This window comes from Citrobacter sp. Awk 4, assembly GCF_028069725.1.
In the GTDB taxonomy this organism is placed as follows: domain Bacteria; phylum Pseudomonadota; class Gammaproteobacteria; order Enterobacterales; family Enterobacteriaceae; genus Citrobacter_D.
The window spans coordinates 1-55,760 of record NZ_JANEWG010000025.1 but is presented as its reverse complement, the minus strand read 5'-3'; the positions used below and the strand labels follow the sequence as shown (position 1 = coordinate 55,760).

Genomic DNA, 55,760 nt, shown 5'->3' with positions numbered 1-55,760 from the left:
GAATAATCATCACATCTCCAGGAAGTTTTTCAGCAACTGCGCACCAGCGGCACCCGAACGTTCGGGGTGGAACTGCACGCCAAAGAAATTATCTTTTTGCACGGCGGCAGTGAACGGTTCGCCGTAGTGGCACTGGGCGATGGTCCACGGGTTCACCGGCATCGCGTAGCTGTGCACAAAGTAAAAATAAGCGCCGTCTTCAATGCCCTGAAATAGACGATTCCCGGCCAGTGGATAGACGCGGTTCCAGCCCATATGCGGTAACGGCAGACCAACGTCGGTCATTTTAGGCACGTCCTGGTCGATAATGCCCAGCAGGTCGACACCGTGGGTTTCTTCGCTATGACGACCCAGAATTTGCATGCCCAGGCAGATACCCAACACTGGCTGGGTACAGGCTTTGATAAGCTCAATCAACTCTCGCTGGCGCAACTGGTCCATCGCCGCTTGCGCGGTACCCACGCCCGGCAGAAATAATTTGTCTGCCCGCAGAACAATATCAGGGTCGCGACTGACCACGGGATTATATCCGTGGCGCGCCACGGCGGATTTCACCGAGTTCAGGTTGGCGCAGCCTGTGTCGAGGATCACCACGTTCATTACAGCACTCCTTTCGAGGAAGGAAGCGTGTCACCCTCCACGCGAATCGCCTGTCGCAGCGTACGACCAAACGCTTTAAACAGGCTTTCCACGCGGTGGTGGTCATTTTTGCCCTTGGTTTTCAGGTGCAGCGTCACACCCATGGTGTAGGAGAGCGAGCGGAAGAAGTGCTCAATCATCTCGGTACTCAGATCGCCGACACGCTGGTAAGTAAATTCGGCGCGGTATTCGAGGTGCGGACGCCCGGAGATATCCAGCGCGCAGCGCGCCAGGCATTCGTCCATCGGCAGAACAAAGCCAAAACGGTTGATGCCGCGCTTGTCGCCCAGTGCCAGTTTTAACGCTTCGCCCAGTGCCAGACCGGTGTCTTCGACTGTGTGGTGATCGTCGATGTAGAGGTCGCCCTTAACGGCTATCTCCATGCGAAAACCGCCGTGGGTGGCGATTTGATCCAGCATGTGGTCGAAGAAGCCGACGCCCGTGTTGATCTTGCTGCTGCCTTCACGGTCGAGCCACACTTTGACGTCAATCTGCGTCTCTTTGGTGTTGCGCTCAACGTGGGCGTAACGATCGCGTTTTGTCAGCTGTTCGCCAATCATCGCCCAGTTCAGATTTTCGCGGTGATAGCGTAAACCGGTGATCCCCATATTTTCAGCAAGCTGGATATCGGTGGCACGATCGCCAATCACATAGCTGTTCGCGCTGTCGATTGCCTGTTCGGCCAGATAGTGTTCAACCAGTTTGACTTTCGGTTTACGGCAGTCGCAGGCATCAGCTGGCAGATGCGGGCAGATCAGAACGTCATCAAACAGCACGCCCTGAGAGGTAAAAATCTGCATCATCAGGTTGTGCGGACCCTCGAAATCCGTCTGTGGGAAGCTCTGCGTTCCCAGCCCATCCTGGTTGGTTACCATCACCAGTTTAAAGCCCGCTTTTTGCAGCTTGAGCAAAACGGGGACAACGTCAGGCTCAAATGCCAGCTTGTCGAAGCGATCGACCTGAAAATCACTCGGCGGTTCGGAAATCAGGGTTCCATCACGGTCAATAAAAAGATACTTCTGGCTCATACTTGCTCCGCACGTAAAGCGTCAATGACGCGCTGGCTTTCTTCGCGGGTTCCCACTGTTACCCGCAGACAGCCGCTTAAAGAAGGTTGTTTATTCTGATCCCGTAAGATAATGCCCTGATCCCACAACGATTTAAACACGCTGCTGGAGGCGGTGAACCGAGCCAGAACGTAGTTGGTTTCGGAATCGAAAACCTGTTCTACGCAGGGGATCTCTTTCAGGGCATTGACCAGATACAGACGCTCGACCAGGATCTGCGCCACGCGCTCGCGCATGGCGGTAATACCCTGCGGGCTTAAGGCCTGGGCGGCGATGTCAGCGACCGGCGTAGAGAGCGGGTACGGGGCGATGACTTTCAGTAGCAGATTGATGACCTCTTCGCTGGCCAGCGTAAATCCGCAGCGTAATCCGGCGAGAGCAAACGCTTTAGACAGTGTCCGTAAGATGACCAGGTTGGGGTATTCATTGAGCCAGCCCGCGAGCGTTGCCTGCGGGCAAAACTCAATATAGGCCTCATCGGCAACCACAATGGCTTTTCCACGGGTCAGTTCCAGCAATGTCCGCAGATCCTGCGGGTTGATCAGTTGCCCGGTCGGGTTGTTCGGACTACAGACGTACACCACTTTCACACCATCAAGTTTGTCCGAAATGCCCTGCATATCCAGTTGCCAGTTTTCAAGAGTCGGCACCGTGCGGCATTCCACGCCGATCGTTTCAGCGCTGACGCTGTACATACCGTAGGTGGGAGGGCAGTAAAGAATCGCATCTTTACCCGGCTCACAAAACGCGCGCACCAGCAATTCGATACCTTCATCTGCGCCACGGCTGACCAGCACCTGTTCTGGCTTTACCCCCGCGTACTGGGCATAGTTGGCAATGACCGCTTTTGGCTGGCATTCCGGGTAACGATTGAGCGTCTGCTGGGTAAGCTGATAATCAACCGCTGTGGGAAATTCATTGGCGTTCAGCCAGACATCACCGTTGCCGCCCAGACGGCGAGCCGACTGGTACGGTATCAGTTTACGGACGTTTTCACGGGCTAAGTCGGTGACGCTGAGGGTGTTTTCGGTATTCATGCTTGCTCCTTCAGGGCGTTAACGCGCAGGGTGACGGCATTTTTATGAGCGCTCAGGCGTTCGGCTGCCGCCAGCGTTTCGATGGTAGACGCCAGGGCGGAGAAACCTTCACGTGACAGTTCCTGCACGGTCATCCGTTTCTGGAAATCTGCCAGTCCAAGGCTGGAACAGGTTGCCGTAAAGCCATAGGTAGGTAACACGTGGTTGGTGCCGGAAGCATAATCGCCAGCGGATTCGGGTGACCAGTCGCCCAGGAAGACGGAGCCTGCGCTGGTGATTTCATCGACCAGTTCGCGCGCATTGCGGGTCTGAATGATCAGGTGCTCCGGTCCATACAGGTTAGAAATGGCCACACATTGCGGCAAATCGTTTGTCACAATCAGTCGACTGGCGCTTAGCGCCTGACGCGCCGTTTCCGCGCGCGGCAGTTCGGCTAACTGACGTTCAACGGCGTCGGCGACCCGACGGGCAATCTCGGCATCTGGCGTTAACAGAATCACCTGTGAGTCAGGACCATGCTCCGCCTGGGAAAGCAGGTCGGAGGCAACGAAATCGGGTGTTGCGCCGCTGTCGGCAATGACCAGCACCTCTGACGGTCCCGCTGGCATATCAATGGCCGCGCCATCGAGACGCTGGCTGACCTGACGTTTGGCTTCGGTGACAAAGGCATTGCCGGGGCCAAAGATTTTATCCACTTTAGGGATCGATTCGCTGCCAAAGGCCAGCGCGGCAATCGCCTGCGCGCCGCCAACGTTGAAGACCTCCTGCACGCCGCACAGTTTTGCCGCGTAGAGAATTTCGTCGGCAATTGGCGGGGGAGAGCAGAGCACCACTTTTTTGCAGCCGGCAATACGTGCCGGCGTGGCCAGCATCAATACCGTCGAAAAGAGCGGGGCTGAACCGCCGGGGATATACAGGCCGACAGAGCCCACCGGGCGGGTTATCTGCTGGCAGCGTACGCCAGGCAGGGTTTCCACATCCACCGTTGGCAGGGTTTGCGCGGTGTGGAACGTTTCAATATTTTTTACCGCAACCGCCATGGCCTGTTTGAGTTCGTCGCTGAGTCTGTCGCTGGCTGCGGCTACCTCTTCGGCGGTGACTTTCATGGCGACGACGTTCGTTTTATCAAATTTAGCGCTGTATTCACGAAGGGCGTCGTCACCGCGTGATTTCACGTTGTCCAGAATATCCGCAACGATACGGGTAATGCTGTCAGAGGCGGAAATGGCCGGGCGCATCAGCAAATCACGCTGCTGATCAGGACTACAGGTATTCCAGTCAATGATCGTATTAAAGCTCATGGCTATTTACTCCATCATCTTCTCAATGGGCAGCACCAGAATCGAACTGGCGCCCAGCGCTTTCAGTTTTTCCATGGTTTCCCAGAACAGGGTTTCGCTACTGACCATATGCATCGCGACGCGTTGCTGATCGCCTGCCAGCGGCAGAATGGTTGGGCGTTCGGCGCCTGGCAGCAGGGCGATGACTTCATCCAGGCGCTCGCTTGGCGCGTGCATCATGATGTATTTGGATTCGCGAGCCTGAATAACGCCCTGAATACGGGTCAGTAATTTGTCAACCAGCAACTGTTTGGCATCGGCCAGTTCGCCGTCTCGCTGAATCAGACACGCTTTAGAGCGGTAGATAACCTCGACTTCTCGCAGGCCATTGGCTTCAAGCGTCGCCCCTGTTGACACCAGATCGCAGATCGCATCAGCCAGACCGGCGCGCGGGGCGACTTCAACAGAACCATTAAGCAGACAGGATTTAAACGAAACGCCTTTCTGATCCAGATAACGTTTCAACAGGTGTGGATAAGAGGTGGCAATGCGTTTGCCATCCAGTCCGGCTGGGCCATCCCAGGCTTCGTCGACAGGGGTCGCCAGCGAGAGTCGGCAACCGCCGAAGTCGAGACGACGCAAGGTAAAATAGCGAGGGTCTTCACCCTGCGCGCGGCGGTTCAGCAGTTCCTCTTCAAGGACGTTTTCACCGATAATCCCCAGGTCAACGACGCCGTCCATGACCAGACCCGGGATGTCGTCGTCACGCACGCGCAGAATATCGATAGGCATATTCTCCGCCATCGCAATCAAACGCTGAGTGTGTAAATTAATTTTAATCCCGCAGCGGGCCAGTAATTCGCGTGAGTCATCGCTTAAACGGCCTGACTTTTGAATAGCTATGCGTAAACGAGTGTTATCTAACATCTTTTAATCCTCTTATCCTGTCTGAACCGAGCTGAGTCACGCACAAAAAAAAGCCCCCGGAAGAAATCTTCCGGGGGCTTTCTCATACGTTCATGCACCACTGGAAGATCTGAATGTCTTCCAGCACACATCGCCTGAAAGACTAGTCAGGATGATGGTGATGATGGTGGTGTTTAAATTGAACGCGTGTCATAAAATTCTCGATGAATGCTTATTCATTTGATGTCTTTTAACCTAAACCACTTTAGAGCCGGAAAGCAAGGGCTTTTTTTGTACATTAATTCATTTCATATTAGTGGTATGAATTGTCAGTCACACCATGCTGGCGTAGCCTTATATAAATGGTGCCAGATTCAGGAGAAAAGGGATGAAAAAGGTCGCGATTGTCGGTTTAGGTTGGTTAGGCATGCCGCTGGCGATGTCTCTGGCCGCGAAAGGCTGGCAGGTTATCGGCAGTAAGACCACTCAGGATGGGGTGGACGCGGCCCGCATGAGCGGTATTGAAAGCTATCCGCTGCGCCTGGAACCGGAACTGATATGCGAAACGGATGACCTTGATGCCTTAATGGATGTGGATGCATTGGTGGTAACGCTGCCTGCGCGTCGTAGCGGTCCTGGTGAGGATTTTTACCTGCAGGCGATGCAGGAGCTGGTTGATAGTGCGCTGGCGCATCGTATCCCGCGTATTCTCTTTACCAGTTCTACATCGGTCTACGGCGATGTGCAGGGGACGGTCAAAGAGAACATGGCGCGTAATCCGGTGACGGCAAGCGGGCGTGTACTGAAGGAACTTGAAGACTGGCTGCATAACTTGCCCGGCACCTCCGTAGATATTCTGCGCCTGGCGGGTCTGGTGGGGCCAGGAAGACATCCCGGGCGTTTTTTTGCCGGTAAAATGGCACCAGATGGCGAGCAGGGGGTGAATCTGGTGCATCTGGAGGATGTGATCGCTGTCATCACCCTTCTGTTACAGGCACCTAAAGGAGGACACATCTATAATATATGTGCGCCCTCGCACCCGGCGCGTAATGTGTTCTACCCGCAGATGGCCCGTTTATTGGGAATGGAACCGCCGAAATTCCGGGAAGGCCCGGAAAAGGGGAGAGGTAAAATTATAGATGGCAGCCGGATTTGTAATGAGCTTGGATTTGAGTATCAGTATCCTGATCCGCTGGTGATGCCAATGGAATGACGCGAACGGCCAGCAGGTGATCGCCATATACCCTGAGGGGGCGAGCATGAAACCACTGCTGGACGTTCTGATCATTCTTGATGCTTTAGAGAAAGAGGGCAGTTTCGCGGCGGCGTCGGCAAAGTTATTTAAGACGCCTTCTGCTCTCAGCTATACCGTCCACAAACTCGAAAGCGATCTCAATATTCAATTACTGGATCGCAGCGGTCACCGGGCCAAATTCACCCGTACCGGTCAAATGCTGCTGGAAAAAGGCCGGGAAGTCCTGCACACCGTGCGCGAGCTGGAAAAACAGGCGATCAAACTTCACGAAGGGTGGGAAAACGAACTGGTCATCGGTGTGGATGACACATTTCCTTTTTCACTTCTGGCGCCACTCATTGAATCTTTCTATCAACATCACAGCGTTACCCGCCTTAAATTTATCAATGGCGTGCTGGGTGGCTCCTGGGAAGCGCTCACACAGGGACGGGCGGATATCATTGTGGGGGCGATGCATGAACCGCCGCCATTAAGCGGTTTCGGTTTTGTGCGGCTGGGATATCTTGAGCAAGTTTTTGCCGTCGCGCCGCACCACCCTTTGGTGCAGGAGTCAGAACCGTTAAGCCGCCGCATCATTAAACGATTTCGCGCCATTGTGGTTGGCGACGTAACTCATCCAGCGTCTTCGTCCCAGTTGCTTGAAGACCAGGAGGCGATAACGGTGTTTGATTTTAAAACCAAGCTGGAGCTGCAAATCAGTGGGCTGGGATGCGGCTATTTACCGCGTTATCTGGCTCAGCGATTTCTGGAAAGTGGCGCATTGGTAGAGAAGAAAGTGGTGGCACAAATCCTCTTTGAACCGGTATGGATTGGCTGGAACGAGCAGACGGCGGGGCTGGCCAGCGCCTGGTGGCGAGATGAGATTTTAGCAAATAGTGCTATTGCCGGTGTCTACGCAAAAGAGGCTGTTGATAAATCAATCGATTAGAAAAATTAAATTGGGACGACCGTCTCATTCTCTTGTCATTTCTCCTCAATTTAGTGCAAAATACGCCGCTTGCAAAAAATGACATTAACCGACGTTTTCATACGCGTCGGTTATTTTTTTGCATCAAACCAATCATTCATAAAAGAGGCCGGGCTTCGTACCGGATAGATACTTACTAAAAACCGACAGTTGTTGTCGCTGAGGAATCCATAGAAATGGGGCAATTTTTTGCTTACGCGACGGCATTCGCCGTAAAGGGGAATGACCATGTCGCATAACGTTACTCCAAACACCTCTCGCGTGGAATTACGTAAGACACTTACGTTGGTTCCGGTTGTTATGATGGGCCTTGCCTATATGCAGCCGATGACGCTGTTCGATACTTTTGGTATCGTTTCAGGCCTCACAGACGGTCACGTACCGACGGCATATGCCTTCGCGTTGATCGCTATTCTGTTTACGGCGCTGAGCTACGGGAAGCTGGTACGCCGTTTCCCTTCTGCAGGCTCTGCGTATACCTATGCCCAGAAATCCATTAGCCCTACCGTCGGTTTTATGGTGGGTTGGTCTTCTCTGCTCGACTACCTGTTCGCGCCGATGATCAACATTCTGCTGGCGAAAATTTACTTTGAAGCCCTTGTGCCTTCGATCCCATCGTGGATGTTCGTTATCGCCCTGGTGGCGTTTATGACGGCCTTTAACCTGCGCAGTCTCAAATCCGTGGCGAACTTCAATACCGTTATTGTGGTGTTGCAGGTGGTGCTGATCGCGGTCATTTTGGGCATGGTGGTGTACGGGGTGTTTGAAGGCGAAGGTGCCGGTACGCTGGCCAGCTCGCGCCCGTTCTGGTCTGGTGATGCACACGTTATTCCGATGATCACCGGTGCGACGATTCTGTGCTTCTCCTTTACCGGGTTTGACGGCATCAGCAACCTGTCGGAAGAAACCAAAGATGCAGAGCGCGTTATTCCGCGTGCGATCTTCCTGACCGCGCTTATCGGTGGTCTGATCTTCATCTTTGCAACCTACTTCCTGCAACTGTACTTCCCGGATATCTCTCGCTTTAAAGAGCCGGATGCCTCTCAGCCAGAAATTATGCTGTATGTTGCCGGTAAAACCTTCCAGGTTGGTGCGTTGATCTTCTCCACCATCACCGTACTGGCTTCTGGTATGGCGGCGCATGCAGGCGTAGCGCGTTTAATGTACGTGATGGGTCGTGACGGCGTGTTCCCGAAAAGTTTCTTCGGTTACGTTCACCCGAAATGGCGTACTCCAGCGATGAACATCATCCTGGTGGGAGCGATTGCTCTGCTGGCAATCAACTTTGACCTGGTGATGGCGACTGCGCTTATCAACTTCGGTGCGCTGGTGGCCTTTACATTTGTGAACCTGTCGGTAATTTCGCAGTTCTGGATCCGTGAGAAGCGCAACAAAACGCTGAAAGACCATTTCCAGTATCTGTTCCTGCCGATGTGTGGTGCGCTGACCGTTGGCGCGCTGTGGGTTAACCTGGAAGAGAGCTCCATGGTGCTGGGCTTGATCTGGGCCGCGATTGGCCTGATTTATCTGGCATGCGTGACCAAAAGCTTCCGCAACCCGGTGCCGCAGTACGAAGACGTCGCATAACCACTAATTTTTCTGCGCCTGTTCGTCAGGCGCATTATAAAAAACCGGAGCGCTGTGAGCTGTCTCCGGTTTTTTTATGCTGCAAATTCAGTCAGTAGGGACTTATTCGGTTCTCAAACAATCTCTTCAGCGTATTGCCACAGTGATTTCAGTAACGCCTGCTTCTCGCTGTCGTCGGCATACTGCTGATACAACATCTGCAATTCATCCGCATAGCGTTGCAAAAACTCTGGCGTGAAAACCTGACGGCGGTGATCCAGCCAGCGCTGTTGTTCCGCTTCATCCAGCGTGCCGGGGAAATTACGGGCGCGATAATTAAACAGCAGTTTTTCTATACGCTTATCGGCAAAAGTGATATCAAGCGCGGGTAAATTTCGTGGGTCCGTTTCCAGAATGATTTTCATGGCTTCACGGTCCGCATCGCTGAAAAAACCGTTATAGAGCTGTGCATCAACGTTATCTGAAGGGGTAAATGGCTCTGCTTCTGCAAAGATCGCCACGACTTTATCGCGCACCTGCGGGTTTTCGCGTAACACTTTCAGATTATCGAGACATTGCTGGCGATTAATGCCCAACCGGTCTGCATCTTCCGGTCGCAGCGTATTGGCCTGCGCCAGTACCGGGCACTTATTGATATGCACCAGTTTAACGGGAACCGCGGCGTTATCGCCCAGATCGGCTTTGGCAGTGTACAACCGCTCGCGCAGGGTATTGCTGTCAAGTTCCAGTAACGGGGAAATATCACCCGCCAGATCCACCATGATCACCGCATTGCGATTTTCCGGGTGCCAGGCCAGCGGGGCCACCCAACTGGTATTGCCGCGCCATGCGCCAAACATACCAGAGACATGGACCAGCGGCTTCATCTGAGGGACATCAATCAGCGCGGCCAGCTTATGCTTGTTACGGTGGGTGTAAAGATACTCAAACAAACGCGGCTGGCGTGACTTCACCAGTTGCGCCATCGCGATAGTCGCATAAACATCGGCCATTGCATCGTGTGCGTTAGCGTGTTCAATCCCGTTGGCTTTGGTTAAATGTTCAAGGCGAAAACTGGGCAGTCCGTCATCGTTTTCCGGCCAGTTGATCCCTTCCGGACGCAGGGCGTAACAGGCGCGCATCACATCCAGCAGATCCCAACGAGAGTTATCGTGTTGCCAGCTCCAGGCGTAGGGATCGTAAAAGTTACGGTACAGAATATTGCGCGTGACTTCATCATCAAAGCGGACATTGTTGTAGCCAAGAATACAGGTCTTCGGCACGGTAAACAGTGCGTGAATTCGTTGAGCGAACGTGACTTCGTTTTCCCCTTTTTCCCGCGCTTCCTGAGGTGTGATACCGGTGATCAGCACGGCCTGCGGCTGCGGGAGGTAATCATCGGCAGGCTTACAGTAAAACACCTCCGGCTCGCCAATAACGTTAAAATCGCTATCGGTGCGAATCGCGGCGAACTGTGCGGGTCTGTCCAGTGCGGGGTGTGTACCAAATGTTTCGTAATCGTGGAACAAAAAGGTAGGGAGCTGCTTGCCATCATTCATTGTGGAGTTGTACCCGGTTTCAATTTTCGCTCTCGTAAGAGTAACAAAAAACGCCAGGGTAATCAGCAAGACCGGAGTGTTACCTGAATCACGAATGCGAATTAATCGGGTTATTATTAAATTCCAGCGAATACAGAAATGACTTCACCGGCTTTTATCTCTGTTTTAATAGCGTGAACTTAGGGGACATATAAATTATCAACAATTAACGGGGTTATTTTTACGATAACTGTCATTATTAGGCTGTATTTGGAATCTTTTGATAAGTAACAATTTTTAGCTATTTATATATTTTATTACCCTCTGTTATGAATTGTGAGTAGGAACATAAATTCAAGGGATATATTCAATATAATTATTGGATATATCTAATAACAGGAGGTTATATGAGCATCAGTCGGCGTAGTTTTTTGCAAGGCGTCGGGTTGAGTTGTTCCGCGTGCGCGATAGGTGGCTTTGCACCCGGAGCACTGGCGCGCAATCCGACAGAGGGGGTGAATGGCAAAACATCCCTGACGCCAAGTCTGTGCGAAATGTGTTCTTACCGGTGTCCGATTCAGGCACAGGTCATTAAAAATAAGACGGTTTTTATTCAGGGTAATCCTCACGCGCCTCAGCAGGGAACGCGTGTTTGTGCCCGGGGCGGCAGCGGTGTCAGCCTGGTCAATGATCCTCATCGTATTGTAAAACCCATGAAGCGTACCGGCCCACGCGGCGGCGGCGAATGGCAGGTCATAAGCTGGCAGCAGGCCTATAAAGAAATTGCTGAAAAAATGACGGAGATTAAAAAGCAATGCGGGCCGGAAGGGGTCGTATTTTCTTCCAAGTCCGGTTCGCTTTCTGGTCATCTTTTTCACCTGGCGACCGCCTTCGGCTCGCCTAATACCTTCACACATGCTTCAACGTGTCCTGCCGGAAAATCCATCGCAGCAAAAGTGATGATGGGTGGGGATCTGGCGATGGACATCGCAAATACCCGTTACATGGTCTCATTTGGACACAATTTGTATGAGGGAATTGAAGTTGCGGAAACCCATGAATTGATGACGGCGCAGGAGAAGGGGGCCAAAATGGTCAGCTTCGATCCGCGTCTGTCCGTTTTCTCCAGCAAAGCGGATGAGTGGCATGCGATCCGTCCAGGCGGTGATTTACCGGTGTTGATGGCAATGTGCCACGTCATGATCAACGAAAATCTCTACGACGCCGCCTTTGTTGAGCGTTACACCAGCGGATTCTCACAATTAGCGGATGCGGTGAAAGAGACTACGCCTGCCTGGGCGCAACAGCATGCCGATGTGCCTGCCGACGTTATTGTACGGGTCACGCGAGAGCTCGCTGCCAGTGCGCCGCATGCCATGATAAGTCCTGGTCATCGCGCAACATTCTCTCAAGAAGAGATCGACATGCGGCGCATGATTTTTACCCTGAACGTGCTGCTCGGAAATATTGAGCGCGAGGGCGGGCTGTACCAGAAAAAAGGGGCCGCAACGTATAACAAACTGGCTGGCGAAACGGTCGCTCCGGTACTGGCCAAACCTGACGTCAAAAACATGCCCAAGCCGACGGCGCAACGCATTGATTTAGTGGCGCCGCAATTCAAATTTATCGCCGCAGGCGGTGGTGTCGTCCAAAGCGTGATTGACGCGACGCTAAAACAAACGCCTTACCCGGTGAAGGGCTGGATTATGTCCCGCCACAATCCATTGCAAACCGTCACTTGCCGACCGGACCTGGTGAAAACCATGGAGCAGTTGGATTTGGTCGTGAGCTGCGATGTTTATCTGAGTGAAAGCGCGGCTTACGCAGACTATCTGTTACCAGAATGCACTTATCTGGAACGTGATGAAGAAGTCTCCGACATGTCCGGGCTGAATCCTGCTTACGCATTGCGCCAGCAGGTCGTGGATCCTATCGGCGAGGCGCGTCCGAGCTGGCAAATCTGGAAAGAGCTGGCAGTGCAGCTAGGTCTGGGTCAGTACTATCCCTGGCAGGATATGCAGACTCGCCAGCTATATCAGCTTAATGGCGATCATGGTTTGTCAGCGGAATTGCGCCAGAAAGGGTATCGGGAATGGGGCGTGCCGCTTTTGCTGCGTGAGCCAGAATCCGTTCGTCAGTTTGTCACGCGTTTTCCCGGTGCTATGCCGACAGACAGTGAAGGAACCTATAGCGACCAGCTACGTTTCAAATCGCCGTCCGGCAAAATCGAGCTGTACTCTGAAGCGCTGGAGGCCTTATTACCTGGCTATGGTGTCCCTCAGGCCCGCCACATCGCATTGAAAAATGACGACCAACTCTATTTTATTCAGGGCAAGGTTGCCGTACACACCAACGGCGCGACGCAGTATGTCCCGTTACTCAGTGAGTTGATGTGGGATAACGCCGTTTGGATCCACCCGCAAACAGCCCGCGAAAAGGGCATTCGCAATGGGGACGAGGTGTGGCTGGAAAATGCAACCGGCAAAGAAAAAGGGAAAGCGCTGGTCACGGCAGGAATTCGACCCGATACGCTGTTTGTTTACATGGGATTTGGGGCGAAGGCCGGGGCGAAAACCGCCGCGACAACGCACGGTATTCACTCCGGAAATTTGCTGCCGCATGTGACCAGTCCGGTTTCTGGCACAGTGGTGCATACCGCTGGCGTCACGCTTAGCCGGGCATGAGGAGGGAGGAAAGCATGAATCAACCGACGAATTCATATGTCATGTTGCATGACGAGAAACGCTGCATTGGATGCCAGGCGTGCACGGTGGCCTGCAAGGTGCTTAATGATGTCCCTGAGGGATTTAGCCGCGTTCAGGTGCAGATCCGAACGCCTGAACCTGAATCTGCCACGCTGAATCATTTTAGTTTTATCCGGGTCTCATGTCAGCATTGCGAAGAGGCTCCCTGCGTTACGGTTTGCCCAACTGGTGCTTCATTCCGTGATGAAAACGGCATCGTGCAGGTCGATAAATCGCGCTGTATCGGCTGCGATTATTGTGTTGCAGCGTGTCCGTTCCACGTTCGTTACCTGCATCCACAAACGGGGGTTGCCGACAAATGTAACTTCTGTGCCGATACGCGTCTGGCATCGGGACAACAACCTGCCTGCGTCTCTGTTTGTCCGACGGATGCGCTGAAATTTGGCCGACTCGATGAACCGGAGATCCAACACTGGATCGGCCAAAAAGAGGTGTATCGGCAGCAGGAAGAGCGTAGTGGCGCGGTCAGCCTGTACCGACGTAAGGAGATACATCAGGAGGGTAAAATATGAATACCATCTGGGGAGCGGAACTGAACTACGCGCCGGATTACTGGCCTTTATGGCTCGTCTGCGCGGGGGGAGTCGTATTGATGCTGCTTGCCGCACTCGCGGCGCATGCGCTGTTGCGCGCCATGTTTGCACCGAAAACGGCGACAGGGGAGGAACAGCGTGACTACCTCTATTCACTGGCGATCCGCCGCTGGCACTGGGGAAATGCGCTGCTCTTTGTCCTGCTGTTGCTCAGTGGTCTGTTTGGCCATTTCTCCATCGGACCCGTGGCATTAATGGTGAAAATCCATACCGTGTGCGGATTTGCACTGGCGGCATGTTGGATTGGCTTCATTCTCATAAATGCTTTCGGCGGCAACGGACATCACTACAAGGTGAACGTCAGTGGACTGGTTACACGGTGTCTGCGGCAGACGCGTTTTTACCTGTGCGGCATTATGCGTGGTGAAGCGCACCCTTATGCCGCCACGACGGAGAACAAATTTAATCCGCTACAACAACTGGCGTATCTGGCAATCATGTATGCGCTCGTGCCTCTGTTAATTATCAGCGGATTTCTGTGTCTGTATCCGCAATTCGTGGGGGCGGGTCCGGTCATGCTGGTGTTGCATATGGCGTTAGCCATCATTGGGCTGATGTTTATTTGTGCACACATCTACCTTTGCACGCTGGGTGATACACCTGGGCAAATTTTCCGCAGCATGATAGATGGTTATCACCGCCATCGCAGTCATCATGCGGAAACGTCACCGCGTAAGGGATAATTTTCCACGCGCTGTAACCCGAAAAACAGGCGCGTTGAGGTAAATTCATGCAAGAAAATGTGCATTAAGTCACATTTTCTTGCAATTTTTTCATGTTTGTTCAGCAGAACTTCCGTAAAAAGAACAGCAAATTATTCTCTTCCGAGGACATGCTGTTGAAATCCCGTTTGTTTATTGCCGCTTCGCTGTTTGCGTTGAATCTCTCATCTGCCTTTGCAGCGGATACCCCCGACTTTGCCCCTCAGCCGCCCGCCATTGATGCAGGGGCGTGGGTGTTAATGGATTACACGACAGGGCAAATTCTTACCGCCAATAATGAACATCAGCAGCGTAATCCTGCCAGCCTGACCAAACTGATGACCGGGTATGTGGTTGACCGCGCCATCGACAGCCATCGCATTAACCGCGACGATATTGTGACTGTCGGGCGTGATGCCTGGGCAAAAGACAACCCCGTGTTTGTGGGGTCCTCATTGATGTTTTTAAAAGAGGGCGACCGCGTTACGGTGCATGATTTAAGTCGTGGGCTGATCGTCGATTCAGGCAACGATGCTTGCGTGGCGCTGGCAGATTACATTGCCGGGGGACAGCCGCAGTTTGTGGCCATGATGAACCGCTATGTGCAAAAGCTAAATTTGCAGGATACGCATTTTGAAACGGTACATGGTCTGGATGCGCCGGGTCAGCACAGTTCTGCATATGACCTTGCGGTACTTTCGCGTGCGATTATTCATGGCGAACCTGAGTTTTATCATATGTATAGCGAAAAGAGCCTGACCTGGAATGGCATCACCCAGCAAAACCGCAACGGTCTGCTGTGGGATAAAACGCTAAACGTCGATGGTCTTAAAACCGGACACACATCGGGTGCCGGATATAACCTGATCGCCTCTGCTGTGGATGGGCAGCGCCGTCTTATCGCTGTGGTTATGGGGGCTGAAAGCCCGAAAGGCCGTGAAGAACAAGCCCGCAAACTGCTGCACTGGGGGCAGCAGAATTTCGACACGGTGCAAATTCTTAAAAGTGGGAAAAAAGTCGGTAGCGAGCGTATTTGGTACGGTGACAAAGAGAAAATAGCCTTAGGCACTGAGCAGGATTTTTGGTTGGCGCTTCCAAAAGCAGAAATTCCTAATATCAAAGCAAAATATGTGCTTGATAGAAAAGAGATTGTCGCACCCATTACCGCGCATCAGCGGGTTGGCGAAATTGAACTCTACGATCGTGACAAACTGGTCGCGCACTGGCCGCTGGTGACGCTGGAGTCCGTTGGCAAAGGCGGCGTTTTTTCGCGTCTGAGCGACTATTTTCACCATAAGGCATAACGGATTTAATTCCGGGCAGACTGGCGAGAGTGCGAGTCTGCTCACATAATAATCACTCTTTCCTTGTGGCTGTTATGTGTAAATTATACTGTATATAATAACAGTATAATGACGGAGGCATTATGAATTACGAGATCAGACAAGCAGAGAAACGCCGGATCGCGGGTTTTCACATGGTTGGACCGTGGGAAAAAACGGTAAAACAAGGTTTCGAACAACTGATGATGTGGGTCGATGGAAACCAGATCGCGCCGCTGGATTGGATTGCTGTTTATTACGATAACCCTGATGAAGTTCCGGCAGAGAAACTGCGTTGCGATACCGTTGTTTCAGTACCGGATACTTTCACGCTACCTGAAAACAGCGAAGGCGTGATCCTCACGGAAATCGAGGGCGGTCAATATGCTGTTGCCGCCACTCGCGTTGAAAATAACGATTTTGCGACACCGTGGTATCAATTTTTCAATAGCGTGCTGCAAGATAGCCGCTACCAGATCTCCGGAAAACCGTGTTTTGAGCTCTATCTGAATAACGGGGCAGAAGACGGTTACTGGGAGATTGAAATGCATATCCCGGTACAACCGAAGGTGTAAAACGGTTGTTTTAGGCGTTACTGCGCGGACGATCGTGACAATCGTTCATCCGGGATAAGATCCGTCCGTCGCAGTGATGTTTTCAGTGAAAAAGCGGGTACAATGCGTTTTTTGTGATTTCCAGATGGAGCCGAAAGTGCGTACTGACAAGTCGCTGAGCCCCTTTGAAATTCGTTTGTATCGTCATTATCGCGTCGTGCATGGTATTCGCATTGCGCTGGCATTTATCCTCACGTTTCTGTTCGTTCGTCTGTTCCATATACCGGAAGGCACCTGGCCGCTTATCACGCTGGTGGTGATTATGGGGCCGATCTCTTTCTGGGGGAACGTGGTGCCCCGGGCCTTTGAACGTATCGGCGGCACGATTTTGGGGGCGGCGCTAGGGCTGGTCGCGCTGCGCCTTGAGCTTGTCTCTCTCCCGCTGATGCTTACCTGGTGCGCGGTAGCGATGTTCCTCTGCGGATGGCTGGCGTTAGGCAAAAAGCCGTATCAGGCGTTGTTGATAGGCATCACCCTGGCCGTGGTGGTAGGGGCGCCGGCAGGCGATATGGAGACGGCATTATGGCGAGGCGGCGATGTGATTCTGGGGTCGCTTTTGGCGATGTTGTTTACCGGTATCTGGCCGCAACGGGCATTTTTACACTGGCGGATCCAACTGGCGCAGTGTGTCACGTCCTATAACCGGCTTTATCAGGCGGCGCTTTCTCCTAATTTGCTTGAACGTCCCCGGCTGGATAAACATTTTCAGCAGTTACTTGGGGATGTCGTGAAAATGCGCAGCTTAATTACGCCTGCCAGTAAAGAAAGCCATATTCATAAATCGATATTTGAAGCAATTCAAACGATTAATCGCAATCTTGTCTGCATGCTTGAGCTGCAAATTAATGCGCACTGGGCAACACGCTCCAGCCATTTTGTGATGCTGAATGCCCATACGCTGCGCGAAACGCAAAAAATGATTCAGCAAACGCTGCTGACGATTACGCATGCGTTGTATGAAGGAAACCCGCAGCCCGTGCTGGCAAACACGGAGAAGCTGAACGACATTGTGGCTGAGCTTCGGCAGCTGATTAATGAGCAACGTAGCGACAATGTGGCTGAAATCCCTATTCATGGCTATGTTTGGCTAAGCATGGAAACCGCGCGTCAACTGGAGCTACTCTCGCATTTGATTTGTCGCGCACTGCGCAAATAAAGAGCAGAGAAGGTGAATGATTCTGCTGCTGCTTCGATTCAGCAAGGAATAAGGGTATGATACGGAAAAGGGATAAAACCATTGTCATCTGCAACGGCTAAAAGTAATGTTTACCCTAACTTGTAGCGGTTGCTTAAACGAATCCGAATCTCACATTATCAGGGGTGTAAAAATGGAAACTACCAAGCCTTCTTTCCAGGACGTGCTGGAATTTGTTCGTCTGTTTCGCCGTAAGAACAAGCTGCAACGTGAAATCCAGGACGTTGAGAAAAAAATCCGTGACAACCAGAAGCGTGTGCTGCTGCTGGATAACCTGAGCGACTACATCAAACCTGGCATGAGCGTTGAAGCTATTCAGGGCATTATCGCCAGCATGAAAAGCGACTACGAAGATCGCGTAGATGATTACATCATCAAAAACGCGGAAATTTCCCAGGAACGTCGCGACATTTCTAAAAAGCTCAAAGCCATGGGCGAAATGAAAGACACTGACGCAAAAGCAGAATAATGTTTTATTGCAGTGAGGATCGTTGTTCGATGCTCACTGCAGTTCAACCCCACCCTGTACCATTCTGAGTAAATGCTGTTCTGGCCAATGGCTTGTCAGTTTTCTTTCTGCAAGCGTCCATTTAATGTAATCGACATCATGACGCTCCCGATCCAGCATCAAACCGACAACGCTGCCACTGTGCGCCACATTCACGCCGTATAAATCACACTCTTCAACAAGCGATATCAAGATATTGAAGTCGGGTTTTGGCAGCAGCATCTGGCTGGCGATGGCGCTCAGGGTTGCGGCTTCTCCCATTCGTCGCGGGTTTTGCGTTATGCACGCTTCTTGCACTTTTTCCCAGGCCTGTTGCAAGGCCGCCGCGCCCGCGTGTAAACGATCAAGGCGGGGAATACGGTGATAATCCGAAGTGCGCAAAGTCTTGGGGCTTTCGAGCACTAACAGATCGAGCTGCGGTTGTGCTTCGCAGGCGATCTGCGTTGAAGCGTCATTATGATCAAAAAGCGTAAGCTGGCGAAAAACGGTGCTGTCGGTCGGTTCGAGTGAAACGCAAAGCTGCGCAAGGGTAGGTTCATTAAGCGTGTGGCCAAGATGGTGCGCAGTGGCAAGCGCCGTTGCGGCGATGTCTGCCGTGCTGCTGGCCATTCCTTTGGCGACAGGAATGGTGGAATGGACATCCACCCGTATCTCCTGGCTCCAGTGAGCAGGGTAGTTAAAATGCGCGAGTACCCGCTCTACCATCGCGCGTGAAAGTGAACGTTCATCCGCAAGTGGTGAGCCTGAACTCACCTCAACGGTGCTGTACCAGTCGACAGGGCAGGAGACCAGCTTCTCACTGCCAAGAATCCAGCCCTGAATAAGTTCACCGCATGACGCCGGACAGTGTGCTACAGCCATGTATTCACCTTTCTGATCAGCAATTCTCGGCGCATAGTGTCATGCTGATCGTGCTATTACCTTGATTTACCGCAACTTGTGGTGATGCTTTATTACGCGGACTCGCAAAAAACGGATGTTTCAGTTAAGGCAATCCTCATGACATCTTGTGCGATCATGAGTTCTTCATTGGTATTAATCACCGCCACTTTGACCATTGCGTTGTCAGACTGAATGAACGTCCTGTTGCATTGATTTTTATCATTATCAATAGCCAGTCCGAGAAAATGCAGGTTGTGACAGATTGCCGCCCTGGCGCGTGACGAGTTTTCGCCAATCCCTCCGGTAAAGATGAGTACATCCAGTCCGCCCATCTGCATAATATAACTGCCAATCGTGGCGCGGATACGTTCGGCAAACAGGGTGAGCGCCAGTGCTGCCTGCTTATTTCCCGCATCTGCAGCCTGCTCAACATCACGGTAATCATTGGAAATACCGGAGATCCCCAGTAAGCCTGACTCGTTATTTAATAAATGATTAAGCTGTTGCGGTGTTTTACCTTCTCGCAGCGCAATCCACGGCAAAATGGATGGATCGATATCGCCGCTGCGGGTACCCATCATGACACCTGACTGCGGGGTAAATCCCATTGATGTATTTACGGACTTGCCTCCCTTGATGGCACAAATACTGCTGCCGTTACCGAGATGACAACACACAATGCGTAGAGCGCTGAGCGGAACACCCAGTTTTTCCGCCAGTGCCGCACTGACATATTTATGGCTGGTACCGTGGAATCCGTAGCGCCGAATGCCTAGCTCTGCGTAATAGCGCCAGGGCAGGGGATAGATATAGGCGGGTTCATCCAGCGTCTGATGAAAAGCCGTATCAAAGACTGCAACTGACGGCGTATTGGGCAACAATTGGCGAAATACTTTAATGCCAATGACATTGACCGGATTGTGCAGCGGGGCCAGCTCAGCGAGGTGCTCTATCTGTGCCAGCGTTTCATCAGTGATTAACGCTGAATCTTTAAACGATTCTCCACCGTGCGCAACGCGATGACCGACGCCGGTAATATCGTTTAATGTATTGATAATACAATAATCAATTAGCTTCTCTAACAATAACGTCACGGCTTCGCGATGGTCCGCCAGAGGCAATGTTTCTTGCCATTTTTGTGCTGGCGTTTTGATCGTAACCTGCGCATTCGCCATCCCAATACGTTCAATCAAACCCTGACAAATAGCGGTACCCTGCGGCATCGCCAATAACTGGAATTTTAGCGATGAACTGCCTGCGTTAATGGCCATTATGTTGTGAGACATGACGATTCCTTTGGAGTAAGAAAATCAAACAGTTCATCGAATCCTGAATTCGTCAGTGCGCTGGTGGTAAAGATTTTTTCAGCCCCAGCCTGCGTCAACCAGTTTTGCACGGCGGAAATACGCGACGAGTTTGCCAGATCGGATTTTGTGACGATGCCAATGACGGGTCTGTTCATCGGTGTTGTAAATCCTGGCGAAAAGGGGGACCAGGGGGCATCAGCGTTCAACACCAGGGCAATCATTTCCGCTTCACAGGCACTTACCAGCAGCGCGCTGTAGAGGCAACGGTTCTCAAGGTATTCGCCCGGAGTGTCAATTGTGTCAGGGGACCATACGATGGCCTGTGTCTTTTGGTAATGAAGTTGCTCTCCACGTAAACATTGAGTGAGCGACGTTTTACCGCACTGGCTGGGACCAATAAGCATCATACGCTTCATGGTGTCAGGTCCGCGTGACGGGGCATGAGGTAAAAAGCATCATTTCACTTAGTGTTCTCGTGACCTGTTTCAGCGCGTATTCAACGGCAGAAACATCTCCCGTTAATACAACGGCCCCCGTGAACCTGTCGAGAAAACCGATCTCCACGGCACCTGACTTGGTGGCGATATCACAGGCGATAATGGAAGCTTCGCTGGGGGTAATGGTCAAAATACCTATGGCTGATACAGCATCCGCAAGCCCCAGTTTTTTGAATAAATCTTTGCCTGGATTGGCAATCAGATGCGCCAGCGTGACCTGCTTACCCGGGACATATTCCTGGATCATACGATCCGTCGTGGGCTGCCTTTCCATTATCCCTCCACAATCTGTCGCCACATGGCTTCATGTGGGCGTGGAATAACAGAGCGGTAGACCAGCAGTCCTTTTTCGCCTGCGCTTTCACTGGCAACGGTAACGGCGTTGTTAACATCAGAAACATCACCAGCGACCACCATGTAGCATTTACCGCCAATGCCAAACGCCATATGCACCCGAACCAGCGTGATGTTTGAGGTTTTAACTGCCCGGTCGGCGGCACTGATACAGGCTGCCACGCTCCATGTTTCCAAAATCCCGACGGCCTGACGCTTTTCAACACTGTTCAGTCCGCTGATGGCAGGAAGTACGCTGTCATGAATATTGGGTAACACCAGGCTATCGACGAGCATATCTCCGGCAAGTGTTGTACCGGTGGCGATGGCTTGCTGTACCGCTCCCACATCACCGCCGATCATCAGTAAAAATTTGCCCGGACAGATGGTCTTACTGACCAGAAGATTCACGTTGGCGCTTTTCAACATGGCATCGCCTGATTCCATCCCTTTGGCGATACTGGTGAGTTCTAAAATACCTATTGCCTGAGACATGCTTAACCTCTTACCACCGTAATTGCCTGTTCAGTGACGTCACTAACGATGCCGTCAATACTGGCGTGAATGGGAGCGCCTAATGCGCCAGCGGGGACATCGGCTACGCATTCGCCACGAACGACGCGGTCGCCTTTTTGCACTTGTGGGATGGCACTGGCGCCAATATGTTGGCGCAAAAGCAGAGTGACGTTATCCGTCAGATGTTCGGATTCTGACAGCGGTGCTTCGTGATACCAGTCACTCAGACCTAACTTCGTAATCAGCCGTTTTACCGGCACTAACCGATATTTCGCCATTTCGTCGGCAGGATTCAGAGGCCCTTCATAACGGAAGTTTTGCGCTCGCAATTCACGCTTAAGCATACGGTTAATACGCATCGGGGAGATGCCAACCGGACACGCGACACTTTCACAAACATTACATTCCGAGCAGGTCAACGCGCTGAGCAACAACTGGGGTGTCGCGGCTTGTTGATAGTTCACCGCGCGCACCAGCAGGTGTGGCGATAATTCATGGCCTATCAAATGTCGTGGGCATAAATCCGTACATAACCGACACTGTTCGCAAACGGTTTTCGCAACAGAGAGCAGCGTGCGTTCATCCTGCATGCGCCGCTGAATCAGTGGATGCTTTTCGGGCAATACCAGCAATCCCCCTGTTGTTTTGGTTACCGGTGTGTCCAGTGTTGGGAGCAAATGCCCCATCATGGGGCCGCCATTGATAAACCCTGGCGAATCAACGGTTGCGCCACCCGCCAGGGAGAGAACTTCTCGTAATGACATGCCGATGGGGACGGTCAGCGTTTGTGGACGAGCCACTGCGCCATTAACGGTTAGCGTACGGCGCGTGACGGGAAACTGCTGTTCCACCGCTCTGGCAATATTTAGCACGGTCTGCACGTTATTGACGACGACGCCAACACTGACAGGCAACGCGGCTGGAGGGACGCGTCGTCCAGTCGCCATCCAGATCGTCAACACCTCATCTCCGGCCGGATAGACATCTGGCAAAATGTGGAGCCTGATATCACCAGGGAGAAGCGGAGTTAAGGCGGCGATGGCGGGACGGTATTTTTCTTTGAGGGCAATGATGCCTTCGCTGGCGCCGGTTGCTTTCATCGCGTATTGCACACCGCGAATCAAACGGGCAGCCTGTTGGGCCATGAGTTGCTGATCGACCTTCAGCATCGGCTCACATTCTGCGGCGTTGACCAGGAATATTTCTACCTGCGCCTGCAGTTTGACATGCGCGGGAAAACCAGCGCCTCCGGCACCTACCACCCCCGCAGCACGAACTCTTTCTCGGATTTCCTGAGCATCGCAATCGACAAGTTCAGTGAATTCGAAGGCATTAGGGGCCGTATTCATAGCAACTCCTCCAACAACTCTTGAATGGCGCTGGCATCAGCGGGACGGGGATTGGTCTTTAATGTGACATCTGCCAACGCAGCCTGAACCATGGCAGGTATTCGTTGTGAATACCCGGTTTTACCAGCATTCAACGCCTCGTAAAACGAGGGGATGGAACATTGCTTTGTGAGTTGTTCAATTCTGTGAATCAGCGCATTCAGGCTAGTGATTTCGTTCGCATTTTCGGAACATAAATGACAGGCTTTCGCGAATCTTGCGTACCGTTTTGCCGCTCGAGGATCCTGCGCGTTAAAACGAATCACTGAGGTAAGTAACAGCGCATTGGCAAGCCCATGTGCGAGGTGAAATTGTCCTCCCAACTGGTGCGCAATGGCATGATTGATCCCCAGACCCGCCTGGCTAAACGCCATGCCAGCCAGGGTTGACGCGTTGTGCATTTTCCCTCGAGTCGCCAGACAATCTCCTTTTTTAACGGCAACGGGCAGATACTGAAAAACGATTTGCGCGGCTTTCTCTGCCAGTGCATCAGTGAAATCACTGGCGCGTAGGGACACATAGGCTTCAAGGGCATGAGTCAATACGTCCATACCGGTGTTGGCGGTGATATTGGCAGGTACGCTGACGACCAATCGGGGATCGAGAATTGCCATATCCGGATAGAGAGAGTTGTTGAACAGCGGATATTTAATCCCTTTATCCGGATCGCTGATCACACACGCGCTGGTCACTTCAGACCCTGTGCCGCTGGTGGTTGGAATGGCGACACAGGTTTCGATTTCAATACCAAACTGGCGGCTGAACCAGACGATGGCTTTGGCGGCATCAAGCGCCGAACCGCCACCAAATCCAATCACAATATCGGGACGCAGGGACTGCATTTGCGCAATCCCTTGCACGACGGTGCTGATCGTGGGGTCTGGCGTTATCTCGCTAAACACGCTGATGCGATTATTTGCAGGCAATGCCGCACGCAGCATTTCGATCAGCGGTGAACGCGCCAGAAAACCATCGCAAATAATCCAGATATGCTTGTTCGTAAAGCGTTTCAGCACGTCCAGACTGCCCTGACCGCTGTACAAACGGGTTTGCAGTGAAAAGGTATTCATCACAGCCTCATTAACGGATTGAAAAACCATTTGTCAGTACACAGCGGCGAGAGCGCGCAAATGTTCTGGCTGAGGTTGTCCCTTCACCGGTTGGCGTGGCGATTGTGAAGGTGGTGAACCCTTCGCCGCCAACGCCGATTCCTGCATAGGAGGGACCGTTTTTCACAAAGATAGAGGTCTGCAATGTGCGGGCTGCCAGATTCAGTCGTGAAACGTTCTGTGAGTGCATAATGGCGGTATGGTGCAGGCCTTCTTCGACTTTGATGGCCAGGGTCAGGGCGCTGTCGAAGTCTTTCACTTTCACGATGGGCAACATCGGCATCAGCTGTTCGCAGGTAACCCAGGTATCGTCAGCGTCAACGACGGCAATCAGCAAGCGTGGTGTTTTGGCGGGAACCGCGATACCGGAGGCTTCCAGCATGGTAGCGGGGCTTTTGCCAACCAGTTTTTTATTGGCCTGACCTTCCGGAAAGCAGGCTGCGCGGAGCTTTTCCGTTTCTGCCGGGGTGAGGAGCATCGCGCCAAAGCTCTGCATTTGTTGGATTAGGTTGTCAGCAACGGATTCCACGACGATCAGACTCTTTTCTGCAATACAGGGCAGGTTGTAATCGAACGAGGCACCATTGATGATGTCTTCCGCTGCTTTCACCAAATCAGCCGTTTCATCGACGATGCAGGGGGGGTTGCCAGCACCGGCGCCAATGACTTTTTTGCCGCTTTTCATCCCCATGGCTACGATACCGGGGCCGCCGGTGATCGCCAGTACGGCAATGTTAGGGTGTGCCATCATTTGCTGCGTTGCTTCGAATGTGGGGTCAGCGACTGTGACGACCAGGTTGCGGATCCCACAACTGCGAAATGCGATCTCCTCAATCATGCTGATCAACTTAAGGGAGACGTTTTTGGCCCCAGGATGCGGACTGAAGTAAACGCTGTTGCCCGCCGCCAGCATACTGATGCTGTTATTGATGATGGTTTCAGTTGGGTTGGTGCTGGGTGCGACGGAACCGATAACGCCAAACGGCGAATATTCGAAGAGCACCATGCCGCCATCGCCTGTCAACGCTGTTGTAGTGAGATCTTCAATACCCGGTGTATTTTGCAGAGCGGCTCTATTTTTGAGGAATTTGTCCTCTTTATTGCCCATTCCCGTTTCTACCGCGCTCTCTTCGGCAAGCGCCGTAAGGTGCGAATTTAGCTCTTCCCGAATAGCGCCGATAATTGCGCTTCGGGTTTTCAACGGGCACTGCTGATAACGTAAGAATGCCTGCTGTGCGGCGTCGATTGCCTGTCCAACGGACATAAAAATGCCATTGCCTTTTACGTCTGCGTTGGTGGATGCTAACTGCTCGCACAAAATCGTTCGGATGAGGGTTTCCAGTTCAGAAGTATTCATTGATGTATTCTCACGTTAATGGCCGCAATGGCGGCTTGTGCAATCTCCATGTCCTGCTCAACGCTACCGCCGCTGATCCCAAGACCCCCAATCAGTACACCGTCACGCCACAGCGCAAATCCACCGCCAAAAGTCACCACTTTTCCCTGCAGATGACTTTCCAGACCATAAAGCGCAGCGCCGGGTTGAACCGCCGCGGACAGTTCATGAGTCGCTGTTTTCATCGCGACGGCAGTCCATGCTTTTTTCGGCGCTAACTCACTGCTCACTAACAGAGCATCCGGCATACGCCAGGTCACGGTTTCCGTGCCGTGAGCGTCAGCAATGCTGATGACTACAGGCACCTGTAATTCTTGTGCCCGTTCCACGGCGGAACGGGTCAACTGATGAAGCTCCTGAAATGAGAGTGACATCGCGGATTCCTTCATGGAGGGGGAGCGAGCAGAAGCCAGATAACGCTTCGTCACTTCCCGAATAATGGTGTTCTGATGAGCATCGTGATCTTCGGCGCGCGCCAGGGCATACAAACAATCTGAAAGTCGGTTGATGTAGCGCATCAGTACATGCCTGACCGCGGCGCCCTCAGACAGCTCAACCAAACGTCGCTCGGCGCGACGTGCTAACGTCCGCGCAAAGTGCAATCGACTTGCCGCCTCGCATCGGCCCGGCAGGATAAAGCTGTGCAAGGGGGCGACACGACCCATCGCGGTATCAATAGCGATTTCAAGCTCGGTAATTTCTTCAGAACTGATGTAACGCTGCCCTGGTGCCGGATTTTCGCTTTCACTGGCCAGTTCGGCGCTAAACCAGAAGATCTGCAACTGAATTGATTCCAGCAATGTGCGATGTTGCGCACAGGCGCAAGCACACACACACAGGCTCAGCGTGGCATTGAGTTCATCCAGCGTTCCGTAAGCTTCAACACGCGGATGGGTTTTACTGACACGTTGGCCGGTAAACAGGGCAGTTGTTCCGGAGTCACCTGTTCGGGTATAAATCGCCATCATTCCCCCTTAACGCGAAACCGTGTCGACGATGCCGACAATGGCCAGATCTATGGCTTCATTGGGACCGCTAAAAACATGTCTGGCGCTGGAGCCGCTGCTGAGCAAAACTAATTCGCCAATGCCAGCCCCTACGGAATCAACCGCCACTTCATCACCTGTGCTGGGATGTGAGGGAAGTTCCCCATCGGCACAAATCCGACGTACCAGCAGGAGTTTTTTCCCCACCAGAGAAGGTGATTTTTGTGTGGATACCACCGCGCCTGTAACGCGTGCCAGATGCATGGTTCACTCCTGTTTAATGAGGTGAATATTGCGTGTGTTCGCGGCTTCACGAGCCAGTGCGGTAATAACACATTGACGATGCAGCACCAGCGATACACTGGAGAGGCGAGCCACGTCGGCATAACTTAAAAGAGTAACCGGGTGCAGGATGACGGTCTGCCCCCGCTCATCACTGAATACCAGAGGCAGGCGTGCCAGTTTTTTCACCGGTAATGCCGGTAACAACCGACGTTGCACTGAAAGTTGTACGCGAAGCCCAAATGCCAGCGCCTCGTGGATCATGACCGCCGTTGTATTTGATGAATCGCTCTGAACCAGTTGTTCCAGTAATGACAAGTCAACCTGCTGAACATGCAGAGACGAATGCTGGCAAAACAGTGTCCGGACATCGATTTCCCGTAGTTGCGCGGCGCTGAGTGTGACAGTACTGTCGGCGCGACGTAGTAGACGAGTAACGACCTCCTCGACGATCCGCTGCAACAGTTCGCCGTTCATCGTGGCATCACCAGTTTTGCAAAAACCTCCGGGTTATCTGCGCCAGCGGCATTGGCTTCGTCTGTGTCGATGTGCATCTCAAGACGCATATCTGGCGAAACACGAACGGCAACGTTGTCAAAAATCAACCGCCGTTCATCCCCCTCAATGGCCACAGAGACATTGTCGCCGTGCGAAACACGCAGGATCAGCGCATCCAGCGGTGACATGTGAATATGGCGACAGGCGATAATCACGCCCGACGTGAGATCCAGTTCAGCAAATGGGCTGACAAGGCGGATCCCCGGCGTTCCTTGCAGGTTGCCAGACATACGCAGAGGGGCTGCGACACCCAATGTTCTGGCGTCGGTGCGGGAGATTTCAACCTGACTCGTATGACGCAATGGTCCAAGCAGACGAACATTTTTTAACTGACCTTTTGGGCCGACCAATGTAACGGTTTGCTCGGCGGCGTATTGTCCGGGCTGTAATAGCGCTTTTTTCTCGTTGATCGGTTGACCAGGAAAAAGACGGGCATAGTCTTCTGCACAAAGATGGATATGGCGATTTGAAACACCCAGTGGAATAGGGCGCTCCCGCATCTCATCCAGGATCTGACTCACGGTCGTCTCCAGCAGTTGCTTATCCATTACGCTTCACCTCGCTTACCGGAATGCAGACAGAGAGAGCGGGGTTCACCCTTCTGGCGTTTGCATTGTGGATCGAGGCAAAGATTGCAACTGATAAGCTCAGTGTCCTGTGTACCCTCGGGCAAAAATGGCTCCACAAGGATCTCTTCCTGAGATTCTACGGGGGCCGGGGCGGAAACTGCCTCAGACGACGTCTCTACGCTGTAAGAAAGAATGCCCTCTGAAGGTCTGGCGATGACTTTATGGGCGACCAGACCTGCTTGCTGATCGGCAAAACTGGCACCGGTGATGATGGCCGCCTGAACAGAGGCCACATCACCGATAATTTTGATCATCGTCCAGCCTGAACCGTTGGTCTTTTCGAGGCCAACCAGCGTGATGGAAGCGGCTTTCGCCATGACATCCGCGCAATTGATGGCTAATGCCAGACCACTAACTTCAAGTAATCCCAGTGATTGCTTCACGCTGTGCTCCTTATTCGAAGTGACTTAGGCAGATTTAGGTAAAATGGCCTCAACGTCGCTGTGCGGGCGCGGGATGACATGGCAGGATTTGACTTCGCCTACCGCGCTCGCCGCAGCACTTCCTGCGTCTACGGCCGCTTTTACGGCACCGACATCACCGCGAACCATCACCGTCACTAAACCCGAGCCGATTTTTTCATAGCCGACCAACTGCACGTTGGCGGATTTCACCATGGCATCGGCGGCTTCAATAGCGCCCACCAGCCCTTTTGTTTCAACCAGTCCCAGTGCGTTATTCATACTGCAGTTCTCCTGTGGATTATGAGTGACCGTCCCGGAAGGGAAGGCCTTTAACCAGCCGCGCGGCGTTGTTGCCAATACGTCTACGGGCAGGGTTATCTTGGTGATAGGTCAGCGTAAATAGCGGCGCTGATGCGGGTAAATTCTTGTAATGCACAACCAACATCTCACTGTCGCAGGCGATGCCTACGAGCAGCGGCGACTGACGCGCTGCCTGCCACGCGCAATGAACGACATCGTCTGAGACCTGCTCGTGGACAACGAAGGGAATACCTTCTTCTTCGATACCCAGCAGGACGTCATTCCAGTCAGTGAGTGTGCCGTCAATGGCGGCGACAATAATCGCCGGTGCGATATGATTACTGTCCATAAGCAAACTCCTTGTGCCAGGAAAGGATCAATCCTGTTGCGACGGCGTTTCTTGGCCCTTCGCTACCGCGAATGTTTCCTCGTCCGGCCACCAGCCGATAGTGCGCCAGCGCATCGGTGACCAGTTGCGGGACTTCAAAATCCAGGGAAGAACCGCCAACCAGCACCACGAACGGTATGTCTCGGATATTGCCGGTTGGGCTTACCTGACGTAGCGCGCGTAGGGCGTTCGTGACAAAGACGCGCTCTTTCGCGCTGCGGCGAATGGCGCGCACTTTCTCCAGGGCCAGTTCGCCAGGAAGAGGTACCAGTTCATCGGGTTTCACCACGCAGACACGTGCAAAAACCGATGGAGGTAGCGGGGTGTGGAAGAACTGAACGCTCCCGTCCTCATGACGCAGGTGAAACAAACTTTCCACCTTGGCTAACGGATACTTTTTGATCTCCTCGGCCAGATAACGATCTTCCAGACCCAGTTCGCGAGCGATGATCATCGTGACCATATCGCCAGCACCGGCGAGGTGAGTGGCGATAATGTCACCTTTAGCGTTGATGATGGAGGCGTCAGTTGAACCTGCGCCCAGATCCAAAATAGCCAGTGGCCGCGTAGTGCCTGGGGTGGTTAAGGCACCCAGGATGGCGGCTTCGGCTTCTGCGCCGCCGACCTGAACGTCAACGTTGAGTTTTTGCTTAATTTCGCGGGCAATCATTGCCATTTGCAGGCGATCTGACTTGACCATTGAGGCGATGCCGACGGCATGTTCCAGCGAAAACTCTCCGGCTAATCCACCTGTAACACTTACGGGTACTGAAGTATCGACAGCTAACAGGTCCTGAATGAACACTTCGTTGCTGGGTTTGTTGGTGAGTTCTGCCATTGTCTGGCGTACATTTTCCAGCATGCCGCCAATATTGGTTCCTGCTTCACCCGTCACGTTATCCAGTTTGGGGTATTCACCGACCACTTTCATGATGGCTTCGGCGCCTGCAGCAACATCAACTCGACGCGTGCGCCCCTGTGACAGCAGTTCAATATTTCCCGCCGGTATGGCGCGAGCTTTCACATCGCCCGAGGGTGTCTTCACTACCACGGCGGAGCGGTTGCCAATTAGCGCGCGCGCCATCGGCACAATGTTTTTGGTCTCGTCCGCACTGAGATTAAAAACCGTAGCGATGCCGTAAGGGTTAGACAGTGTTTCGATCACCTTTCCAGGGACGGCGACCTCAATAGCGGCCAGCATCCCAAGAGGAATTCGGTCGATATACCGAACCTCATCAACAATAGGAATGGGCTTTTCAAGACGGTTACTGACCAGCACACCGTCATCCTGCTGCAGAATGACGCCGGTCAATTGATACCCCGCTCGCACGGAGGCGTTAATCATGGTGGCGACATCGGCGAAATCGAATGCTGCTGATACGACCAGGATGTAAGAGACATTGGCCGGGCGGGTCAGCAACTCTTCCGGTGTAATCGTTATCCCGACGCCAAGACCGACCCCGCCAGGGGTTTTCGGGTTGTGACCGATCATGGTTGACTCAGTGATGATGGTTTCCGTGATAGTTTCCATCGCCACATCGCCAATCACTGGCGTGGCTTCGTTGATGCGGATGAGCGAAATATCACTGACATTGATGCCGGCGTCTTTTGCCGCCAGCGTAAGCGCCTCCTGAATACCGAACACATTGCGTAATGTGCCTTTGATTCCGGTAGTTTCCGCCAGCGCACTGCCGGTGATTGTCAGTACGCCAGACTCATTCAGCGTCGCCAGAGCGACTTCTGTTGATGAGTTGCCAATATCAATGCCAGCGATATACCGCATGGATTTTCTCCGTTTAATCGTCGCCTTTGAGTTTTTTGCGCTCGACGTACAACATGGCCGCTTCACGAATGAAACCTGCGCAAATCTTTGCCTGATAACGATTTTCGAGATCGTCTGCAATGGCCATCAGCTCTTCTTTCGTTGAACGGTAAGGACGCAGTGCGTTGTAGATCTCAAGGATTCGTTCGTCGGGTACGGCGGTCAGTTCTGCTGCGCGTTCAAAGTTCATCGCCAGTCGGTCACGACCGGCATCTTTAGCGATAGCGGCCTGAATACGCAGTGTTTCCGGCGTGATACGCATGTCCTGCGCAGTCACTTTATTGCTCAGGACATTTTCAAGCGTGAAGTCATCCAGTGTTTTGTTGGTTGCTGTTTTCACCCACTCAGGATGTTTGTTCGCCAGTGGGTAATCGGTCACCTTCGCGGCATGTGTCGACACATTCACTGCAACAGAGGTGGGCGTTTCGCCTTGCAGGCTGTTCATGCGGCTCAACACATCCCGTACCATTGATTCAATTGCTTCGGTATTCATGGAGGTATCCTTTGTTAAAGCGCCACGCGCAGTTCCTGGGCGTTTTTGCCCGTCACGACATACTTCGTCTCTTTGATATGCAAAATGGCCGATTTAGCCTGATATTTCGGGCGCGCCATTTGATCATTCAGCGTTGGAACGGGTTGCGGAGATTCTCTCTTGGCATAGCGCGCGGCGTTTTTACCAATCTGACGATATGTTTCCAGCGTGAGTAGCGGGGCCTGTGGGAAAAGCTCCAGGTTGGAGAGCGGAGGCAACCCTTGCTGGTGAATGACCGTCGTCCCTTTAGACTGGATGCCGATTGAGATACCAGAACCGCTCAGGCGATTTCCTTCAACGGCGACGAATGCCACATCGGATGATTTAAAACAGCGAATAACACGTGCCTTGATACCTTCTTCTTCAATACCCGCGATCACTTCGCGCAGAATGCTCTTGTGCGGCAGACCGACGATATTGACGGTTTGCGACAGACCAAATGCCGGGCCAACAGCAATGATGACTTCGTCTTGTTGAGCACCTTGTTTGGCTTCGCCAATTTCAGTCAGAAAGCTTTCACCCTGCACAGGGGCTGCCTGAACAGCGGGTGTGCGCAAGGTCACTGGCTTGTCACTGCTCTGCATTTCGGACAGCACATCTTCAATTATCTGGCGCAGCAGCTTTTCATTAATTTCCATTTTTCACCCCTTAGCCAAGTTCGTTGGGATCGAGTGCGCCAGGGATATTTTTTATCTCTTCCCAGCGTTCGCCTTGCAGGCGATAACCTGTTGCCGGACCGGCATAATCGTTAATGTCATTCACTGCTGAGAGCACTTGTCCATCACCAACGATAATGGCGGAGGTATGGAGATAGTCTCCGGTCAGCTTGGCTTTCTGGATGTTGAGCATGTCCTGAGCAACGTCAGTGAAACCGCCCTGAGCGAGGGCTTTTACCACTTCCAGACCGTTACGGTTCTTATTGATGATCTCTTGCGCGAACTTGAGATCTTCAACAATGTTACGTTCCGGCATGTCTTTCGAACCGTGGGCATAAGTGGCGGCTTCGACTTCTTCGTCAGTAATCGGTGGGAGCCCCATACCGGCAAAGACGGCCTGCAGTGCGCGGGCGGCTTTATTACGAATGGCGATGACGTCTTCTTCACGTACCGGACGTAATCCTCCGTCCACCTTCAGGTCGCGTTGGATGACGTTGTAGTCGTCAAAATCCTCTGCATCTTCGTTGGAGCCGGCAAACATGTTGTCGTAGTTCGGCACCGCAGAATACCCGGAGGAGATAAAGTCAGTTCCCGGCAGGAACTGCATCAGCAAGCGCGCAGTACGGCGCATATCGGAGTGGGTAAAGGTCTGGTCGTTACTGGAGGCGCATTCCAGGTCCAGTGACGAGCAGATCAGGTTTTCTGCCAACACGGCGCGAATCCCTGATGGCACCGCGGAAGGCACGCCAATGCAGCTCACCGAACCGTTTTGTAACCCCTGTACACCTGCGGCTTTCGTGATGTAAATGCAACGCGCTTCCAGGTACAACATCGACTTGCCTTCGGCGTAACCCATTTGCACTTCAGAGCCAGAACCGGAGGTAAAGCGCATTTTCAGGCCGCGAGAGGCATAAGAGGAGGCCAGAAAACCTTTTGACCAGGGGGTATCGTCACCGTCGGTAAAGACCGGTTCGGTACCGTAAACGGAGATGGTTTCGGCGTAGCAGGTATGGCCTAACATACCGAGTTTCAGTTCGGTGGCTTCTTCCAGTGAACACTGGGTTAATACGCCAGGACGGCCTACCTGGGAACCAACGAGCAGAGCGATAGCGTTGAACGGGGCATAACGCGCCACTGCAACTGTCGTCTCTTGTTCATCAAATCCGCGCCATGCGCCTTCGGCGGCATCGGCAGCGATTTGTACCGGGTTATCTTTGATGTTGGTCACGTGCGCCTGTTGAGAGGGAGTACGGCGAGCGCGCATTTTCTGCATCGCCATCATCATCTCAACCACGTTCATGTGGGATACCACTTCAACGATTTTGGCCGGTGTCATCGCGGTGGTGAGGGGGACGATGTCACTGCGTTTTACATTAGGATCGCAGAGCATATTGGCGAGCTTGACCGAGTCCATCTTCATGACTTCTTCGGCGCGCGCCAGATTAATCCCATAGCGGGCGATAAAATGGTCAATCAGGTCAAATTCGCTGGCGGCTTTACCATCCAGTTCGGTCACTGCGCCGTTGACGATTTTAATCGAGGGTTTAGGATCGTTCGGGCTTTCCATTGCAATGAAGCCTTCTTCGATCCACTCCTTAACGAAGCCGTCCTGATTCACAGGGCGTTTCGCCAGTGCTTCAAATCTTTTCGATCTCATGAATCAGCCTCAGGGGTATTAGATATAGGACGGACGATCGTTTTTCGGTTCAGAACCGAGAGTCGACAGGACGGTTTTGCCAATTTCGCGCGCGGAGATAACGGCCTGACGCACAGCGCCGGAGTCGCCGGAGATCACCAGAATGGCTTCATTACTGAAGCTGGTTCCATGTGCCGGGGAGCTATAGGCTACGACCTCGACGTTGGCGGATTTCAGTGCGGTATCCGCCATTAACACGCCAACAGACGCAGGCGCGCCAACGATAACGCCGCAGGCGCGCCCAATGGGGGCACCGAATGCTTTTTCGAGGGCATAACTGGCGCGCGCGGTGTACTGCAGTTCCAGATGGCCCGCTTCGTTGGCGTAGACATCGCCAAAGGTACGGTCAAGTTCCTTTAGCGCGACTTCTATGCCGCGTTTTACGTCTGAAACATCATTGCCACCTAAAATGATCAGTGAACCATGCCCGGCACCGCCTTTGGTGTCGCGGGGAAGCTCAATGCTGACCACTTCTGTATTTGTCGCTTTTACGGCTTCATCTGCGGCCATAATGTGTGGGCCTGCGCCCGTGCGTGCGCCCAGAATGCCAATTGAGCGATAACGCTTCTCAAGCTTCATCGCCTCCAGCAACGCGCTGTCTACGTTCGCGATGACCAGACCAACAGTGTCGCCAATCGCGGTGCCGACAAATTCCGTTAAACTGCAGCTCTTTTCTGCCATAGCCGTCTCTCGTTTTGGATAGGGTTTATCAGGGGTGACCGGTTGAGCGGGGGTTGCCACGCGGGCAATCACCTGCGCCATGATCTGTTCCACCAGCTCATTGCTGCTCATTAGCTATTTCCCTTCGGTAAGATTTTTTCTACATCGGTATGCGGGCGTGGAATAACGTGTACGGCTTTCACTTCTCCCACGTTGCGGGCCGCTGCCGCACCTGCATCGGTAGCCGCTTTGACTGCGCCGACGTCACCGCGAACGATCACTGTCACCAGTCCAGAGCCAATTTTTTCGTAACCGACCAGCATGACATTGGCTGATTTCACCATCGCATCAGCGGCTTCGATGGCAGCGGTTAAGCCTTTGGTTTCTACCATTCCTAATGCTTCTTGTTGCATAAAGACCTCGCCTGGGTTGTCCCGATAATCAGGACTATAAAAAGAAGCGAGGAAAAAGAATGGCTGACTTATCGTTGAGCGTGAAAAAATAGTGGGTTTTCAATAGCATTAAATTGCTGTTATTTATTCTATCTTATTNTTTTTTAAATAAAAATAAATTAATATAAAATGTAATTATTTTGTTTTTGTTATTTCATTTTTACATTTTAATGGATGACAAAATAATAATTATTTGCCAGGCGGGATCGATTGTGTGATGTTTGTTGGATATTTAAATGTTGGGGTGAGCAATTTATTCTTAATATAATAACAGCGTTTAATTTGCCGAAATGCTTGTGGTATCTGCTGTATGGGGCAAACAAATAGCAATAATTTGTTATTGCGGCACGATTTTTCAGAGCTTACCAGCCTTCAGGTTGCCAACAATTTGCAGAGATCAGTTTTTATAGTGAAGATCGGGCCGTCAGCGGGGAAGCTTGCTGACACAGACACAAACTCTGCTTAGAAGGTGTCACAATGAACGACTCACTAAAAGCGCAATGCATTGCCGAATTTTTGGGCACCGGGTTGTTTTTGTTTTTCGGTATTGGTTGCCTCAGCGCGCTAAAAGTTGCTGGCGCAAGTTTTGGATTATGGGAAATCTGTATCATTTGGGGATTAGGGATCTCGCTTGCCGTCTATCTGACAGCCGGAATATCGGGTGCGCATTTAAACCCGGCAGTGACGATTGCATTGTGGTTGTTTGCCTGTTTCCCTGGCCGTAAGGTTTTACCCTACACCATCGCCCAGCTTGCAGGGGCATTTGGCGGGGCGATGCTGGCATATCTGCTTTATGGCAGCCTGTTTAGCGAATTCGAAACTGCTCATCAACTGGTGCGTGGCAGCGTCGAAAGTTTGCAACTGGCGAGTATTTTCAGTACCTATCCGGCTGCGGCCTTGAGTGTATGGCAAGCGGCGTTGGTGGAAGTGGTGATCACGTCCATTCTGATGGGGATGATCATGGCGCTGACCGACGATGGCAATGGTGTGCCTAAAGGACCGTTGGCCCCTTTGCTGATTGGGATACTAGTGGCGGTTATCGGTGCTTCCACTGGTCCTCTTACCGGATTTGCGATGAACCCTGCTCGTGACTTTGGCCCAAAACTGTTTGCGTGGATGGCTGGATGGGGAGACATCGCCATGACGGGGGGGCGTGATATTCCATACTTTATTGTACCCATCGTGGCGCCGATAGTTGGGGCTTGTGGGGGGGCGGCAATCTATCGCTATTTTATTGGAAAAAACTTACCGTGTAATACCTGCAAACTGGAAGAAAATAAGGGATAAAGCCGTTGTCATAGGCATTTTCTGAAGTGCGTAAAATGATTTCGTGATCTGGTTTCACGAACTGAATAAAACGTCTCCCAGGGATGGGGGACTTTTGTTATTGTGCATTATGCTTTGATCATGAATATTTCAAGATAATGATAAAGTGAATGTAAATAAAATGTGTTGTTTATAACAATAAATTAACTGAGAGGTTTTATCATGATTTCTGCGAGCGCCCTGAACTCAGAACTCATTAATAAAATCGCACAGGATTTTGCACAAGCCACCAGTCTGGCCGTTGTGGTTGTCAATATTCATGGTGATGAAATTTCTGAGTTGTTTAATTTCACACCATTCTGTCAATTGATGCGCCAACATCCTCAACACAGTACACGTTGTCGTATGAGCGATCGCTGTGGCGGTCTGGAAGCATCAAAATCAGATCAGCCTTGTATTTATCGCTGCCATGCAGGTTTAACCGATTTCTCTATTCCGTTGGTGATTGCGGGACATCTGGTGGGGTTCGTCCTTTGTGGTCAAGTGCGTTTAAGCAACGATGTCGGCCTTGTGGATATCCTTAATGTGGATGACCGCTGGCAGGCCGATCCTGAGTTGCTGAATGAATTTTATAACGTCCCTGAGATGGACTATTCAAGGGTGATGGCGTCAGCCGACCTGTTGAAGCTCATTGTTGAAAATTGTCTTAAAAAACAACTAAATTTTGTTGTTATCAAAGACAACCCACAGCAAGCAGAACCAGCCCGGACGAACCGTAGTCCTAACCCGCACGACAGTAAAATAAAGAAAGCGCTGCGCTACATTGATGCGCATTTGTCGGACGATCTGCGTCTTGAGGATGTTGCTTCGCATGTTTATCTTAGCCCGTACTACTTCAGTAAGTTATTTAAAAAATATCAGGGTATCGGTTTTAACGCCTGGGTAAACCAACAAAGGATGGCCAGCGCCAGGGAACTGCTGTGCCACAGTGACTGGAGCATTGCCAGCATTGCACGTAATTTAGGTTTTTCTCAAACCAGTTATTTCTGCAAAGTTTTTCGCCAGACGTATCAGGTGACGCCGCAGACTTTTCGTCAGCAAATTAATGAAAATTCCTCTATTGAATCTGCGTAAATATCAATATCTGGCAATTGCCGATTTTTGATATCCTGTGGTATGTCAGTCATTATAAAATGAAAAAAATCACCTCAATGCGATAAGTTGTCGTAGCGCAAAAAAATAGTCTTATTTGAGCGATAAACTGCATCTGTTTTTATTTTTGTGATGAAGTACAGTTTCGGGATGTGTGGTTTTTATTATTATTTCCCCGCTGCGCGCATTCAGTACATATACGAGTGAAATATGCATGTAAACGCCAGAAAATTGGCGAAAGAAAGAACAAGATGTAATTAGAGTTTAATTACCGTTATGGGTTACGAAAAATTCCCATAGCGAAAGTCGACAGGTTTGCCACATTTGTGGCAGGGAAGGGGGTGAGAATCCCCCGCAGCCCCCGCTGCTGTGATGCTGACGACCCCGTAAACGCCACTGATCGTAAGATTGGGAAGGACGGGTGAGGATGACGCTGAGCCAGAAGACCTGCCTGTCGGCCATTACCAACAACTTCGGTGGGAAGTGGGTTGATCAGAAGCGTACAGTCTGAAGACTGGTTACACACGCATCTCTACACCCCTACCACCCTGAACAGGATCAGGGTATGGCGGCACGTTCTCACGCATTTATTCTTGCAGGCACCGGAAGCGGTTGTGGCAAAACCACGGTAACGCTGGGCTTGTTGAGTCTGTTAAAACGTCGCGGTCTGCGTGTGCAACCCTGCAAAGTGGGACCTGATTATCTCGACACCGGCTGGCATACGGCGGTCTGTGGCACGGCTTCCCGTAATCTCGACAGTTTCATGCTCCCCGAGCCCGTTCTTAATGCCTTGTTTTGCGAGCAAATGCAGCAGGCCGACATTGCCGTCATCGAAGGGGTTATGGGGCTGTACGATGGTTATGGCACCGACCCCCATTATTGCAGTACGGCGGGGATGGCGAAGCAACTGGGTTGCCCGGTCATTCTGCTGGTGGACGGCAAAGCGGTTTCAACCTCGATTGCCGCAACGGTGATGGGATTCCAGCATTTTGATCCTGACCTCAACATTGCGGGCGTCATCGTCAATCGTGTCAACAGTGAAACACATTACCAACTCCTCAAAACGGCAATTGAACGCTACTGCACGGTGCCTGTTTTGGGCTATGTCCCCCGTGCTGAAGGTGTTTCGTTGCCGGAACGCCATCTTGGACTGGTCACCGCCCGCGAGTCCGTTATCAATCAGCAACCGTGGCAGGCATTTGCCAGCACCCTCGAGCAGACACTGGATATCGACAAGCTGCTTTCGCTGAGTCATCTCACGTCGTTGCCTGAAGGCGAATGGCCGACATTACCCTCCGTCTCTGCTGGCGAAGGGCTTACGCTGGCGCTCGCGGATGATGAAGCCTTCAACTTTTATTACCCGGACAACATCGCTTTGCTGGAACGTGCAGGCGTTCGTATTACTCGTTTTAGCCCTCTGCATGACCGCAAACTCCCTGACTGCCAGATGATTTGGCTTGGCGGTGGATATCCTGAGCTGCATGCGGCGGCGCTTGCCGAAAATACAGAGATGCTGTCGCAATTGCGGGCAGCGCATCAGCGCGGCGTGGCTATCTATGCGGAGTGCGGTGGTTTGATGTACCTGGGAAGCTCGCTGGAGGATGCTGCCGGGGTGGTATATCAGATGGTTGATGTTATTCCGGGCCATAGCCGGATGGGAAAACGGCTTACCCGCTTCGGCTACTGCGAAGCGCAGGCCAGACAGCAAACATTGCTGGCAGCGCCGGGCGAAGTACTCCGTGGGCATGAATTTCACTATTCGGACTTTACTCCGGAAATACCGGCCGTGATGGCGTGTCGTAAAGTCCGTGACGGTAAGACCTTGCAGGAATGGTCCGGCGGCTGGCAGGTGGGTAATACCTTTGCCAGTTATCTGCATGTTCATTTCGCGCAGCGTCCGGAAATGTTGAACCACTGGCTGGCTGCGGGCAGGGAGTCACTATGACATTGCTTGCATGGGGCGTAGCCTGGCTTCTCGATTACATTATTGGTGACCCGCAAAACTGGCCGCATCCGGTACGCTGGATAGGCAATTTTATCTCCTCGGTTCAGCGCCTTATCAGACGTTATTGCCATAGCGAACGCGCGCTGCGGATTGGTGGTGCAGTGATGTGGGTGCTGGTGGTCGGTGTGACCTGGAGTGTCTCCTGGGGCGTGCTGACGCTGGCGACGATGATTCATCCCTGGTTTGGCTGGCTGGTTGAAGTCTGGATGATCTTTACCGTTCTGGCGGGACGTTGTCTGGCAAACGCCGCGATGGAAGTTGAACGTCCACTACGGGCGGGTAATCTTGCCGAAAGCCGGGAAAAACTCGCCTGGATTGTGGGGCGAGACACGTCGCAGTTACAGCCGGACCAAATCAATCGGGCGGTGGTAGAGACTGTGGCGGAAAACACCGTTGACGGCATTATTGCGCCGCTGTTTTTCCTGCTGATTGGCGGCGCGCCATTAGCCATGGCCTACAAAGCAGTCAACACACTTGATTCTATGGTCGGTTATAAGCATGAAAAATACCGCGCCATCGGTATGGTCAGCGCCCGACTTGATGATGTGGCGAATTACATTCCGGCCCGTCTGAGCTGGCTATTGTTTAGCCTTGCCGCAATTCTGTGCCGTCAGGACGGCGCCCGCGCACTGCAGATCGGCTGGCGCGACCGCTACAACCACAGCAGCCCAAACTGCGCATGGTCCGAGGCTTGTGTGGCCGGTGCGTTGGGTATCCGCCTGGGCGGGCCAAATAACTACTTTGGTCAGCGCGTTGAGAAACCCTGGATAGGCGATGCGCGGCGCGACATTTCTGTAGACGACATTTCCCAAACGATTCGATTGATGTGGGTAGCTTCGACCCTGGCCCTTGCGCTGTTTATGCTGGCGCACTGGCTGGTAGTTGGCGCGGCCTGAGGAGACATACATGCAATACATCCAGCAACCCCAGGCGATTGAAACCAAAAGTTTCGACATCATTGGCGAAATTATCCGTGAAACCCGCCCGGATTATCAGTTTGCCAGCCCGTTGCATGAAGCAATCATCAAGCGGGTTATCCACACTACGGCTGATTTTGACTGGCTGGACATTTTATGGTTTTCCAGCGATGCGCTGGAGAGTCTGTGTGCGGCACTCCAGCGTCAGTGCGTTATCTATACCGACACCACGATGGCGCTTTCCGGGATCAATAAAACGCTATTGGCCAAATTTGGTGGTGAATGCCGCTGCTACATCAGCGACCCGCGCGTCGTGAGTGAAGCAAAAGCACAGGGGATCACCCGCTCAATGGCCGCCGTCGATATTGCGGTGACGGAAGAGAGCGAGAAGGTGTTTGTGTTCGGTAATGCGCCAACAGCATTGTTCCGACTGCTTGAACATGATGTTGCCGTCAGCGGCGTGGTCGGTGTGCCGGTGGGATTCGTTGGCGCCGAAGAGTCAAAAGACGCGCTAACGCAAAGCAACCTTCCCGCTATCGCCGCATTGGGACGCAAAGGCGGGAGTAACGTGGCCGCGGCTATCGTGAACGCCATGTTATATCACCTGCAGGGGGCGCGATGAGCGACGCATCCTTTGATGCCCCGGTATGGCACAACGGCAAGGCGCTGCGCAAGGGGTATACCACTGGGTCCTGCGCAACGGCGGCAGCAAAAGTCGCTGCACTCATGGTACTACGCCAGCATTTGATTCATCAGGTTTCTATCGTGACGCCTTCCGGGGTGACGCTGTGTCTGAACGTTGAATCTCCCCATATCGAAGGGCAGCAGGCCATTGCCGCGATTCGTAAGGATGGCGGAGATGATGTGGACGCGACCCACGGCATGTTGATTTTTGCCCGCGTGACGCTGAATGACAGCGGGGAGATCGTCTTGCAGGGTGGGGAGGGCATCGGCACGGTCACCCGCAAAGGTATTGGTTTACCTGTCGGTAGCGCAGCGATCAATCGCACGCCACGTCACACGATTGAATCCGCAGTACGTGAGGCCATTGGTCCGGCACGTGGCGCAGAAATTGAAATTTTCGCCCCGGAAGGCGAAGAGAGAGCGCAAAAAACTTACAACTCGCGCCTCGGCATTCTGGGGGGGATCTCGGTCATTGGTACAACCGGAATTGTGACTCCAATGTCGGAAGAGAGCTGGAAACGTTCCTTATCGCTGGAGCTGGAAATCAAACGCGCGGCGGGTCTGGACAGGGTTGTGCTGGTGCCTGGTAACCACGGTGAACGGTTTGTCCGCGAGCAGATGGGCATCGACACCCAGGTTGTCGTCACCATGAGCAATTTCGTCGGCTACATGATTGAAGAGGCGGTGCGACTGGGGTATCGCCACATCGTATTGGTGGGACACCCAGGCAAACTTATCAAAATCGCGGCCGGGATCTTCCATACCCACAGCCATATTGCCGATGCCCGCATGGAAACGTTAGTGGCACATCTGGCGCTGCTGGGCGCACCGCATGAACTGCTGACGCTCGTCAGTGACTGCGACACCACCGAAGCGGCGATGGAACACATCGACGCCTACGGGTTCCAGCGCATTTACCCGCATCTGGCCGGGCGAATTTGTCTGCGTGTCATGCAGATGCTGCGCTTTACGAAAAACCCGCCGTGCTGTGACGCCATCATGTTCTCTTTTGAGAATCAGGTTCTCGGCAGTAACCGCCCGATCGAAGAGATTGCGAAGGAGATGCAATGTTAACAGTGGTGGGAATGGGACCTGCAGGGCTGCACCTGATGACGCCCGCCGCCCGGGAGGCGGTGGCGCAAGCCGATGTCCTGGTGGGCGGAAAACGCCATTTACTCCAGTTCCCTGATTTTAGCGGCGAGCAGTTTGTACTCGGCGCCAACATTGCGGAGCTGCTGGACTGGGTTGACTGTCAGGTCGATAAACGCGTGGTGGTACTGGCTTCTGGCGATCCGCTTTTTTACGGCATCGGCACGCGCATGGTGGCGCATTTTGGTTTTGAACGGGTGCGTATTATTCCGGGTATCAGCGCGGTGCAATATCTCTGCGCGCAGTCAGGCGTTGACATGAACGATATGTGGCTCACCAGCAGCCACGGACGCAGCGTCTGTTTTGATGAACTGGCGCGGCATAGCAAGGTCGCGATGGTGACAGACACGCTCTGCGGCCCACGCGAAATAGCGGCTCAGTTAATGAAACGTGGTAAGGGACATCGCTGGATGGTGATCGGTGAAAACCTGGCGATGGAAAACGAACGGATCCACTGGCTGCCCGTCAGTGAGGTCAACAGCGACTATGAGATGAACGCAGTGGTGATCCTTGATGAAAGATGAGCTGTTCTTACGTGGAGAGAAAGTGCCGATGACCAAAGAAGTGGTACGCGCACTCGCTCTCTCGAAACTTGAATTGCACCACGCAAGCCATCTGATCGATGTCGGCGCGGGAACCGGAAGCGTCTCGATTGAGGCGGCGCTGCAACATCCTTCTTTGCATATCACAGCCATTGAGCGTAATCCCGCAGCACTGCGACTGCTGGATGAAAACCGCCAGCATTTCGCCTGCAGCAACATTGATATCCTGCCGGGTGAAGCACCAATGATGCTGACGGAGAAAGCCGATGCGGTGTTTATGGGCGGCAGTGGTGGTCATCTTACCGAACTGATTGATTGGGCAATGCGTCAGCTTCACTGCGGCGGCCGCCTGGTCATGACCTTTATCCTGCAAGAAAACCTGAATACCGCGCTGGCGCATCTGGAGCACATCGGCGTGCAAAACGTTGATTGCCTGGCGCTACACGTTTCGTCGCTGACTGCCCTCGGCAGCGGTCACTATTTCAAACCGAATAATCCTGTTTTTGTTATCGCCTGTCAGAAGGAAGAACACCATGTCTGAGACATTTGATCCCCGTAGTGTGTGGTTTGTTGGCGCAGGTCCTGGCGACCGTGAGCTGATCACCCTCAAAGGCTACCGTTTGCTGCAACAGGCGCAGGTGGTTATCTATGCAGGCTCATTGATTAATACCGAATTGCTGGAATATTGCCCGCCGGATGCCGAGTGCCACGACAGTGCGGAACTGCATCTGGAACAGATCCTCGACCTGATGGAAGCCGGAGTGAAAGCAGGAAAAACGGTGGTGCGTCTGCAAACCGGCGATGTGTCGCTGTACGGCTCAGTGCGTGAGCAGGGCGAAGAGTTGACCCGGCGTGGCATCGACTGGCAGGTGGTGCCAGGCGTCAGTGCTTTCCTCGGCGCGGCCGCCGAGCTTGGCGTGGAATATACCGTACCTGAAGTGTCGCAGAGCCTCATTATTACCCGTCTGGAAGGACGGACTCCGGTACCGGAACGTGAGCAACTGGAAGCGTTCGCCAGCCACCAGACGTCTATGGCTATCTATCTTTCTGTCCAGCGTATTCATCGAGTCGCGGAGCGTCTAATTGAAGGTGGATACCCGGCAACAACCCCTGTGGCGGTTATCTACAAAGCGACATGGCCGGAAAGTCAGACGGTTCGCGGCACACTGGCAGACATTGGCGACAAAGTGCGTGATGCGGGGATCCGCAAAACGGCGCTCATTCTGGTGGGGAATTTCCTCGGTGATGAATATCACTACTCCCGACTTTATGCTGCGGACTTTAGCCATGAATACCGTAAAGCCTGAGTCCATAGCGCTTTTTTGCCTGACGCCTGGCGGGGTCTTGCTGGCAAAAAGGCTGGCGTCGATGCTGCCGCTGACCTGCTTTACCAGTGAGAAATTGCTGGAAGAGGGGTTTGTACCGTTTACCGACGGATTTGCCAGTACGGCACGTGACGCGTTTGCGCATTATTCGGCGTTGATTTTCATTGGCGCGACCGGTATTGCGGTGCGTGTGCTCGCTCCGCTGGTGAATGACAAATTCAGCGACCCGGCGGTGGTCGTCATCGATGAGCGTGGGCAGCATGTGATCAGTCTGCTTTCTGGTCATGCCGGGGGCGCCAATGCGCTCACTCGTTACCTCGCGGGCATGCTGGGCGCCGATCCGGTGATTACCACTGCGACCGATGTTAACGATATGGCTGCGCTGGATACGCTGGCGTTCCAGCTTAACGCCCGAATGAATGATTTTCGCACGGCGGTGAAAATCGTTAATCAAATGTTGGTCAGCCAGCGGCGGGTGGGGCTGTGGTGGGACGACGCGTTAGACGCAGAGGTCAGCCATTGTGACAAACGCGGCTTTATTATTGTGACCGACCTGCAGCAACTGCCGGAGCTGGATGCGCTGATTTGCATCACACTGCGCACGGATTTACCCGATCTGCCAGTACAGCACTGGAAGCTGGTACCCCAGCGGGTTGTCGCCGGGATTGGCTGTCGTCGGGACACGCCATTTCCTCTGTTAGCTAACTTGTTGGCCCGTCAGCTTGAAGCACAGCGGCTCGATCCGCTGGCATTAAAAGCGATCGGCAGCGTCAACCTCAAAAAAGACGAGCAGGGGCTGATTCAACTGGCCTCCTGTTGTCGTGTTCCTTTCGAAACCTTTACCGCTGACGCGCTGCGTGAGCATGAACATCGCTTTCCTGCCTCATCGTTTGTGCGTCAAACGGTGGGCGTCGGTAGCGTATCCGGTCCGGCAGCCTGGCTGCTGAGCCAGGGACAACTGTTAGGCGAGACCCTGCGTGAGCAGGGCGTGACTATTACTTTGGGAGTTTCACACTGATGTTAACCGTAATTGGAATAGGTCCTGGCTCGCAGGCGATGATGACGATGGAAGCGGTCGAGGCACTGCAGGCGGCGGAAATTATTGTCGGTTACAAAACCTATACCCATCTGGTGAAAGCCTTCACGGGCGACAAGCAGGTGATCAAAACCGGCATGTGCAAAGAGATCGAGCGCTGTCAGGCGGCGATTGAACTGGCGCAGGCTGGACATAACGTGGCGCTGATCAGCAGCGGCGATGCCGGTATTTATGGCATGGCGGGTCTGGTGCTGGAACTGGTGAGTAAGCAGAAACTGGATGTTGAAGTCCGTCTGGTGCCCGGCATGACCGCCAGTATTGCGGCCGCTTCTCTGTTGGGCGCGCCGTTGATGCACGATTTTTGCCACATCAGCTTAAGCGATCTGTTGACGCCGTGGCCGGTCATTGAAAAACGCATTATTGCCGCAGGCGAAGCCGACTTCGTGATTTGCTTCTACAACCCGCGTAGCCGGGGCCGTGAAGGACATCTGGCGCGCGCGTTCGAATTACTGTCAGCCAGTAAGAGCGCAGAAACGCCGGTTGGCGTCGTGAAGTCGGCTGGCCGTAAGAAACAGGAGAAATGGCTGAGTACGCTTGGCGCAATGGACTTTGAACCCGTGGATATGACCAGCCTGGTGATTGTCGGTAACAAAGCCACCTACATCCAGGATGGTCTGATGATTACGCCAAGAGGCTACGTGCTGTGAGATACGGCGAGGTGCTGGTAATGGGCGGTACCAGCGATGCGCGGGCGCTATGTCAGCAACTTGATGCCGCGAACGTTCCTTACACCCTGTCGGTGGCGACCCCTACTGGCAAGCAACTGGCGGGGGCGATTAAAGGGCAAGTGCGCTGCGGTCGTCTGGAGCTGGATCACATGATCGCCTGGCTGCGGGACAACCGCACTCGCTGGGTGATCGATGCTTCACATCCGTACGCCGAGGTGGTGAGCCGTAACATCCAGCGTGCCTGCGAAGCGGCTGGCGTATTGTTGAGTCGCTATCAGCGCCCGGAGCAGCTCAGCGATCTGACGCACCCGTTGCTGTATACCGTTCAGAGCATTGCGCAAGCCTGTGATGTGGCAAAGAAATTTGGCGATCGTGTGCTATTGACCACCGGCAGTAAGGACCTGGCGCAATGGCGTATCGGACTGCCGGAAAAAACATTGCTGGCCCGCGTCTTGCCCGTTCCTGATGTGATTGCGCAATGCGCTGAACTGGGATTTGGCGTAGGGGAGATCTTTGCCCTCTGCGGCCCCTTTAGCGCTGAATTTAACGCCGCGTTTTATCGCCAGTGTCAGGCCGACGTGGTGGTGACAAAAGCCTCTGGTGCAGAAGGCGGTTATCAGGAAAAAGTTCAACCCTGTCTGGATGCAGGGATCCCCTGCATCGTGATCACCCGTCCGGCACCGCTGGTGACGGGCGACGAATTACTGGAAAGTCAGGCCGCATTTGCGCAGCGTTTAGCACGCTGGCTGGCCGCTGATTAAGGAGTCACACATGAAAAAAGCACTTCTGGTCGTCAGTTTTGGCACCAGCTATCACGACACCTGTGAAAAAAATATTGTGGCCTGTGAGCGCGATTTGGCGGCCAGTTGCCCTGACAGAGATCTGTTTCGCGCCTTCACCTCCGGGATGATCATCCGCAAACTTAAACAGCGCGATGGGATTGATATCGACACGCCGTTGCAGGCATTGCAAAAACTCGCTGCGCAGGGATATCAGGATGTTGCCATCCAGTCCCTGCACATCATTAACGGTGATGAATACGAAAAAATTGTCCGTGAAGTGCAAAGCATGCGCCCGCTGTTTTCTCGCCTGACGCTGGGCGCGCCGTTATTGAGCAGCCATCGTGATTACGCGCAACTGATGCAGGCTTTGCAGCAACAGATGCCCGCGCTTGAGACAACGGAAAAAGTGGTGTTTATGGGGCACGGCGCCAGCCATCATGCTTTTGCCGCCTATGCCTGCCTTGACCATATGATGACGGCGCAGGGTTTCCCGGCTCGCGTGGGGGCGGTAGAGAGTTATCCGGAAGTCGAGATTCTCATTGAGAGTCTGGGCAAAGAAGGCGTTAGCGGCGTGCATCTTATGCCGCTGATGCTGGTCGCAGGCGATCACGCCATCAACGACATGGCCTCTGATGAAGAGGACTCCTGGAAAACACGGTTTAACGCCGCCGGTATTCCGGCCACGCCGTGGTTAAGTGGACTGGGAGAAAACCCAGCGGTTCGCGCGATGTTTGTCGCGCACCTGCAACAAGCGCTGGATATGGCGGTGGAGGAAGCAGCATGAGCGGTAAACTGTATGCGTTGAGCACCGGTCCAGGCGCGTCTGATTTGATCACGGTGCGTGGGGCGCGGATCCTCGGTTCACTGGATATTTTATATGCCCCGGCCGGGCGTAAAGGCGGTGACAGCCTGGCGCTCTCCATTGTGCGTGAATATATCGGCGAACAGACAGAAGTACGTTGCTGCCATTTCCCGATGAGCGCCGACAGCGCCGAGAAAGAGGCGGTCTGGGACGAGGTCGCCGCCGCGCTGGTCAAAGACGTTCAGGCCGGAAAACAGGTTGGCTTTATTACGCTCGGCGATGCCATGTTGTTCAGCACGTGGGTCTTTTTATTGCAGCGTATTGGCAGCCAGGAGTGGCTGGAAATTGTCCCTGGCGTCACCTCGTTTGCCGCTATTGCCGCCCGCTCAAAAACGCCGCTGGCAATGGAACAACAGTCGCTGGCGGTGATCTCCTGTACGGCGCCGGAAGCTGAAATTCAGCAGGCGCTTAAGCAGCACGAAAGCCTGGTGCTCATGAAGGTATACGGCAGATTCAGTCGCATTAAAGCGTTGCTGCAACAAGAAGGCTTACTGGACTGCGCTCTGATGATGGCCGAAGCCACCTTACCTGGCGAGCAATGCTGGCGCCACCTGGATGAGGTGAGTGATGAGCAGTCGCTGCCTTACTTCTCGACCATTCTGGTCAACAAACGATGGGGGTGCGAGGAATGATACTCGAAAAACAGCTGAAACAGCTGTCATTCAGTGGGCTGGCGGCGGCGCTATTACTGATGGTTGTCCCCGAACAGGCGTTCGCGATGCACATCATGGAAGGGTTTCTGCCGCCGATGTGGGCGTTAGCATGGTGGCTGCTGTTTTTACCTTGCCTGTGGTACGGACTGGTTCGCCTGCGGCGGATTGTCCAGGAAGATAACCACCAGAAAGTGCTGCTGGCGCTGTGCGGGGCATTCATTTTCGTACTCTCGGCGCTGAAAATTCCCTCCGTGACCGGGAGTTGCTCGCATCCGACAGGGGTTGGACTGGCGGTTATTCTGTTTGGACCCGGTGTTGTGGCGGTGCTTGGCGCGATCGTTTTGCTCTTTCAGGCATTGTTGCTGGCGCATGGCGGGCTGACCACGCTGGGTGCGAATGGCATGTCGATGGCGGTGATAGGGCCGATTGTGGGATATCTGGTGTGGCAAATGGCCTGTCGCGCAGGATTACGCCGTGATGTCGGGGTCTTCTTGTGCGCGATGCTGGCGGATCTGGTGACCTATTTCGTCACCTCTGTGCAGCTTGGGGTTGCCTTCCCGGACCCGCAGGTGGGCGCGACAGGGTCCATTGTCAAATTTATGGGTATTTTCTGTTTAACACAGATTCCAATTGCGATCGCGGAAGGGTTGTTAACCGTCATGATCTACGACCAGTTGACCAAGCGGCGGTTGATTACCGCACAAGGACATTAGGATGAAAAAGACGCTGATATTGTTGAGCATGGTGATAGCCCTGGTTGTTCTGCCGTTCTTCATTAATCATGGCGGCGAATACGGCGGTTCTGATGGGGAGGCGGAAAGCCAGATCCAAGTGATTGCACCGGATTATAAACCCTGGTTCGAACCGCTGTATGAACCCGCCAGCGGTGAAATCGAAAGTCTACTGTTCACTCTGCAAGGTTCACTTGGCGCGGCAGTGATTTTCTACATTCTGGGATATTGCAAAGGCAGGCAACGTCGTGATGACCGGACTTGACAGGCTTAGCTACCAGAGCCGCTGGTTTCATGTCTCACCGGAGCGAAAGTTTTTACTCTGGGTGGTGATGATGACGCTGGCGTTCACCTTGCCTCCCTGGGGGCAGGGCATTGAGCTCCTGTTTACCGCAGGGCTGACCTGCTGGTTGTTACGTCTTTCGGTGTGGCGCTGGTGTCGGTGGATGGCCTTACCCTTTGGTTTTTTAATGGTTGGGGTGGTGACGATTCTGTTTAGTATCAGCCGCGATCCCCAGTCGCTGCTGGTCAGTTTCCCTGTCGGGTCGTACTGGCTGGGTATTACCTCTTCAGGGCTCATCACCGCTAACGAAACCTTCTGGCGTAGCCTGGCCGCCCTCGCGGCAACGTTCTGGCTGGTGCTGAATCTACCGTTTCCCCAGTTGATTGTATTGCTTAAACGCGCGCGTGTGCCGCGACTGCTCACCGAGCAGATCCTGCTGACCTGGCGCTTCATTTTTATTCTGTTAGACGAGGCGCTTGCCATTCATCGCGCGCAAACGCTGCGTTTTGGGTATCGTAGTTTGCCGAAAGGCTACCGTTCTCTGGCGATGTTGGTCGGATTACTGTTTACTCGCGTGCTGATTCGCTATCAGCAAATGGCGACCACGCTGGATATCAAACTGTATCAGGGTGATTTTCACCTGTAAGGAAAAGCATGCTTGCCACGACAGATCTGTGGTTTCGCTATCAGGATGAGCAGGTACTCAAAGGGCTCTCGCTGGATTTTTCCGCGAATTCTGTGACCGGATTAGTCGGCGCGAATGGTTGCGGGAAATCGACGCTATTTATGAACCTGAGCGGCCTTTTACGCCCACAAAAAGGGGCGGTTCTGTGGCAGGGAAAACCACTGGATTACAGTAAGCGCGGCCTGCTGGCGTTGCGCCAACTGGTGGCGACCGTCTTTCAGGACCCCGATCAGCAAATTTTCTATACCGACATCGATAGCGACATTGCATTTAGCCTGCGTAATCTGGGCGTGGCACAAGCCGAGATAGCCCGACGCGTGGAGGATGCGCTGACGCTGGTAGATGCCCAGCATTTTCGCCATCAGCCTATCCAGTGTTTAAGCCACGGGCAGAAAAAACGCGTGGCCATTGCGGGTGCGATGGTATTACAGGCCCGTTATTTGTTGCTGGATGAACCGACGGCAGGTCTCGATCCCGCCGGAAGAACGCAAATGATCGACATCATCAAGCGGATTGTGGCGCAGGGGAATCACGTCGTCATCTCCAGCCACGATATCGATCTCATCTATGAGGTCAGCGATGCGGTGTATGTTCTGCGCCGTGGCGAAGTGCTGGCGCATGGCGAGCCGGGCGAGGTATTTGCCCGTACTGAATTAATCGAACAAGCCGGGTTAACGCAGCCCTGGCTGGTGAAACTGCATGCCCAATTGGGTCTGCCGCTGTGTAAAACAGAAGCTGAATTTTTTAGTCGTATGCGAGAGAACGCACTGAAGGAGGCGTCATGACGCAGGCAATAATGTTGCAGGGAACGGCATCTGATGTGGGTAAAAGCGTGCTGGTGGCAGGACTGTGCCGTATTTTTTATCAGGACGGTCTGCGTACGGCGCCTTTTAAATCGCAGAATATGGCGCTGAACTCAGGTATCACGCCGGATGGCAAAGAGATGGGCCGCGCGCAGATCTTTCAGGCGGAGGCCGCAGGGATTACACCTGACGTGCGAATGAATCCGGTTCTGCTCAAACCCACCAGCGATCGCAAAGCGCAAGTGGTACTGATGGGTAAAGTCGCCACCGATATGGACGCCGTCAGCTACCACGAATATAAGCCGCGGCTACGGGAACAGATTCTTGAGGTATACACCAGCCTGGCGCAGGAACATGACGTCATTGTGCTGGAGGGGGCGGGCAGCCCGGCAGAGATAAACCTGCGCGATCGCGACATCGTCAATATGGGGATGGCGGAGATGGCAAAATGCCCGGTGATCCTTGTGGCGGATATCGATCGGGGCGGGGTCTTCGCCTCTATTTATGGCACGCTGGCTCTGCTGCACGACCATGAGCGCGCCAGAGTGAAAGGGGTGATCATCAACAAATTCAGAGGTGATGTGGCGCTGCTTTACTCCGGCATTGAACAAATTGAGTCATTGACCGGGGTGCCGGTGCTGGGGGTAATGCCCTGGCTGGATGTCGATCTGGAAGATGAAGATGGCGTGGCGCTGCAAAAAGGGAAATACCTGCGTACCGAAAAACGGGACATCGATATTGCAGTTGTTCAACTGCCGCACATTTCAAACTTTACTGATTTCAACGCGCTGGCCGCCCAACCGGATGTCCGGGTACGCTACGTACGGCACCCTGAAGAGCTGGAAACGGTCGATTTGGTTCTTCTGCCCGGCAGTAAAAATACGCTGGGCGATCTGGTGTGGATGCGCGAAAGCGGTATGGCGCATGCTGTTTTGCAGGCACATCAACGCAGCGTGCCTGTCATGGGCATTTGCGGCGGCTACCAGATCCTCGGCGATACCATCATTGATGAAGTGGAGTCCGGACTGGGCACGCTGCCGGGACTGGGTTTACTTAACACCGTCACCCGTTTTGCGCAGCATAAAACCACGACCCAGGTCGAGGCGACTATGTCGTCTGCGTTGCCTGGCTGGCTGGCAGCGGCTTCAGGTTTACCCGTACGTGGCTATGAAATTCACATGGGCGAAACCACGCTGAACGAGGATTGCGGCTCAGTGATGCAACTACGAAAAAACGGGCAATATGTGGCGGATGGCGCAGTAACCGAGGACGGACTGGCGTTTGGCACCTACCTGCATGGCCTGTTTGATAGCGATGATTTTACCCGCGCTCTGCTCAATGGCCTGCGCGTGCGTAAAGGGCTGGCTCCCCTGGATATGACTTTTCAGTATGGTCAGTACAAATTGCAGCAGTTCGATCTGCTGGCTGAAGGGATGCGTGAACATATTGATATTGATAAAATTTATCAAATCATGCAGCAATATCAGGAGCCTGTATGATGATTCTGGTGACGGGCGGGGCGCGCAGCGGAAAAAGCCGACATGCCGAGGCGCTGATTGCGGATTCACCGCAGGTGCTGTACATCGCAACGTCTCAGGTTTTTGACGAAGAGATGGCGGCGCGAATTCAACATCATCGGGACGGACGCCCCGCGCACTGGCGTACCGCCGAGCGCTGGCAACAGCTTGATGAGCTGATCACCGCGCAAAACGATCCCAATGAAGCCATTTTGTTGGAGTGCATCACGACAATGGTGACCAACATGCTGTTTGCGTTGGGGGGCGAGAGCGATCCCGACAGCTGGGATTATGCGGCGATGGAACGCGCCATTGAGGATGAGGTCCGTGCGTTGATTGCTGCCTGTCAGCGCTGCCCTGCAAAAGTGGTATTGGTGACCAACGAAGTTGGGATGGGCATCGTCCCGGAAAATCGCCTGGCGCGCCATTTTCGCGATATTGCCGGGCGGGTAAATCAACGGCTCGCCAGCGCTGCCGATGAGGTGTGGCTGGTGGTGTCAGGTATTGGAGTCAAAATTAAATGAGTAAGTTGTTCTGGGCAATGCTTTCGTTTATCAGTCGTTTGCCCGTTCCCGTGCGCTGGTCGCAGGGGCTGGATTTCGATCAGTATTCACGCGGTATTGTGATGTTTCCGCTGATTGGCCTTGTGCTGGGTGGACTCAGTGGTCTGGTGTTTATGGCCGTGCAACCCTGGTGCGGTATTCCTCTGGCGTCACTGTTTGCCGTGCTGACGCTGGCGTTGCTGACGGGCGGATTTCATCTGGATGGCCTTGCCGATACCTGCGATGGTGTATTTTCTGCGCGTCGCCGGGAACGGATGCTGGAGATCATGCGTGACAGCCGTCTGGGAACCCACGGCGGACTGGCACTGATTTTTGTCTTGCTGGCAAAGGTTCTGGTGGTCAGTGAACTGGCGCTGCGAGGAACGCCTGTACTGGCGTCGCTGGTGGCTGCCTGCGCCGCAGGGCGGGGCATTGCCGTGTTGCTGATGTATCGTCATCGCTACGCCCGTGAAGAAGGGCTGGGCAATGTGTTTATCGGCAAAGTCACCGGGCGACAGACCTGTGTCACGCTGGGGTTAGCGGCAATCTTGGCTGCCGTACTGCTTCCGGGGATGCATGGGCTGGCGGCAATAGTGGTCACAATGGTGGTGATTTTCATTCTTGGTCAATTACTTAAACGTACGTTGGGTGGACAAACTGGCGATACGCTGGGCGCGGCTATCGAACTTGGCGAGTTAATCTTCCTGCTGGCTCTGCTGTGAGTCAGCCAACACAATGAGAACCCTTATGCAGACTTTATCCTCAGTACTCCGTGCGATCCCACCGATTGACGGTGATGCGATGTCGCGTGCGCAGCAACATATTGACGGTTTGCTCAAGCCGCCAGGCAGTCTTGGCCGCCTGGAAGCGCTGGCTGTGCAACTGGCCGGAATGCCAGGTCTCAACGGCGTACCTCACGTGGGTGAGAAAGCGATGTTGGTGATGTGCGCGGACCACGGCGTATGGGATGAAGGGGTCGCCGTCTCGCCTAAAGTCGTTACCGCGATTCAGGCGGCGAATATGCTGCGGGGAACGACAGGCGTCTGTGTTCTCGCCGCACAGGCGGGGGCTAAGGTACATGTGATCGATGCGGGGATTGACTGCGACCCGATCCCTGGCACCGTAAACATGCGCGTGGCGCGTGGCTGCGGCAATATCGCCAAAGGGCCGGCCATGAGCCGTGCTCAAGCGGAAGAGTTGCTGCTGGAAGTCATTCGATATACCCGGGAACTGGCGCAGAGCGGCGTAACGTTGTTTGGTGTTGGGGAGTTGGGTATGGCGAATACCACCCCGGCCGCGGCAATTGTGAGCGTGCTGACTGGAAACGATGCTGAGGATGTGGTCGGGATTGGGGCCAATCTCCCGTTGTCTAAAGTGGGGAATAAAGTGGATGTGGTGCGTCGTGCCATTAGCGTGAATCAGCCTGACTCGCGTGACGGTATTGATGTGCTGGCCAAAGTGGGGGGATTTGATCTGGTGGGGATGGCTGGCGTGATGCTTGGCGCTGCATCTTGCGGATTACCCGTACTGATAGATGGGTTCCTCTCTTATTCTGCGGCGCTGGCGGCTTGTCGGATTGCCCCTGAGATTAAACCGTATTTGATACCTTCCCATTTCTCAGCGGAGAAAGGGGCGAGGATTGCGCTGGCGCATCTTGAACTGGACCCGTATCTGAATATGGGGATGCGACTGGGTGAGGGCAGTGGTGCCGCCCTGGCCATGCCGATTGTTGAGGCGGCCTGCGCCATGTACAGCAATATGGGACATCTGGCTGACTTCAATATCGAACTGCCAGACGGTAAAGAAGCGTAGTCATTCTCTGCAACCCCCGCTTACAGGTGGGGGTTTCCTTTTTAAACCCGTTTATTGTTACACTCTTGCGTGCGAACAGTCCTTCGTTAACACCTAATCGTATACCAAAAAGCTATAATTAACTGACACCTGCCGCGGCTGAGGAGAGGGAAATGATGCGTCGTGTGAAATTGTTTTGCTCTCTGGCGATGCTATTGACCAGCCAGGTAGCTCTGGCGGTGAGCTACCCGTTACCGCCTGACGGGAGTCGTCTGGTGGGCGCTCCGCTGACGATGATAGTACCGGATAAAAATACCCAACCGCTGGAGACGTTTGCGGCTCAGTACGGTCTGGGGTTGAGCAACATGCTGGAAGCAAATCCCGGTGTGGATGTGTATCTGCCGAAGTCCGGATCGACTCTCGTTATCCCACAGCAGCTCATTTTGCCTGCGACGGTCCGCGAGGGTATCGTAATTAACGTTGCGGAAATGCGTCTCTATTATTATCCGAGCGGGGGAAATACGGTTGAAATTCTGCCTATCGGTATTGGTCAGGCGGGGCGAGAAACGCCACGTAACTGGGTGACATCGGTACAGCGTAAACAAGAAGCGCCGACATGGAGCCCAACCCCGAATACCCGACGCGAATATGCCCGCAGAGGCGAGAGTCTGCCTGCGTTTGTTCCTGCGGGGCCGGATAACCCAATGGGGCTGTACGCTATTTATATTGGCAAGCTGTACGCTATCCACGGCACGAACGCCAATTTTGGTATTGGCCTGCGTGTGAGTCAGGGCTGTATCCGCTTACGTAATGATGACATCAAATATCTGTTCGACAACGTGCCGGTGGGTACGCGTGTGCAGCTTATCGACCAACCGGTGAAATATACCACAGAGCCGGACGGTAGCCGCTGGCTTGAAGTTCACGAACCGTTGTCGCGTAATCGCGCCGAATATGAATCCGACCGAAAAGTCCCGCTGCCGGTAACGCCAGCGCTGCGCGCTTTCGTGCAGGGGAGTGGTGTTGACAGCAACCGGGTTAATCGTGAACTGGAACGTCGCTCCGGAATGCCGGTGAATATCAATGCCGGAGCCATCAATTAATAAATGATGTGCCTGAATAATAGCCGCAGAATAGCCAAAAGCCGCCAGATGTTATGGCGGCAATAAAATAGAGAAAGCATTGTTTTTCAAAAATCCCCCGGTTCTTTTTTGAGTTAACCGGGGGTATAGAGTTAAAGCGGCTCATCTGACATGTCCCGGGCACTATGTGAAATAATTCATGTAGTTCTTCTTAATAATCTCATGAATCTCGTCTCTTGACTTTCCTTCAATAGCATCTAAAAAATCATGGGTGGGCAGTTTTCTATTGAGATTACTGGAGAAACCATGATCCATAAAAACCCGGATGTCATTATCTTTGAGGTGATAATTCACCTTAATATGGTCAACGTTCATTTCATTTAGCAACCATGAAATGCGGTTTGAGAAGGTGACGACAATATCGGCATCTAAATCCTTTATCCGTTCTTTTTCATGAATATTAATCGACTCTTTAACAT

General features: G+C 53.2%; 64 protein-coding genes, 1 riboswitch and 1 other annotated feature (1 of these 66 running past the window's edge). Of the genes, 34 read left to right on the top strand and 30 right to left on the bottom strand.

The features are described 5' to 3' along the window. The 7 genes from hisA to hisL all read right to left on the bottom strand — a co-directional run. A protein-coding gene (hisA, locus tag NNO04_RS12545; RefSeq protein ID WP_271444928.1) for a 1-(5-phosphoribosyl)-5-[(5-phosphoribosylamino)methylideneamino]imidazole-4-carboxamide isomerase crosses the window boundary here: on the bottom strand, nt 1-10 show its 5' end (the start). Its footprint begins 728 nt before the window's first position; only the first 10 of its 738 coding nucleotides appear in the window; its start codon is at nt 8-10; the stop codon falls past the left edge of the window. After that, nucleotides 10-600, bottom strand: coding sequence for an imidazole glycerol phosphate synthase subunit HisH (gene hisH / locus NNO04_RS12540; protein ID WP_271444927.1), 591 nt, complete (start codon nt 598-600; stop codon nt 10-12). Before hisH ends, hisA begins: the two co-directional genes overlap by 1 nt. Beyond that, a complete protein-coding gene (gene hisB, locus NNO04_RS12535; RefSeq protein ID WP_271444926.1) occupies nt 600-1,667 on the bottom strand; it encodes a bifunctional histidinol-phosphatase/imidazoleglycerol-phosphate dehydratase HisB in 1,068 nt (355 codons plus the stop codon). The genes hisH and hisB overlap by 1 nt, the downstream gene beginning before the upstream one ends. Further along, a complete protein-coding gene (gene hisC, locus NNO04_RS12530) occupies nt 1,664-2,743 on the bottom strand; it encodes a histidinol-phosphate transaminase (RefSeq protein WP_271444925.1) in 1,080 nt (359 codons plus the stop codon). The genes hisB and hisC overlap by 4 nt, the downstream gene beginning before the upstream one ends. Beyond that, the gene (gene hisD, locus NNO04_RS12525) at nt 2,740-4,044 is read right to left on the bottom strand and encodes a histidinol dehydrogenase (protein ID WP_271444924.1); all 1,305 of its coding nucleotides are present in this window, start codon (nt 4,042-4,044) and stop codon (nt 2,740-2,742) included. The genes hisC and hisD overlap by 4 nt, the downstream gene beginning before the upstream one ends. A gap of 6 nt (nt 4,045-4,050) precedes the next feature. Continuing rightward, on the bottom strand, nt 4,051-4,950 hold the full coding sequence (gene hisG / locus NNO04_RS12520) for an ATP phosphoribosyltransferase (protein WP_162379918.1): 900 nt from the start codon (nt 4,948-4,950) through the stop codon (nt 4,051-4,053). A 44-nt stretch (nt 4,951-4,994) separates the two neighbouring features. Beyond that, nucleotides 4,995-5,117: a sequence feature (His leader region), on the bottom strand. Continuing rightward, nucleotides 5,093-5,143 (bottom strand): his operon leader peptide, encoded by a 51-nt coding sequence (gene hisL / locus NNO04_RS12515; RefSeq protein ID WP_001364200.1) that lies wholly within the window; start codon nt 5,141-5,143, stop codon nt 5,093-5,095. Its footprint overlaps the feature before it by 25 nt. 174 nt (nt 5,144-5,317) lie before the next feature. On the opposite strand from hisL, the gene NNO04_RS12510 reads away from it, so the two are divergent. The 4 genes from NNO04_RS12510 (at nt 5,318) to plaP (ending at nt 8,738) form a co-directional block, all read left to right on the top strand. Beyond that, nucleotides 5,318-6,142, top strand: coding sequence for an SDR family oxidoreductase (locus NNO04_RS12510; RefSeq protein ID WP_271444923.1), 825 nt, complete (start codon nt 5,318-5,320; stop codon nt 6,140-6,142). 46 nt (nt 6,143-6,188) lie between these two features. Beyond that, nucleotides 6,189-7,112: a LysR substrate-binding domain-containing protein gene (locus NNO04_RS12505; RefSeq protein WP_271444922.1), complete on the top strand. Its 924-nt coding sequence runs from the start codon at nt 6,189-6,191 to the stop codon at nt 7,110-7,112. 215 nt (nt 7,113-7,327) lie between these two features. Then, nucleotides 7,328-7,390 (top strand): membrane protein YoeI, encoded by a 63-nt coding sequence (gene yoeI / locus NNO04_RS12500; RefSeq protein ID WP_099433339.1) that lies wholly within the window; start codon nt 7,328-7,330, stop codon nt 7,388-7,390. Further along, entirely contained in the window at nt 7,380-8,738 is a 1,359-nt protein-coding gene (plaP, locus tag NNO04_RS12495; protein ID WP_192612700.1) for a putrescine/proton symporter PlaP, read from the top strand. Before yoeI ends, plaP begins: the two co-directional genes overlap by 11 nt. A gap of 113 nt (nt 8,739-8,851) precedes the next feature. Here the strand turns inward: plaP and sbcB are convergent, their stop codons facing one another. Continuing rightward, nucleotides 8,852-10,276 carry an exodeoxyribonuclease I gene (sbcB, locus tag NNO04_RS12490; RefSeq protein ID WP_271444921.1) on the bottom strand — a complete coding sequence of 475 codons (1,425 nt, stop codon included), beginning with the start codon at nt 10,274-10,276 and terminating at the stop codon, nt 8,852-8,854. A gap of 386 nt (nt 10,277-10,662) precedes the next feature. Here sbcB and phsA point away from each other — a divergent pair, with 386 nt between their 5' ends. The 7 genes from phsA (at nt 10,663) to NNO04_RS12455 (ending at nt 17,914) form a co-directional block, all read left to right on the top strand. Next, nucleotides 10,663-12,939 carry a thiosulfate reductase PhsA gene (gene phsA, locus NNO04_RS12485; RefSeq protein WP_271444920.1) on the top strand — a complete coding sequence of 759 codons (2,277 nt, stop codon included), beginning with the start codon at nt 10,663-10,665 and terminating at the stop codon, nt 12,937-12,939. A 14-nt stretch (nt 12,940-12,953) separates the two neighbouring features. Next, nucleotides 12,954-13,532 (top strand): thiosulfate reductase electron transport protein PhsB, encoded by a 579-nt coding sequence (gene phsB / locus NNO04_RS12480; protein ID WP_271444919.1) that lies wholly within the window; start codon nt 12,954-12,956, stop codon nt 13,530-13,532. Next, nucleotides 13,529-14,296 (top strand): thiosulfate reductase cytochrome B subunit, encoded by a 768-nt coding sequence (gene phsC, locus NNO04_RS12475; RefSeq protein WP_271444918.1) that lies wholly within the window; start codon nt 13,529-13,531, stop codon nt 14,294-14,296. Before phsB ends, phsC begins: the two co-directional genes overlap by 4 nt. A gap of 149 nt (nt 14,297-14,445) precedes the next feature. Next, complete coding sequence (dacD, locus tag NNO04_RS12470; RefSeq protein ID WP_271444917.1) at nt 14,446-15,618, top strand: serine-type D-Ala-D-Ala carboxypeptidase DacD; 1,173 nt, start codon at nt 14,446-14,448, stop codon at nt 15,616-15,618. A 122-nt stretch (nt 15,619-15,740) separates the two neighbouring features. Further along, a complete protein-coding gene (sbmC, locus tag NNO04_RS12465) occupies nt 15,741-16,211 on the top strand; it encodes a DNA gyrase inhibitor SbmC (RefSeq protein WP_271444916.1) in 471 nt (156 codons plus the stop codon). A 136-nt stretch (nt 16,212-16,347) separates the two neighbouring features. After that, complete coding sequence (locus tag NNO04_RS12460; RefSeq protein WP_271444915.1) at nt 16,348-17,406, top strand: FUSC family protein; 1,059 nt, start codon at nt 16,348-16,350, stop codon at nt 17,404-17,406. A gap of 172 nt (nt 17,407-17,578) precedes the next feature. Then, nucleotides 17,579-17,914 carry a DUF496 family protein gene (locus tag NNO04_RS12455; protein ID WP_271444914.1) on the top strand — a complete coding sequence of 112 codons (336 nt, stop codon included), beginning with the start codon at nt 17,579-17,581 and terminating at the stop codon, nt 17,912-17,914. Between the two features lie 33 nt (nt 17,915-17,947). On the opposite strand, the gene NNO04_RS12450 is transcribed toward NNO04_RS12455, so the two are convergent. The 21 genes from NNO04_RS12450 to pduA all read right to left on the bottom strand — a co-directional run bounded on the left by NNO04_RS12450 (nt 17,948) and on the right by pduA (nt 34,707). Next, a complete protein-coding gene (locus tag NNO04_RS12450; RefSeq protein ID WP_271444913.1) occupies nt 17,948-18,814 on the bottom strand; it encodes an L-threonine kinase in 867 nt (288 codons plus the stop codon). A gap of 92 nt (nt 18,815-18,906) precedes the next feature. After that, complete coding sequence (locus NNO04_RS12445) at nt 18,907-20,121, bottom strand: acetate/propionate family kinase (RefSeq protein WP_271444912.1); 1,215 nt, start codon at nt 20,119-20,121, stop codon at nt 18,907-18,909. After that, a complete protein-coding gene (pduV, locus tag NNO04_RS12440; protein ID WP_271444911.1) occupies nt 20,106-20,558 on the bottom strand; it encodes a propanediol utilization protein PduV in 453 nt (150 codons plus the stop codon). The genes NNO04_RS12445 and pduV overlap by 16 nt, the downstream gene beginning before the upstream one ends. Before the next feature lie 4 nt (nt 20,559-20,562). Next, nucleotides 20,563-20,913 carry a propanediol utilization microcompartment protein PduU gene (gene pduU, locus NNO04_RS12435; protein WP_271444910.1) on the bottom strand — a complete coding sequence of 117 codons (351 nt, stop codon included), beginning with the start codon at nt 20,911-20,913 and terminating at the stop codon, nt 20,563-20,565. Further along, nucleotides 20,913-21,467 (bottom strand): propanediol utilization microcompartment protein PduT, encoded by a 555-nt coding sequence (pduT, locus tag NNO04_RS12430; protein ID WP_271444909.1) that lies wholly within the window; start codon nt 21,465-21,467, stop codon nt 20,913-20,915. The genes pduU and pduT overlap by 1 nt, the downstream gene beginning before the upstream one ends. Before the next feature lie 2 nt (nt 21,468-21,469). Then, nucleotides 21,470-22,837 carry a 4Fe-4S dicluster domain-containing protein gene (locus tag NNO04_RS12425; RefSeq protein ID WP_271444908.1) on the bottom strand — a complete coding sequence of 456 codons (1,368 nt, stop codon included), beginning with the start codon at nt 22,835-22,837 and terminating at the stop codon, nt 21,470-21,472. Beyond that, nucleotides 22,834-23,946, bottom strand: coding sequence for a 1-propanol dehydrogenase PduQ (locus tag NNO04_RS12420; protein ID WP_271444907.1), 1,113 nt, complete (start codon nt 23,944-23,946; stop codon nt 22,834-22,836). Before NNO04_RS12420 ends, NNO04_RS12425 begins: the two co-directional genes overlap by 4 nt. Nucleotides 23,947-23,956: 10 nt before the next feature. Further along, nucleotides 23,957-25,342 carry a CoA-acylating propionaldehyde dehydrogenase PduP gene (pduP, locus tag NNO04_RS12415; RefSeq protein WP_271444906.1) on the bottom strand — a complete coding sequence of 462 codons (1,386 nt, stop codon included), beginning with the start codon at nt 25,340-25,342 and terminating at the stop codon, nt 23,957-23,959. Beyond that, the gene (pduO, locus tag NNO04_RS12410) at nt 25,339-26,346 is read right to left on the bottom strand and encodes a two-domain cob(I)yrinic acid a,c-diamide adenosyltransferase PduO (RefSeq protein ID WP_271444940.1); all 1,008 of its coding nucleotides are present in this window, start codon (nt 26,344-26,346) and stop codon (nt 25,339-25,341) included. Before pduO ends, pduP begins: the two co-directional genes overlap by 4 nt. Before the next feature lie 9 nt (nt 26,347-26,355). Then, nucleotides 26,356-26,631 carry a EutN/CcmL family microcompartment protein gene (locus NNO04_RS12405; RefSeq protein ID WP_271444905.1) on the bottom strand — a complete coding sequence of 92 codons (276 nt, stop codon included), beginning with the start codon at nt 26,629-26,631 and terminating at the stop codon, nt 26,356-26,358. A gap of 3 nt (nt 26,632-26,634) precedes the next feature. After that, nucleotides 26,635-27,126, bottom strand: coding sequence for a microcompartment protein PduM (gene pduM, locus NNO04_RS12400; RefSeq protein WP_271444904.1), 492 nt, complete (start codon nt 27,124-27,126; stop codon nt 26,635-26,637). Beyond that, nucleotides 27,123-27,755 carry a phosphate propanoyltransferase gene (locus tag NNO04_RS12395; RefSeq protein ID WP_271444903.1) on the bottom strand — a complete coding sequence of 211 codons (633 nt, stop codon included), beginning with the start codon at nt 27,753-27,755 and terminating at the stop codon, nt 27,123-27,125. Before NNO04_RS12395 ends, pduM begins: the two co-directional genes overlap by 4 nt. Then, nucleotides 27,755-28,219: a BMC domain-containing protein gene (locus tag NNO04_RS12390; protein ID WP_271444902.1), complete on the bottom strand. Its 465-nt coding sequence runs from the start codon at nt 28,217-28,219 to the stop codon at nt 27,755-27,757. Before NNO04_RS12390 ends, NNO04_RS12395 begins: the two co-directional genes overlap by 1 nt. A 24-nt stretch (nt 28,220-28,243) precedes the next feature. Beyond that, nucleotides 28,244-28,519 carry a propanediol utilization microcompartment protein PduJ gene (pduJ, locus tag NNO04_RS12385; RefSeq protein WP_004853788.1) on the bottom strand — a complete coding sequence of 92 codons (276 nt, stop codon included), beginning with the start codon at nt 28,517-28,519 and terminating at the stop codon, nt 28,244-28,246. Nucleotides 28,520-28,538: 19 nt separating this feature from the next. Further along, nucleotides 28,539-28,889: a glycerol dehydratase reactivase beta/small subunit family protein gene (locus NNO04_RS12380; RefSeq protein ID WP_271444901.1), complete on the bottom strand. Its 351-nt coding sequence runs from the start codon at nt 28,887-28,889 to the stop codon at nt 28,539-28,541. Then, nucleotides 28,879-30,711, bottom strand: coding sequence for a diol dehydratase reactivase subunit alpha (locus NNO04_RS12375; protein WP_271444900.1), 1,833 nt, complete (start codon nt 30,709-30,711; stop codon nt 28,879-28,881). Before NNO04_RS12375 ends, NNO04_RS12380 begins: the two co-directional genes overlap by 11 nt. Nucleotides 30,712-30,724: 13 nt before the next feature. Beyond that, nucleotides 30,725-31,243 carry a propanediol dehydratase small subunit PduE gene (pduE, locus tag NNO04_RS12370; RefSeq protein WP_271444899.1) on the bottom strand — a complete coding sequence of 173 codons (519 nt, stop codon included), beginning with the start codon at nt 31,241-31,243 and terminating at the stop codon, nt 30,725-30,727. Between the two features lie 14 nt (nt 31,244-31,257). After that, a complete protein-coding gene (locus tag NNO04_RS12365; protein ID WP_271444898.1) occupies nt 31,258-31,920 on the bottom strand; it encodes a propanediol/glycerol family dehydratase medium subunit in 663 nt (220 codons plus the stop codon). 10 nt (nt 31,921-31,930) lie between these two features. Then, nucleotides 31,931-33,595, bottom strand: a complete 1,665-nt coding sequence (gene pduC, locus NNO04_RS12360; RefSeq protein WP_271444897.1) for a propanediol dehydratase large subunit PduC — start codon at nt 33,593-33,595, stop codon at nt 31,931-31,933. A gap of 18 nt (nt 33,596-33,613) precedes the next feature. Then, the gene (gene pduB, locus NNO04_RS12355) at nt 33,614-34,426 is read right to left on the bottom strand and encodes a propanediol utilization microcompartment protein PduB (RefSeq protein ID WP_271444896.1); all 813 of its coding nucleotides are present in this window, start codon (nt 34,424-34,426) and stop codon (nt 33,614-33,616) included. Further along, nucleotides 34,426-34,707: a propanediol utilization microcompartment protein PduA gene (gene pduA, locus NNO04_RS12350; protein ID WP_162379886.1), complete on the bottom strand. Its 282-nt coding sequence runs from the start codon at nt 34,705-34,707 to the stop codon at nt 34,426-34,428. Before pduA ends, pduB begins: the two co-directional genes overlap by 1 nt. A gap of 516 nt (nt 34,708-35,223) precedes the next feature. On the opposite strand from pduA, the gene pduF reads away from it, so the two are divergent. From pduF to ldtA, 23 genes are all read left to right on the top strand, one after another. Next, nucleotides 35,224-36,033, top strand: coding sequence for a propanediol diffusion facilitator PduF (gene pduF / locus NNO04_RS12345; RefSeq protein ID WP_271444895.1), 810 nt, complete (start codon nt 35,224-35,226; stop codon nt 36,031-36,033). Between the two features lie 201 nt (nt 36,034-36,234). After that, nucleotides 36,235-37,146, top strand: coding sequence for a transcriptional regulator PocR (gene pocR / locus NNO04_RS12340; protein WP_271444894.1), 912 nt, complete (start codon nt 36,235-36,237; stop codon nt 37,144-37,146). Between the two features lie 312 nt (nt 37,147-37,458). Further along, nucleotides 37,459-37,633: riboswitch (cobalamin riboswitch) on the top strand. A 96-nt stretch (nt 37,634-37,729) separates the two neighbouring features. Beyond that, nucleotides 37,730-39,109: a cobyrinate a,c-diamide synthase gene (locus tag NNO04_RS12335; RefSeq protein ID WP_271444893.1), complete on the top strand. Its 1,380-nt coding sequence runs from the start codon at nt 37,730-37,732 to the stop codon at nt 39,107-39,109. Beyond that, nucleotides 39,106-40,065, top strand: coding sequence for an adenosylcobinamide-phosphate synthase CbiB (cbiB, locus tag NNO04_RS12330; protein ID WP_271444892.1), 960 nt, complete (start codon nt 39,106-39,108; stop codon nt 40,063-40,065). The genes NNO04_RS12335 and cbiB overlap by 4 nt, the downstream gene beginning before the upstream one ends. A gap of 10 nt (nt 40,066-40,075) precedes the next feature. After that, complete coding sequence (locus NNO04_RS12325) at nt 40,076-40,708, top strand: cobalt-precorrin-8 methylmutase (protein ID WP_271444891.1); 633 nt, start codon at nt 40,076-40,078, stop codon at nt 40,706-40,708. Then, a complete protein-coding gene (gene cbiD, locus NNO04_RS12320; RefSeq protein ID WP_271444890.1) occupies nt 40,705-41,844 on the top strand; it encodes a cobalt-precorrin-5B (C(1))-methyltransferase CbiD in 1,140 nt (379 codons plus the stop codon). The genes NNO04_RS12325 and cbiD overlap by 4 nt, the downstream gene beginning before the upstream one ends. Next, complete coding sequence (locus NNO04_RS12315) at nt 41,838-42,443, top strand: cobalt-precorrin-7 (C(5))-methyltransferase (protein WP_271444889.1); 606 nt, start codon at nt 41,838-41,840, stop codon at nt 42,441-42,443. The genes cbiD and NNO04_RS12315 overlap by 7 nt, the downstream gene beginning before the upstream one ends. Continuing rightward, entirely contained in the window at nt 42,433-43,002 is a 570-nt protein-coding gene (locus NNO04_RS12310) for a decarboxylating cobalt-precorrin-6B (C(15))-methyltransferase (protein WP_271444888.1), read from the top strand. The genes NNO04_RS12315 and NNO04_RS12310 overlap by 11 nt, the downstream gene beginning before the upstream one ends. Next, nucleotides 42,995-43,768, top strand: a complete 774-nt coding sequence (locus tag NNO04_RS12305) for a cobalt-precorrin-4 methyltransferase (protein WP_271444887.1) — start codon at nt 42,995-42,997, stop codon at nt 43,766-43,768. The genes NNO04_RS12310 and NNO04_RS12305 overlap by 8 nt, the downstream gene beginning before the upstream one ends. Then, entirely contained in the window at nt 43,749-44,804 is a 1,056-nt protein-coding gene (gene cbiG / locus NNO04_RS12300) for a cobalt-precorrin 5A hydrolase (protein WP_271444886.1), read from the top strand. The genes NNO04_RS12305 and cbiG overlap by 20 nt, the downstream gene beginning before the upstream one ends. After that, complete coding sequence (locus NNO04_RS12295) at nt 44,804-45,529, top strand: precorrin-3B C(17)-methyltransferase (protein WP_271444885.1); 726 nt, start codon at nt 44,804-44,806, stop codon at nt 45,527-45,529. The genes cbiG and NNO04_RS12295 overlap by 1 nt, the downstream gene beginning before the upstream one ends. Next, nucleotides 45,526-46,311: a cobalt-precorrin-6A reductase gene (locus tag NNO04_RS12290; RefSeq protein WP_271444884.1), complete on the top strand. Its 786-nt coding sequence runs from the start codon at nt 45,526-45,528 to the stop codon at nt 46,309-46,311. The genes NNO04_RS12295 and NNO04_RS12290 overlap by 4 nt, the downstream gene beginning before the upstream one ends. 10 nt (nt 46,312-46,321) lie before the next feature. Next, nucleotides 46,322-47,116: a sirohydrochlorin cobaltochelatase gene (gene cbiK / locus NNO04_RS12285; protein WP_271444883.1), complete on the top strand. Its 795-nt coding sequence runs from the start codon at nt 46,322-46,324 to the stop codon at nt 47,114-47,116. Further along, nucleotides 47,113-47,826, top strand: coding sequence for a cobalt-factor II C(20)-methyltransferase (locus NNO04_RS12280; protein ID WP_271444882.1), 714 nt, complete (start codon nt 47,113-47,115; stop codon nt 47,824-47,826). Before cbiK ends, NNO04_RS12280 begins: the two co-directional genes overlap by 4 nt. Then, nucleotides 47,823-48,560 carry a cobalt ECF transporter S component CbiM gene (cbiM, locus tag NNO04_RS12275; protein WP_271444881.1) on the top strand — a complete coding sequence of 246 codons (738 nt, stop codon included), beginning with the start codon at nt 47,823-47,825 and terminating at the stop codon, nt 48,558-48,560. Before NNO04_RS12280 ends, cbiM begins: the two co-directional genes overlap by 4 nt. A 1-nt stretch (nt 48,561) precedes the next feature. After that, a complete protein-coding gene (locus NNO04_RS12270; protein ID WP_271444880.1) occupies nt 48,562-48,843 on the top strand; it encodes an energy-coupling factor ABC transporter substrate-binding protein in 282 nt (93 codons plus the stop codon). After that, nucleotides 48,830-49,507: an energy-coupling factor ABC transporter transmembrane protein gene (locus tag NNO04_RS12265; protein ID WP_271444939.1), complete on the top strand. Its 678-nt coding sequence runs from the start codon at nt 48,830-48,832 to the stop codon at nt 49,505-49,507. The genes NNO04_RS12270 and NNO04_RS12265 overlap by 14 nt, the downstream gene beginning before the upstream one ends. An 8-nt stretch (nt 49,508-49,515) precedes the next feature. Next, complete coding sequence (locus NNO04_RS12260; protein WP_271444879.1) at nt 49,516-50,331, top strand: energy-coupling factor ABC transporter ATP-binding protein; 816 nt, start codon at nt 49,516-49,518, stop codon at nt 50,329-50,331. Then, the gene (locus NNO04_RS12255; RefSeq protein ID WP_271444878.1) at nt 50,328-51,848 is read left to right on the top strand and encodes a cobyric acid synthase; all 1,521 of its coding nucleotides are present in this window, start codon (nt 50,328-50,330) and stop codon (nt 51,846-51,848) included. The genes NNO04_RS12260 and NNO04_RS12255 overlap by 4 nt, the downstream gene beginning before the upstream one ends. Further along, complete coding sequence (gene cobU, locus NNO04_RS12250; protein ID WP_271444877.1) at nt 51,845-52,390, top strand: bifunctional adenosylcobinamide kinase/adenosylcobinamide-phosphate guanylyltransferase; 546 nt, start codon at nt 51,845-51,847, stop codon at nt 52,388-52,390. Before NNO04_RS12255 ends, cobU begins: the two co-directional genes overlap by 4 nt. Continuing rightward, on the top strand, nt 52,387-53,130 hold the full coding sequence (gene cobS / locus NNO04_RS12245) for an adenosylcobinamide-GDP ribazoletransferase (protein WP_271444876.1): 744 nt from the start codon (nt 52,387-52,389) through the stop codon (nt 53,128-53,130). Before cobU ends, cobS begins: the two co-directional genes overlap by 4 nt. Nucleotides 53,131-53,155: 25 nt before the next feature. Continuing rightward, nucleotides 53,156-54,220, top strand: a complete 1,065-nt coding sequence (cobT, locus tag NNO04_RS12240; protein ID WP_271444875.1) for a nicotinate-nucleotide--dimethylbenzimidazole phosphoribosyltransferase — start codon at nt 53,156-53,158, stop codon at nt 54,218-54,220. Nucleotides 54,221-54,372: 152 nt separating this feature from the next. After that, nucleotides 54,373-55,302 (top strand): L,D-transpeptidase, encoded by a 930-nt coding sequence (gene ldtA / locus NNO04_RS12235; RefSeq protein ID WP_271444874.1) that lies wholly within the window; start codon nt 54,373-54,375, stop codon nt 55,300-55,302. 162 nt (nt 55,303-55,464) lie between these two features. Here the strand turns inward: ldtA and NNO04_RS12230 are convergent. Next, nucleotides 55,465-55,760 (bottom strand): hypothetical protein (locus NNO04_RS12230; RefSeq protein WP_271444873.1); only part of this gene is annotated, 296 nt, incomplete at its 5' end.

Coding starts and splice junctions, on each gene's coding strand:
- hisH (WP_271444927.1), bottom strand. CDS start 600: ATGAACGTGGTGATCCTCGACACAGGCTGCGCCAACCTGAACTCGGTG.
- hisB (WP_271444926.1), bottom strand. CDS start 1,667: ATGAGCCAGAAGTATCTTTTTATTGACCGTGATGGAACCCTGATTTCC.
- hisC (WP_271444925.1), bottom strand. CDS start 2,743: ATGAATACCGAAAACACCCTCAGCGTCACCGACTTAGCCCGTGAAAAC.
- hisD (WP_271444924.1), bottom strand. CDS start 4,044: ATGAGCTTTAATACGATCATTGACTGGAATACCTGTAGTCCTGATCAG.
- hisG (WP_162379918.1), bottom strand. CDS start 4,950: ATGTTAGATAACACTCGTTTACGCATAGCTATTCAAAAGTCAGGCCGT.
- NNO04_RS12510 (WP_271444923.1), top strand. CDS start 5,318: ATGAAAAAGGTCGCGATTGTCGGTTTAGGTTGGTTAGGCATGCCGCTG.
- NNO04_RS12505 (WP_271444922.1), top strand. CDS start 6,189: ATGAAACCACTGCTGGACGTTCTGATCATTCTTGATGCTTTAGAGAAA.
- plaP (WP_192612700.1), top strand. CDS start 7,380: ATGTCGCATAACGTTACTCCAAACACCTCTCGCGTGGAATTACGTAAG.
- sbcB (WP_271444921.1), bottom strand. CDS start 10,276: ATGAATGATGGCAAGCAGCTCCCTACCTTTTTGTTCCACGATTACGAA.
- phsA (WP_271444920.1), top strand. CDS start 10,663: ATGAGCATCAGTCGGCGTAGTTTTTTGCAAGGCGTCGGGTTGAGTTGT.
- phsB (WP_271444919.1), top strand. CDS start 12,954: ATGAATCAACCGACGAATTCATATGTCATGTTGCATGACGAGAAACGC.
- phsC (WP_271444918.1), top strand. CDS start 13,529: ATGAATACCATCTGGGGAGCGGAACTGAACTACGCGCCGGATTACTGG.
- dacD (WP_271444917.1), top strand. CDS start 14,446: ATGCTGTTGAAATCCCGTTTGTTTATTGCCGCTTCGCTGTTTGCGTTG.
- sbmC (WP_271444916.1), top strand. CDS start 15,741: ATGAATTACGAGATCAGACAAGCAGAGAAACGCCGGATCGCGGGTTTT.
- NNO04_RS12455 (WP_271444914.1), top strand. CDS start 17,579: ATGGAAACTACCAAGCCTTCTTTCCAGGACGTGCTGGAATTTGTTCGT.
- NNO04_RS12450 (WP_271444913.1), bottom strand. CDS start 18,814: ATGGCTGTAGCACACTGTCCGGCGTCATGCGGTGAACTTATTCAGGGC.
- NNO04_RS12445 (WP_271444912.1), bottom strand. CDS start 20,121: ATGTCTCACAACATAATGGCCATTAACGCAGGCAGTTCATCGCTAAAA.
- pduV (WP_271444911.1), bottom strand. CDS start 20,558: ATGAAGCGTATGATGCTTATTGGTCCCAGCCAGTGCGGTAAAACGTCG.
- pduU (WP_271444910.1), bottom strand. CDS start 20,913: ATGGAAAGGCAGCCCACGACGGATCGTATGATCCAGGAATATGTCCCG.
- pduT (WP_271444909.1), bottom strand. CDS start 21,467: ATGTCTCAGGCAATAGGTATTTTAGAACTCACCAGTATCGCCAAAGGG.
- NNO04_RS12425 (WP_271444908.1), bottom strand. CDS start 22,837: ATGAATACGGCCCCTAATGCCTTCGAATTCACTGAACTTGTCGATTGC.
- NNO04_RS12420 (WP_271444907.1), bottom strand. CDS start 23,946: ATGAATACCTTTTCACTGCAAACCCGTTTGTACAGCGGTCAGGGCAGT.
- pduP (WP_271444906.1), bottom strand. CDS start 25,342: ATGAATACTTCTGAACTGGAAACCCTCATCCGAACGATTTTGTGCGAG.
- pduO (WP_271444940.1), bottom strand. CDS start 26,346: ATGGCGATTTATACCCGAACAGGTGACTCCGGAACAACTGCCCTGTTT.
- NNO04_RS12405 (WP_271444905.1), bottom strand. CDS start 26,631: ATGCATCTGGCACGCGTTACAGGCGCGGTGGTATCCACACAAAAATCA.
- pduM (WP_271444904.1), bottom strand. CDS start 27,126: ATGAACGGCGAACTGTTGCAGCGGATCGTCGAGGAGGTCGTTACTCGT.
- NNO04_RS12395 (WP_271444903.1), bottom strand. CDS start 27,755: ATGGATAAGCAACTGCTGGAGACGACCGTGAGTCAGATCCTGGATGAG.
- pduJ (WP_004853788.1), bottom strand. CDS start 28,519: ATGAATAACGCACTGGGACTGGTTGAAACAAAAGGGCTGGTGGGCGCT.
- NNO04_RS12380 (WP_271444901.1), bottom strand. CDS start 28,889: ATGGACAGTAATCATATCGCACCGGCGATTATTGTCGCCGCCATTGAC.
- NNO04_RS12375 (WP_271444900.1), bottom strand. CDS start 30,711: ATGCGGTATATCGCTGGCATTGATATTGGCAACTCATCAACAGAAGTC.
- pduE (WP_271444899.1), bottom strand. CDS start 31,243: ATGAATACCGAAGCAATTGAATCAATGGTACGGGATGTGTTGAGCCGC.
- NNO04_RS12365 (WP_271444898.1), bottom strand. CDS start 31,920: ATGGAAATTAATGAAAAGCTGCTGCGCCAGATAATTGAAGATGTGCTG.
- pduC (WP_271444897.1), bottom strand. CDS start 33,595: ATGAGATCGAAAAGATTTGAAGCACTGGCGAAACGCCCTGTGAATCAG.
- pduB (WP_271444896.1), bottom strand. CDS start 34,426: ATGAGCAGCAATGAGCTGGTGGAACAGATCATGGCGCAGGTGATTGCC.
- pduA (WP_162379886.1), bottom strand. CDS start 34,707: ATGCAACAAGAAGCATTAGGAATGGTAGAAACCAAAGGCTTAACCGCT.
- pduF (WP_271444895.1), top strand. CDS start 35,224: ATGAACGACTCACTAAAAGCGCAATGCATTGCCGAATTTTTGGGCACC.
- pocR (WP_271444894.1), top strand. CDS start 36,235: ATGATTTCTGCGAGCGCCCTGAACTCAGAACTCATTAATAAAATCGCA.
- NNO04_RS12335 (WP_271444893.1), top strand. CDS start 37,730: ATGGCGGCACGTTCTCACGCATTTATTCTTGCAGGCACCGGAAGCGGT.
- cbiB (WP_271444892.1), top strand. CDS start 39,106: ATGACATTGCTTGCATGGGGCGTAGCCTGGCTTCTCGATTACATTATT.
- NNO04_RS12325 (WP_271444891.1), top strand. CDS start 40,076: ATGCAATACATCCAGCAACCCCAGGCGATTGAAACCAAAAGTTTCGAC.
- cbiD (WP_271444890.1), top strand. CDS start 40,705: ATGAGCGACGCATCCTTTGATGCCCCGGTATGGCACAACGGCAAGGCG.
- NNO04_RS12315 (WP_271444889.1), top strand. CDS start 41,838: ATGTTAACAGTGGTGGGAATGGGACCTGCAGGGCTGCACCTGATGACG.
- NNO04_RS12310 (WP_271444888.1), top strand. CDS start 42,433: ATGAAAGATGAGCTGTTCTTACGTGGAGAGAAAGTGCCGATGACCAAA.
- NNO04_RS12305 (WP_271444887.1), top strand. CDS start 42,995: ATGTCTGAGACATTTGATCCCCGTAGTGTGTGGTTTGTTGGCGCAGGT.
- cbiG (WP_271444886.1), top strand. CDS start 43,749: ATGAATACCGTAAAGCCTGAGTCCATAGCGCTTTTTTGCCTGACGCCT.
- NNO04_RS12295 (WP_271444885.1), top strand. CDS start 44,804: ATGTTAACCGTAATTGGAATAGGTCCTGGCTCGCAGGCGATGATGACG.
- cbiK (WP_271444883.1), top strand. CDS start 46,322: ATGAAAAAAGCACTTCTGGTCGTCAGTTTTGGCACCAGCTATCACGAC.
- NNO04_RS12280 (WP_271444882.1), top strand. CDS start 47,113: ATGAGCGGTAAACTGTATGCGTTGAGCACCGGTCCAGGCGCGTCTGAT.
- cbiM (WP_271444881.1), top strand. CDS start 47,823: ATGATACTCGAAAAACAGCTGAAACAGCTGTCATTCAGTGGGCTGGCG.
- NNO04_RS12270 (WP_271444880.1), top strand. CDS start 48,562: ATGAAAAAGACGCTGATATTGTTGAGCATGGTGATAGCCCTGGTTGTT.
- NNO04_RS12265 (WP_271444939.1), top strand. CDS start 48,830: ATGACCGGACTTGACAGGCTTAGCTACCAGAGCCGCTGGTTTCATGTC.
- NNO04_RS12260 (WP_271444879.1), top strand. CDS start 49,516: ATGCTTGCCACGACAGATCTGTGGTTTCGCTATCAGGATGAGCAGGTA.
- NNO04_RS12255 (WP_271444878.1), top strand. CDS start 50,328: ATGACGCAGGCAATAATGTTGCAGGGAACGGCATCTGATGTGGGTAAA.
- cobU (WP_271444877.1), top strand. CDS start 51,845: ATGATGATTCTGGTGACGGGCGGGGCGCGCAGCGGAAAAAGCCGACAT.
- cobS (WP_271444876.1), top strand. CDS start 52,387: ATGAGTAAGTTGTTCTGGGCAATGCTTTCGTTTATCAGTCGTTTGCCC.
- cobT (WP_271444875.1), top strand. CDS start 53,156: ATGCAGACTTTATCCTCAGTACTCCGTGCGATCCCACCGATTGACGGT.
- ldtA (WP_271444874.1), top strand. CDS start 54,373: ATGATGCGTCGTGTGAAATTGTTTTGCTCTCTGGCGATGCTATTGACC.